This window comes from Streptomyces sp. NPDC006372, from assembly GCF_040612515.1.
Lineage (GTDB): Bacteria > Actinomycetota > Actinomycetes > Streptomycetales > Streptomycetaceae > Streptomyces.
The window spans coordinates 1-53,855 of record NZ_JBEXQJ010000045.1 but is presented as its reverse complement, the minus strand read 5'-3'; the positions used below and the strand labels follow the sequence as shown (position 1 = coordinate 53,855).

44 protein-coding genes and 3 pseudogenes are annotated in these 53,855 nt (G+C 72.2%); 27 read left to right on the top strand and 20 right to left on the bottom strand.

Annotated features, from left to right (window positions below):
- Together ABZ016_RS38490 and ABZ016_RS38485 are read left to right on the top strand one after the other, a co-directional pair.
- Nucleotides 1-984, top strand: a 984-nt coding sequence (locus tag ABZ016_RS38490) for a cbb3-type cytochrome c oxidase subunit I (protein ID WP_356921406.1), incomplete at its 5' end; no start/stop codon positions are given.
- 5 nt (nt 985-989) lie between these two features.
- Nucleotides 990-1,331 (top strand): hypothetical protein, encoded by a 342-nt coding sequence (locus ABZ016_RS38485; RefSeq protein ID WP_356921408.1) that lies wholly within the window; start codon nt 990-992, stop codon nt 1,329-1,331.
- An 8-nt stretch (nt 1,332-1,339) separates the two neighbouring features.
- Here the strand turns inward: ABZ016_RS38485 and ABZ016_RS38480 are convergent, their stop codons facing one another.
- Nucleotides 1,340-2,221 carry an NAD(P)-binding domain-containing protein gene (locus tag ABZ016_RS38480; protein WP_356921405.1) on the bottom strand — a complete coding sequence of 294 codons (882 nt, stop codon included), beginning with the start codon at nt 2,219-2,221 and terminating at the stop codon, nt 1,340-1,342.
- Nucleotides 2,222-2,350: 129 nt separating this feature from the next.
- Here ABZ016_RS38480 and ABZ016_RS38475 point away from each other — a divergent pair, with 129 nt between their 5' ends.
- Nucleotides 2,351-3,361: a helix-turn-helix domain-containing protein gene (locus tag ABZ016_RS38475; RefSeq protein WP_356921404.1), complete on the top strand. Its 1,011-nt coding sequence runs from the start codon at nt 2,351-2,353 to the stop codon at nt 3,359-3,361.
- Between the two features lies 1 nt (nt 3,362).
- On the opposite strand, the gene ABZ016_RS38470 is transcribed toward ABZ016_RS38475, so the two are convergent.
- Nucleotides 3,363-4,022 (bottom strand): TetR/AcrR family transcriptional regulator, encoded by a 660-nt coding sequence (locus tag ABZ016_RS38470; protein WP_356921403.1) that lies wholly within the window; start codon nt 4,020-4,022, stop codon nt 3,363-3,365.
- Nucleotides 4,023-4,167: 145 nt separating this feature from the next.
- On the opposite strand from ABZ016_RS38470, the gene ABZ016_RS38465 reads away from it, so the two are divergent.
- Nucleotides 4,168-5,424, top strand: coding sequence for a PQQ-binding-like beta-propeller repeat protein (locus tag ABZ016_RS38465; RefSeq protein WP_356921402.1), 1,257 nt, complete (start codon nt 4,168-4,170; stop codon nt 5,422-5,424).
- Here ABZ016_RS38465 and ABZ016_RS38460 read toward each other — a convergent pair.
- On the bottom strand, nt 5,417-7,276 hold the full coding sequence (locus ABZ016_RS38460) for a cellulase family glycosylhydrolase (protein ID WP_356921401.1): 1,860 nt from the start codon (nt 7,274-7,276) through the stop codon (nt 5,417-5,419). The two genes, ABZ016_RS38465 and ABZ016_RS38460, sit on opposite strands and share 8 nt — an antisense overlap.
- Nucleotides 7,277-7,358: 82 nt before the next feature.
- Entirely contained in the window at nt 7,359-9,332 is a 1,974-nt protein-coding gene (locus ABZ016_RS38455; RefSeq protein ID WP_356921400.1) for a translation factor GTPase family protein, read from the bottom strand.
- Between the two features lie 186 nt (nt 9,333-9,518).
- Between ABZ016_RS38455 and ABZ016_RS38450 the strand changes: the two genes are divergently transcribed.
- The 3 genes from ABZ016_RS38450 (at nt 9,519) to ABZ016_RS38440 (ending at nt 11,746) form a co-directional block, all read left to right on the top strand.
- Nucleotides 9,519-10,625 carry an XdhC/CoxI family protein gene (locus ABZ016_RS38450; RefSeq protein WP_356921399.1) on the top strand — a complete coding sequence of 369 codons (1,107 nt, stop codon included), beginning with the start codon at nt 9,519-9,521 and terminating at the stop codon, nt 10,623-10,625.
- A gap of 513 nt (nt 10,626-11,138) precedes the next feature.
- Nucleotides 11,139-11,468, top strand: coding sequence for a putative quinol monooxygenase (locus ABZ016_RS38445; RefSeq protein WP_356921398.1), 330 nt, complete (start codon nt 11,139-11,141; stop codon nt 11,466-11,468).
- A 125-nt stretch (nt 11,469-11,593) separates the two neighbouring features.
- Nucleotides 11,594-11,746 carry a hypothetical protein gene (locus tag ABZ016_RS38440; protein ID WP_356921397.1) on the top strand — a complete coding sequence of 51 codons (153 nt, stop codon included), beginning with the start codon at nt 11,594-11,596 and terminating at the stop codon, nt 11,744-11,746.
- A 144-nt stretch (nt 11,747-11,890) separates the two neighbouring features.
- Here ABZ016_RS38440 and ABZ016_RS38435 read toward each other — a convergent pair.
- Nucleotides 11,891-12,016: pseudogene (locus tag ABZ016_RS38435) on the bottom strand (helix-turn-helix domain-containing protein); the annotation flags it as partial.
- Between the two features lie 341 nt (nt 12,017-12,357).
- Here ABZ016_RS38435 and ABZ016_RS38430 point away from each other — a divergent pair.
- The 3 genes from ABZ016_RS38430 to ABZ016_RS38420 are packed head-to-tail and all read left to right on the top strand — an operon-like array spanning nt 12,358 to nt 16,660.
- Nucleotides 12,358-13,596 (top strand): choice-of-anchor Q domain-containing protein, encoded by a 1,239-nt coding sequence (locus ABZ016_RS38430; RefSeq protein ID WP_356921396.1) that lies wholly within the window; start codon nt 12,358-12,360, stop codon nt 13,594-13,596.
- Nucleotides 13,593-15,296, top strand: coding sequence for a carboxylesterase family protein (locus ABZ016_RS38425; RefSeq protein WP_356921395.1), 1,704 nt, complete (start codon nt 13,593-13,595; stop codon nt 15,294-15,296). The genes ABZ016_RS38430 and ABZ016_RS38425 overlap by 4 nt, the downstream gene beginning before the upstream one ends.
- Nucleotides 15,293-16,660: a phenylacetate--CoA ligase family protein gene (locus ABZ016_RS38420; RefSeq protein WP_356921394.1), complete on the top strand. Its 1,368-nt coding sequence runs from the start codon at nt 15,293-15,295 to the stop codon at nt 16,658-16,660. Before ABZ016_RS38425 ends, ABZ016_RS38420 begins: the two co-directional genes overlap by 4 nt.
- Here ABZ016_RS38420 and ABZ016_RS38415 read toward each other — a convergent pair.
- From ABZ016_RS38415 to ABZ016_RS38405, 3 genes are all read right to left on the bottom strand, one after another.
- Nucleotides 16,644-17,303: a TetR/AcrR family transcriptional regulator gene (locus ABZ016_RS38415; RefSeq protein ID WP_356921393.1), complete on the bottom strand. Its 660-nt coding sequence runs from the start codon at nt 17,301-17,303 to the stop codon at nt 16,644-16,646. The genes ABZ016_RS38420 and ABZ016_RS38415 overlap by 17 nt on opposite strands.
- A 331-nt stretch (nt 17,304-17,634) precedes the next feature.
- Nucleotides 17,635-18,453 (bottom strand): methyltransferase domain-containing protein, encoded by an 819-nt coding sequence (locus ABZ016_RS38410; RefSeq protein ID WP_356921392.1) that lies wholly within the window; start codon nt 18,451-18,453, stop codon nt 17,635-17,637.
- A 54-nt stretch (nt 18,454-18,507) separates the two neighbouring features.
- Nucleotides 18,508-19,017 (bottom strand): metallophosphoesterase, encoded by a 510-nt coding sequence (locus ABZ016_RS38405; protein WP_356921391.1) that lies wholly within the window; start codon nt 19,015-19,017, stop codon nt 18,508-18,510.
- A gap of 207 nt (nt 19,018-19,224) precedes the next feature.
- Between ABZ016_RS38405 and ABZ016_RS38400 the strand changes: the two genes are divergently transcribed.
- Nucleotides 19,225-21,168: a glycosyltransferase family A protein gene (locus ABZ016_RS38400; RefSeq protein WP_356921390.1), complete on the top strand. Its 1,944-nt coding sequence runs from the start codon at nt 19,225-19,227 to the stop codon at nt 21,166-21,168.
- 63 nt (nt 21,169-21,231) lie between these two features.
- On the opposite strand, the gene ABZ016_RS38395 is transcribed toward ABZ016_RS38400, so the two are convergent.
- The 7 genes from ABZ016_RS38395 to ABZ016_RS38365 all read right to left on the bottom strand — a co-directional run bounded on the left by ABZ016_RS38395 (nt 21,232) and on the right by ABZ016_RS38365 (nt 28,381).
- A complete protein-coding gene (locus ABZ016_RS38395; protein WP_356921389.1) occupies nt 21,232-22,035 on the bottom strand; it encodes a class I SAM-dependent methyltransferase in 804 nt (267 codons plus the stop codon).
- Nucleotides 22,032-22,907: a dTDP-4-dehydrorhamnose reductase gene (gene rfbD, locus ABZ016_RS38390; protein WP_356921388.1), complete on the bottom strand. Its 876-nt coding sequence runs from the start codon at nt 22,905-22,907 to the stop codon at nt 22,032-22,034. Before rfbD ends, ABZ016_RS38395 begins: the two co-directional genes overlap by 4 nt.
- On the bottom strand, nt 22,904-23,884 hold the full coding sequence (gene rfbB, locus ABZ016_RS38385) for a dTDP-glucose 4,6-dehydratase (protein ID WP_003994908.1): 981 nt from the start codon (nt 23,882-23,884) through the stop codon (nt 22,904-22,906). Before rfbB ends, rfbD begins: the two co-directional genes overlap by 4 nt.
- Entirely contained in the window at nt 23,881-24,948 is a 1,068-nt protein-coding gene (locus ABZ016_RS38380; protein WP_356921387.1) for a glucose-1-phosphate thymidylyltransferase, read from the bottom strand. The genes rfbB and ABZ016_RS38380 overlap by 4 nt, the downstream gene beginning before the upstream one ends.
- Before the next feature lie 104 nt (nt 24,949-25,052).
- Nucleotides 25,053-25,226: a hypothetical protein gene (locus ABZ016_RS38375; RefSeq protein WP_356921386.1), complete on the bottom strand. Its 174-nt coding sequence runs from the start codon at nt 25,224-25,226 to the stop codon at nt 25,053-25,055.
- A gap of 187 nt (nt 25,227-25,413) precedes the next feature.
- Complete coding sequence (locus ABZ016_RS38370) at nt 25,414-25,833, bottom strand: CBS domain-containing protein (RefSeq protein ID WP_356921385.1); 420 nt, start codon at nt 25,831-25,833, stop codon at nt 25,414-25,416.
- Nucleotides 25,834-25,930: 97 nt separating this feature from the next.
- Complete coding sequence (locus ABZ016_RS38365; RefSeq protein WP_356921384.1) at nt 25,931-28,381, bottom strand: SpoIIE family protein phosphatase; 2,451 nt, start codon at nt 28,379-28,381, stop codon at nt 25,931-25,933.
- A 187-nt stretch (nt 28,382-28,568) separates the two neighbouring features.
- Between ABZ016_RS38365 and lanKC the strand changes: the two genes are divergently transcribed.
- The 4 genes and pseudogenes from lanKC to ABZ016_RS38345 form a co-directional block, all read left to right on the top strand.
- On the top strand, nt 28,569-31,163 hold the full coding sequence (lanKC, locus tag ABZ016_RS38360) for a class III lanthionine synthetase LanKC (protein ID WP_356921383.1): 2,595 nt from the start codon (nt 28,569-28,571) through the stop codon (nt 31,161-31,163).
- An 84-nt stretch (nt 31,164-31,247) separates the two neighbouring features.
- Nucleotides 31,248-31,367 (top strand): SapB/AmfS family lanthipeptide, encoded by a 120-nt coding sequence (locus tag ABZ016_RS38355; protein ID WP_345663966.1) that lies wholly within the window; start codon nt 31,248-31,250, stop codon nt 31,365-31,367.
- Between the two features lie 87 nt (nt 31,368-31,454).
- Nucleotides 31,455-33,206, top strand: a complete 1,752-nt coding sequence (locus tag ABZ016_RS38350; protein ID WP_356921382.1) for an ABC transporter ATP-binding protein — start codon at nt 31,455-31,457, stop codon at nt 33,204-33,206.
- Nucleotides 33,203-34,756: pseudogene (locus ABZ016_RS38345) on the top strand (ABC transporter ATP-binding protein); the annotation flags it as partial. The gene ABZ016_RS38350 and the pseudogene ABZ016_RS38345, both read left to right, overlap by 4 nt.
- Before the next feature lie 291 nt (nt 34,757-35,047).
- On the opposite strand, the gene ABZ016_RS38340 reads toward ABZ016_RS38345, so the two are convergent.
- Nucleotides 35,048-35,656, bottom strand: a complete 609-nt coding sequence (locus ABZ016_RS38340; RefSeq protein WP_356921381.1) for a response regulator transcription factor — start codon at nt 35,654-35,656, stop codon at nt 35,048-35,050.
- Between the two features lie 317 nt (nt 35,657-35,973).
- Between ABZ016_RS38340 and ABZ016_RS38335 the strand changes: the two genes are divergently transcribed.
- Nucleotides 35,974-38,127, top strand: a complete 2,154-nt coding sequence (locus ABZ016_RS38335; RefSeq protein ID WP_356921407.1) for a SpoIIE family protein phosphatase — start codon at nt 35,974-35,976, stop codon at nt 38,125-38,127.
- A gap of 113 nt (nt 38,128-38,240) precedes the next feature.
- Here the strand turns inward: ABZ016_RS38335 and ABZ016_RS38330 are convergent, their stop codons facing one another.
- Entirely contained in the window at nt 38,241-39,671 is a 1,431-nt protein-coding gene (locus ABZ016_RS38330) for a S1 family peptidase (protein ID WP_356921380.1), read from the bottom strand.
- 744 nt (nt 39,672-40,415) lie between these two features.
- Here ABZ016_RS38330 and ABZ016_RS38325 point away from each other — a divergent pair.
- From ABZ016_RS38325 to ABZ016_RS38300, 6 genes are all read left to right on the top strand, one after another.
- The gene (locus ABZ016_RS38325) at nt 40,416-40,631 is read left to right on the top strand and encodes a hypothetical protein (RefSeq protein ID WP_003994898.1); all 216 of its coding nucleotides are present in this window, start codon (nt 40,416-40,418) and stop codon (nt 40,629-40,631) included.
- Between the two features lie 137 nt (nt 40,632-40,768).
- The gene (locus tag ABZ016_RS38320; RefSeq protein ID WP_356921379.1) at nt 40,769-41,575 is read left to right on the top strand and encodes an HlyD family efflux transporter periplasmic adaptor subunit; all 807 of its coding nucleotides are present in this window, start codon (nt 40,769-40,771) and stop codon (nt 41,573-41,575) included.
- Nucleotides 41,572-43,797 (top strand): NHLP family bacteriocin export ABC transporter peptidase/permease/ATPase subunit, encoded by a 2,226-nt coding sequence (locus ABZ016_RS38315; protein WP_356921378.1) that lies wholly within the window; start codon nt 41,572-41,574, stop codon nt 43,795-43,797. Before ABZ016_RS38320 ends, ABZ016_RS38315 begins: the two co-directional genes overlap by 4 nt.
- Before the next feature lies 1 nt (nt 43,798).
- Nucleotides 43,799-46,624: an NHLP bacteriocin export ABC transporter permease/ATPase subunit gene (locus tag ABZ016_RS38310; protein ID WP_356921377.1), complete on the top strand. Its 2,826-nt coding sequence runs from the start codon at nt 43,799-43,801 to the stop codon at nt 46,622-46,624.
- 82 nt (nt 46,625-46,706) lie between these two features.
- Complete coding sequence (locus tag ABZ016_RS38305; RefSeq protein ID WP_356921375.1) at nt 46,707-47,714, top strand: Ppx/GppA family phosphatase; 1,008 nt, start codon at nt 46,707-46,709, stop codon at nt 47,712-47,714.
- A gap of 48 nt (nt 47,715-47,762) precedes the next feature.
- Nucleotides 47,763-47,960 carry a hypothetical protein gene (locus ABZ016_RS38300; protein WP_356921374.1) on the top strand — a complete coding sequence of 66 codons (198 nt, stop codon included), beginning with the start codon at nt 47,763-47,765 and terminating at the stop codon, nt 47,958-47,960.
- A gap of 14 nt (nt 47,961-47,974) precedes the next feature.
- On the opposite strand, the gene ABZ016_RS38295 is transcribed toward ABZ016_RS38300, so the two are convergent.
- Nucleotides 47,975-48,583, bottom strand: coding sequence for a flavodoxin family protein (locus ABZ016_RS38295; protein WP_356921373.1), 609 nt, complete (start codon nt 48,581-48,583; stop codon nt 47,975-47,977).
- A 76-nt stretch (nt 48,584-48,659) separates the two neighbouring features.
- Here ABZ016_RS38295 and ABZ016_RS38290 point away from each other — a divergent pair, with 76 nt between their 5' ends.
- From ABZ016_RS38290 to ABZ016_RS38280, 3 genes are read left to right on the top strand one after another with little or no spacing between them, the layout of a single operon-like run.
- Nucleotides 48,660-49,688, top strand: a complete 1,029-nt coding sequence (locus ABZ016_RS38290) for an iron-containing redox enzyme family protein (protein ID WP_356921372.1) — start codon at nt 48,660-48,662, stop codon at nt 49,686-49,688.
- A gap of 21 nt (nt 49,689-49,709) precedes the next feature.
- The gene (locus tag ABZ016_RS38285; protein WP_356921371.1) at nt 49,710-50,363 is read left to right on the top strand and encodes a HemK2/MTQ2 family protein methyltransferase; all 654 of its coding nucleotides are present in this window, start codon (nt 49,710-49,712) and stop codon (nt 50,361-50,363) included.
- The gene (locus ABZ016_RS38280; RefSeq protein WP_356921370.1) at nt 50,344-50,550 is read left to right on the top strand and encodes a CDGSH iron-sulfur domain-containing protein; all 207 of its coding nucleotides are present in this window, start codon (nt 50,344-50,346) and stop codon (nt 50,548-50,550) included. Before ABZ016_RS38285 ends, ABZ016_RS38280 begins: the two co-directional genes overlap by 20 nt.
- 149 nt (nt 50,551-50,699) lie before the next feature.
- On the opposite strand, the gene ABZ016_RS38275 is transcribed toward ABZ016_RS38280, so the two are convergent.
- A complete protein-coding gene (locus ABZ016_RS38275; protein ID WP_356921369.1) occupies nt 50,700-51,134 on the bottom strand; it encodes a protease inhibitor in 435 nt (144 codons plus the stop codon).
- 325 nt (nt 51,135-51,459) lie between these two features.
- Between ABZ016_RS38275 and ABZ016_RS38270 the strand changes: the two genes are divergently transcribed.
- Both ABZ016_RS38270 and ABZ016_RS38265 read left to right on the top strand, forming a co-directional pair.
- Nucleotides 51,460-52,023, top strand: a complete 564-nt coding sequence (locus tag ABZ016_RS38270) for a hypothetical protein (RefSeq protein ID WP_356921368.1) — start codon at nt 51,460-51,462, stop codon at nt 52,021-52,023.
- Nucleotides 52,024-52,342: 319 nt separating this feature from the next.
- A complete protein-coding gene (locus ABZ016_RS38265; RefSeq protein ID WP_356921367.1) occupies nt 52,343-53,512 on the top strand; it encodes a lactate 2-monooxygenase in 1,170 nt (389 codons plus the stop codon).
- Between the two features lie 58 nt (nt 53,513-53,570).
- Here ABZ016_RS38265 and ABZ016_RS38260 read toward each other — a convergent pair.
- Nucleotides 53,571-53,855, bottom strand: a pseudogene (locus tag ABZ016_RS38260) (hydrolase); the annotation flags it as partial.

Genomic DNA, 53,855 nt, shown 5'->3' with positions numbered 1-53,855 from the left:
CTGGAGGCGGACCGCAAGTTCGGCGCCCACGTCTTCGACTCCGCCAACGGCGGCGCCCTCCTGTGGCAACACCTCTTCTGGTTCTTCGGCCATCCGGAGGTGTACATCATCGCGTTGCCGTTCTTCGGCATCATCTCCGAGGTCATTCCGGTCTTCTCCCGCAAGCCGATGTTCGGTTACACGGGTCTGATCGGCGCGACCATCGCGATCGCGGGTCTGTCCGTGACGGTGTGGGCGCACCACATGTACGTCACCGGCGGTGTGCTGCTGCCGTTCTTCTCCTTCATGACCTTCCTGATCGCGGTCCCGACCGGTGTGAAGTTCTTCAACTGGATCGGCACCATGTGGCGCGGCAGCCTGTCCTTCGAGACGCCGATGTTGTGGGCCATGGGCTTCCTGATCACGTTCGTGTTCGGCGGACTCACGGGTGTGCTGCTGGCCTCGCCGCCGATCGACTTCGCCGTCTCCGACTCGTACTTCGTGGTCGCGCACTTCCACTACGTCATCTTCGGGACGGTCGTGTTCGCCATGTTCGCCGGCTTCCACTTCTGGTGGCCCAAGTTCACCGGCAGGATGCTGGACGAGCGCCTCGGCAAGATCACCTTCTGGACGCTGTTCATCGGCTTCCACGGCACGTTCCTGGTCCAGCACTGGCTGGGCGCCGAGGGCATGCAGCGGCGGATCCCCGACTATCTCGCGGTGGAGGGCCTGACCACGCTCAACACGGTGTCGAGCGTCTTCTCGTTCCTGCTCGGCATGTCGATGCTGCCGTTCTTCTACAACGTCTGGAAGACGGCCAAGTACGGGGAGCGGGTCACGGCCGACGACCCGTGGGGCTACGGCCGCTCCCTGGAGTGGGCGACCTCCTGCCCGCCGCCCCGTCACAACTTCGTCGCGCTCCCCCGTATCCGCAGCGAGTCCCCGGCGTTCGACCTGCACCATGCGAAGGTCGCCGCGGCGGAGCGGGAGCTGACGCTCCGGTGACCGCCATGGAGGGTCTCCCCGTGGACATGCGGGCGTTCCACAACGAGGTCGAGGGGCACCTGCTCGCCGCGGCCGCGCACGAGGAGGCGCGCGCGTCCGCCGAGCGCTTCGCCGCGCGCCTCGACTGGCTGACCGAGGCCCAGCGGCACGAGGTGGAGCGGCGGTTCGCGGCGGAGCACCTCGAACTCGCCCGGGCCTCCTGGCAGCGGACCGCGCGGCGCGGGGAGGAACTCCGGGACGAGTACGAGGCGGTGTACCGAGGCCTGCGTACACGGCTGCTGGCCGGCCTGCTGCTGGGGTTCGCGCTGGTGACGGCCGTGAGCTTCGTGGTGCTGGTGTCGGGCTAGCCGTTCGCTCAGTCCCTGGGGGCGGTCCGCAGGACCTCGATCAGGCTGGCGTAGCTGTCCTTTCCGTGGCCCGCGGCACTGGCTTTCTCCATGGCTGACTTGAGCAGTTCGGGCAGCGCGTTGTCGACACCCCGGGCCGCAGCCGCGTGGATGAGGTGGTCGATGGCCGCGATCTGCACGTCGACCGTGGCGTCGTCGCCCGGGTAGCGGCCGGCGTCGACCTGGGGCGCGTAGGTGGTGAGGAAGCGGGTCACCGTGCCCAGCCAGCGGATCGCGACGGGGGTGAAGTCGGTGGCGGGTGTCCCTTCGGCGCCGACCAGGGCGGTGCCGTGCAGCCAGCCGGTCATGGTGGACCACATCAGGCCGAGGAGGGCAGCGTCGTAGAGGGAGGCGAGGCCCGGGTCGGTGCCCAGGTGGAGCGGGTCGCCGAGGGTCGCCAGGGTGGGACGGTGGGCTTCGAAGACCTGACGGGAGCCGCTGTACAGGAACATCACGGCGGGGTCGCCGACCCCGGGCGGCGTGGTCATGATGGCGCCGTCGAGGTAGTCGGCCCCATGGGAGTGCGCCCACCGGACGGCCTCCCGGGCCTGCTCGGGAGAGCCGGAGGTGAGGTTGACCAGGGCTCTTCCCGCCAGACCTCCGGCGACCGGGTCGAGGACGGTGTACAGCGCCTCGTAGTCCAGGACACAGGCGATGGTGAGCGGGGAGGCCGCGACCGCCTCCTGGGGCGTGGCGGCCAGGCGTGCCCCGCGCTCGGCCAGGGCACGGGCCTTGTCCGGGGACCGGTTCCAGACGGTGGTCGGGTGGCCCCGGTCCACAAGCGCGGCGGCCAGTGCCGAGCCCATCGAGCCGAGTCCGAGGACGGTGACGGCCGGGTGTTCTGCGTTCATGCCCAACTCCTCGTAAAGCGTTCCCAAGTGACGTGTGGTCACGTACGACTCACGTTCGCAGCGCGCGGAGATCGGAACCAGTGACAGGAGTGACGCCATCCACCAAATTCCTGCCATAGGCTGCGGAGCATGAGTGCCGGTACCGTCGCGGTGGTCGTGACCGAGGAGATCGGGGTCCCTTCCTGGGACCTGTACGAACTGAGCATCCCCTGCACGGTGTTCGGGAAGCCGCAGCCCGACCTCGCCGACCCCTGGTACGACCTGTGGCTGTGCGGGACCGGGTCCGGAGCGGAGGACGGCCCGCAGGGGCTGAGCCTGCGCACCCGGTACGGGCTGGACGACCTGGCCGGCGCCGACACGGTCATCGTGCCCTCGGTGCCCGACCGTTGCGTCGAGGAGGGCATGCCGCTGCCGCCGGAGCTGGTCACCGCGCTGCGCCGGGCCTACGAGGCGGGTGCCCGCATGGTGTCCCTGTGCACCGGGGCCTTCGCACTGGCCGAGGCCGGGCTGCTCGACGGACGGCGCGCGACCGCCCACTGGATGCACACGGCGCAACTGGCCGAGCGCTACCCGAAGGTGGACGTCGACGCGTCCGTGCTGTACGTGGACGACGGTGATGTGCTGACCAGTGCGGGCCTGACCGCCGGGCTCGATCTGTGTCTGCACCTGGTGCGGCGCGATCTCGGCGCGCACGTCGCCAACCAGCTGGCGCGCCGCATGGTGGTGCCCGCCCACCGGCCGGGCGGGCAGGCGCAGTTCATCGAGCAGCCCGTGCCGCTGGGCGACGACGAGGGGCTGGCCCCCGTGCTCGCGTGGGCGGGGGAGCACCTCGACCGGCCCCTGACCGTCGCGGACCTGGCACGGCGGGCCGCGATGAGTCCGCGCACGTTCTACCGCCGGCTGCACGCGGCCACCGGGGCGACGCCCCTGCAGTGGCTCCTCGACCAGCGGCTCGGGCGTGCCCGGTCACTGCTGGAGTCGACGGACCTGCCGATCGAGAAAGTGGGAGAGCTGAGCGGCCTCGGCACGGCCAACAATCTCCGCCACCACTTCCTCAAGCACCTCGGGGTGTCGCCCGGCGGCTACCGGCGGGCGTTTCCCGGCGCCCAGGCGGCCGGGCGTGAGCGCCCGGGCCCCTGACTCAACCGCGCGGCGCCCATCCAGGCGGCCGCAGGATCCCCAGCAACTGCCGGACCAGTTCGTCGACGACCTCGTCCAGCGTCGCCTCGACCCAGCCGGCACTCCAGTCGTGGAGCAGGCCGTTGACGCTGCCGATGAACCCCGTCGCCGCGAGACGGTAGTCGCGGGGTGCGGCCTCCCCGCGCGCGGCTGCCGCCCGGGCCTCGGCGCAGATGAGGTCGACCCAGCCGGCCCGGCGGGCGAGCCGCTGTTCCTCCAGGCGGGGACTGACTCCGATGATCTCGACGAAGGTGATGCGGATCCGGCGCGGATCGGCCGCGAGGTTCCCGGCGTAGGCGCGGAAGATCGCGGTGGCGCGCTCGACGAGCGGCAGGTCCGCGGCTCCGGCTGCCGCCTCCAGCACCGCCGACTCGGCCCAGTCATTCACTTGGAGGTGCAACGCGGCGAGCACGTCCTCGAGGGTGCGGAACTCCTCGTAGAACTGACGGGTGGACAGGCCGGCGGCCTCGCTGAGCGCCGCGACCGTGGTGGAGCGGAAGCCGGGGCTGTCGCCGAACAACTGGAGCGCGGCGTCGAGGAACCGCCGGCGCCGCTCGGCCTGCCGCTCCTCGGCCGTCTTGCCGCCGTAGCGGCCGGTCGGCGCTCTGAGTCTGCCCGGCACCGGATCTCCCTTCGTGGTTCGAACACCGATTTTGTCGTGCACGCGGTCTTGTGGAGAAGGCCACCCCTTCCTTACTTTGCAGTAAGTTCACTTTGAAAGCACCCGTGTTCAGATTCCTCACCCCACCCCAGAGGAGGGATCAGCCATGCCTGTCTTCCGACGACGGCACCTGTGCTCCGTAACCGCCGCACTCGCCCTGACCTTCACCGTTCCCGCGACCGCCGCCCACGCGGACGCCCCGGACGCCTCCGCCGCGCTGCGCGAGGTGCTGTTCGTGGGCAACAACTGGGACGGCACCGCCGATGTCATCAAGTCGACCGGCGACTTCGGGAAGATCGGCCGGATCAACGTCATCCCCGACAAGGACGAGCGGATGGCGGAGATCAACGCCGACCCGATCAGATGGATCGCCTTCATGACGATCCGCAACAGCGTCGGCGAGGGCCACGACCAGTTCGTCGACGACATGTACTCCACGCCGGACGGCACGTCGGTGGTCGTCTCCCGGCCGAGCTTCGCCGACGTCGTCTCCCTGGACCTGGCCACCGGGCGGGTCAACTGGCGCTTCCCGGTGTCCGGTTACCGCGCCGACCACATGGCCGTCTCCCCCGACGGCAAGCGGGTCGCGGTGTCGGCGTCGACCTCGAACACCGTGCACGTGCTGGACATCGTCACCGGCAAGCAACTGGGGAAGTTCGCCACCGGCGACAAGCCGCACGAGAACATCTTCACGCAGGACGGCAAGTACATCTACAACATGGCGATCGGCGACGTGAACACGCAGACCGACGCCCCGTGGCTGGACTGGACGAAGGGCGACCGCCGCATCACCGTCGTCGACGCGACGACGTACAAGCAGGTCAAGGTCATCGACATGCGCCCGCAACTGGACGCCCTCGGCCTCAAGGACCACTCCGACGCGGTCCGGCCGGCCGTGTTCTCGCCCGACGAGTCGAAGCTGTACTTCCAGGTGTCGTTCTTCAACGGCTTCTTCGAGTACGACGTGGCCACCGACAAGATCACTCGTACGAAGACCCTGCCGAAGAACCCGGCCACCAGCGACGACCGCACCACCTTCGTCAACGACTCCCGTCACCACGGCATCTCGATGAGCCCGGACGGCAGGAAACTGTGCGTCGCGGGCACCATGGACGACTACGCCACGGTCGTCGACCGCGCCACCCTCCAGGAGGGCCCGCTCGTCACCGCCTCCAAGCCCTACTGGGCCACGGTCAGCGGTGACGGCAGGTCCTGCGTCGTCTCCGAGAGCGGCACCGATCAGGTCACGGCCATCGACTTCGCCACCGGCAAGAAGGTCGTGTCCGTACCGGTCGGCGACCACCCGCAGCGCGTCCGGCTCGGCCATGTGGCGACCGGCTGGACGAGCCCGCCGACTAGGTGACCTCCTTCGCGGCCCACGCGGCCAGCTCGGAACGGGCCGCGTCCAGCAGGTCCGCCGAGGGAGCCGCCGCCCCGTTGGTCACCAGTGCCCAGTGCAGGACGCCCGAGTCCGGCGCGGTGAGCAGCAGGCGGCGGCTCCCGGTGCCGCCGGGCTCCTGGGCGACACCGATCGGGGTCGTCGAGGTGTAGGCGGGCGGGGTGTGGGCCGTACCCAGGTCGGACACGACCGTGGTGGACGAGGCCGGGAAGCTCGCCGGCAGGTGGAGCTCGGTGGGTGCCGAGCCGCCGTTCGAGCGCCACAGCTGCAGCCCGTACTGCCCGGACCCGACCAGCCGCCGCACGTTCGGCAGCGACTCCGGCACCGGGTTCCAGGTGAGGGTCGTCCCGCCGTCCCGGGAGCGGTCCTCGTAGGTGAAGCCGACGGTCGTGCCGGCCGTGGCGCTCGGGTAGAGGCGGTCCAGGAGCCGGGCGTCCTGGCGCAGCACCGGCCTGTCCGAGTCGTCGAGGCGTACGGCGGACAGGTCCTCGTCGTTCCAGGCGTCGCCGGCGGTGAGCACCTTGTCGGGGTTGCCGTTCATCAGCTCGCGGTGGCGGCCGTTGTAGATGTCCCACTGCCACTGCGACCCGGAGAGAACCGGCCCGGAAGCCGCCGGGTCGGACCACCAGTCCGCCCCCTTGAGCCTTGAGTCGAGGGCCTGGTACATCGCTTTGAGGACCGTCGGCGCCTTGTCGGAGACGTTGCCGGCCAGTGGGTGGCCGAACTCGCTGACGACGGCGGCCGTCTGCGCGGCGGACGCCCGGTCGCGAACCGTGCGGAAGTCGTTCGCGTACTGGCCGTCGGCCGCCTTGCCCCACATGAAGACACCGGAGATGGCCTTCTGGTCGTAGAAGTGGGTGTTGAAGACGTAGCGGGGTCCGAGCTTCCCGGCGTCCAGCAGGCCGCCCTCCTGCTTCTGGAAGTCCAGGTTGGCGTTCCAGAAGAGGTTCGGCTCCACGAAGGCGGGCTTGTCCCGCCATCCGGCCGTGTCCATACGGGCCCGGAACCTCTCGTAGAACGGCCACAGCACGTCCTTCTCCCAGGCGCGGCTGGTCTGCCCGGAGTCGTACACGCCCGCGTGCGGCTCGTTGTAGGGGTCGAAGCCGACGACGCCCTTGAACTGGTCGGCGCTCAGGTGCTGCGCGACATAGGTCATGGTCTTCCCGGCGGTGGTGAGGAAGGCGTCCTGCACGCCGTGGGCGTTGTGCCAGAAGTCGTACGTGGCCCGCTTCACGGCCTCGTTCTGGGTGATGTTCTGTCCCCAGAAGAGACAGATCCCGCAGGACTCGTCGGGGTAGTTCCCGGCTTCCACGGCCCACTTGGGCGCGCCGTCGCCCGTGTACCAGCTGTCGGGGTCGAACAGGTACCGGGAGTAGAGGTCCTGGTGGAAGTCGGGGTAGACGCGGACGCCGGCGTCGAGGAAGGCCTTCATCTGGTCGGTGGCGGCGGCCAGATAGGCGGTGTCCACCTGGCCGCGCTCGGGCTCGGCGTACGCCCAGGAGAGCAGGAAGCGGACGGTGTTGCCGCCGCCCAGCGCGCGCAGCGCGGTCGCCGACTTGCGGGCGTCGGCGACCGACGCGAAGGGCAGGCCGTTGTTCTCGGCGAGCTTGGTCCCGCCCGAGACGTTGTAGCCGCGCAGCACGGTCTCGCGGCCGAACTCGTCGGTGAAGCGGCCGCCCCGCACGGTGACGGTCGGGTCGTCGAACCAGAGGGAGCCGGGAGGGGGCGCGGCGGTGGCGGGCGGTACGCCCGCCACCGACACGGAGCCGAAGAGGACAGCCAGGACAACCAGCAGACGCAGTCGGATAGTTGGCATGTCCACTACAGTCCGGCGATATCAGGACACCGTCAACACCCCTGACTCTGGAGTAAGTTCCCTCTCGGCCCGGGCGCACACCTCAACCGCCCACCCTTCGTGCCACATTCAACAAGTACTCCTTCCTGTTCAGCGGGTTGTGGTCGGTGCGTGGGCGCTCGGGGACCGTGCCGTGCGCGACGGGCGCATAGTGGGCGAAGGCGCTCTCCAGCTCGCCCTCGCCGCGGGTGAGCCCCGGCAGCCGCTGACCGAGGGCGTGCACCTCGGCCGCCGGCACGGTGCCCTCCAGGACGCAGGTGTCGTCCCGGTTCCGTGTCGTCTCGGGTACGGCCCCGAGCCCTGCCAGGACCGGCAGCAGGGCACCGAGGGTGTCGGCCGGTGCCTCGACACGGAAGCGGTGCACCGGCTCGTGGACCCGGGTGCCGGCCTGCCGCAGCGCCGCCACCAGGACCAGCGGGGTCAGACCGCGGAAGTCGGCGCCGGTGCTCGACATGCTCTTGTCGAAGCCCTGGTGGGCATGGCTCTGCCGGGGCGAGTAGCCGCTGTGCGTCATGGTGACCACGCAGTCGGGGATCCGCCAGCCGTGCAGGCCCTGGCCGAGGGTCTCGCGCAGGGTGTCCTCGACGGCCTTGAAGAAGGCGTACGGCATGGAACCGAGCTCCACCTCCAGCCGGAAACGGACGCCCGAGCCGGCGGGCGCGGGTTCGACTCGCAGTCCGACCGTCGCGAGGAACGGGTTGGCGCCCTTCTTGTTGAACTCCACGGCCTGCCCCGTGCCGAGGAGCCGTTCGACGCACAGGGGCGTGGTCTCGCGGAAGGTGACGTCGAGCCCGTACTCCTCGGCGAGGGTGGCCTGGACGACCTCCTTCTGCACCTCGCCGTAGAGGGAGACGGAGGTCTCCTGCCGCGGTTCGTCGTGGCGCAGGCCGATCAGCGGGTCCTGTTCGGCGAGTTGCGCGAGCGCGAGGTGGAGTGCGCCCCGGTGCACGCCCGGACCGGGGACGACGACCGTCTCCAGGGTGGGCGGGGCGAAGAAGTGCTCGTAGGCCTTGCGGGGTTCGCCGAGCGCGTCGCCGATCCTGATGTCTCCCAGGCCCCACAGCCGGGCGATCTGCCCGGCGCGGACCACGTCGCCGCGGGTGTCCGTGCCGTGGCCGAAGGCGCTGATCGCGGTGACGCGGCCTTCGGTGCCGTCCGCTCCGAAGGGGACGCGGTCGCGGGTGCGCAGGGTGCCGGAGAACATCCGGGCGTAGGCGACCTTCTCCCCCGCCGGGCCCCGCTCGACCTTGAAGACGGTGCCCGACACCGGCCCGTCCGCGTCCCCGCCGGCCGCCGGCAGCAGTTCCTCGACGCCCCTCAGCAGCGCGTCCACACCGGCGCCGGTGACGGCGGAGCCGAAGTAGACCGGATGGACCAGGGCCTCACGGGTCCGGTCGGCGAGGGACGTGCGCAGGAGCGCATCCGTGACGGTGTCCTCGACGTACGCCGACAGCAGGGTGTCGTCGTGCTCGGCGAGGACGTCGAGGGCCGCGGCCGCTGCGGCGCCCGGGGTGAAGCGGGCCGCACGCGTGCCGAGGCCGGTGGCCGTTCCCATGGGCACGATCGCGGGGGTCAGCCGGGCCGAGATCGACCGCAGCACCTTCTCGTACCCCGCCCCTCGTCGGTCGATCTTGTTGACGAACAGCAGGGTCGGGATGCGCAGCCGCTGGAGGGTCCGCATCAGCACACGGGTCTGCGCCTGCACCCCCTCGACGGCGGAGACGACGAGGACGGCACCGTCCAGCACACCGAGTACCCGCTCGACCTCGGCGATGAAGTCCGGGTGACCGGGGGTGTCGATGAGGTTGACCGTCACACCGTCGAGAGGGAACGAGACCACGGCGGACTTGATGGTGATGCCGCGCCGCCGCTCCAGCGCGAGGGTGTCGGTGCGGGTGTTCCCGTCGTCCACGCTGCCGATCTCGTCGATCACCCCGGCCGAATGGAGCAGCCGCTCGGTCAGGCTGGTCTTACCGGCGTCGACATGGGCGAGAATTCCGAGGTTGAGCGAGTGCACGAAGCGTCATGTCCTTCGAGGAGGGGTCCGTTCCTGGCTGGGGGGACATGAACGGAGTGCGCATCTGTGCTCCTCGGGACTCTGGGACGTCTTCGTCCCGTGCAGTGCAGCAGACCGGCCCGGCGGGCCACAACGGAATTAACCGCCGTCGGGGTACCCGGGGGGCTGCGTGGAAGGAGGCGGATCGTGCGGGACATCCTCCCGGTGCTCGGCCGCTGGTACGCGGCCCGCCACCCGTTCGGCCTCGCCACGGTCGTCCAGGTCAGCCGCAGCGCGCCGCGCGACCCGGGTGCGGCGATGGCCGTGGGGCCGGACGCGGAGGTCGTGGGCAGTGTGTCCGGCGGCTGTGTCGAGGGTGCGGTGTTCGAGCTGACGCGGGACGTCGTGGCGAGCGGCGCGGCCCGGCTGGAGAGCTTCGGCTACGGCGACGAGGACGCCTTCGCCGTCGGGCTGACCTGCGGCGGCGAGATCACCGTGCTGGTGCGGCCCGTGACGGCCGAGCTGGATCCCGCCTTCGGTGACGTCGCCGAGTCGGTCGCGGCCGGAGAGCCGGTGGCGGTGGCCACGGTGACCGGCGGTCCGGCTCCGCTCGGAGCGAGCCTCGCCGTCTGGCCGGACCGGGTCGCGGGCACGCTCGGCACGAGCGGCCTCGACGCCGCCGTGGCCGCCGACGCGCGCGGCGAGCTCGCCCTCGGCGCGACCGGCCTGCGGCACTACGGGCCGGAGGGGCAGCGCCGCGCGGACTCCGTCGGGGTGTTCCTCCAGTCCTTCGCGCCGCCGCCGCGGATGCTGGTCTTCGGCGCGATCGATCACGCCGCGGCCGTGGCCCGCATCGGGGACTTCCTCGGCTACCGCGTCACCGTCTGCGACGCCCGCCCCGTCTTCGCCACGCCCCGGCGCTTCCCGGAGGGCGTCGAGGTGGTCGCGGAGTGGCCGCACCGCTATCTGCGCCGCACGGACACCGACGAGCGGACGGTGGTCTGCGTCCTCACGCACGACCCCAAGTTCGACGTCCCGCTGCTCCAGGAGGCACTGCGCCGGCCGGCCGCCTACATCGGGGCGATGGGCAGCCGCCGGACCCAGGCCGACCGTGCGGAGCGGCTGGCCGAGGCCGGGCTCACGGAGGACGAGCTGTCCCGGCTGCGCGCCCCGGTGGGCCTCGACCTCGGGGCCCGTACGCCCGAGGAGGTGGCGGTGTCCGTCGCGGCCGAGATCGTCGCGCTGCGCTGGGGCGGCAGCGGCGTACCGCTGACCGCCACGGAGGGAGCGGTGCATCCACGCCGCTCCTCCTGATCACCCGCACCGCCCCCTCGATCGGCTCACAGCCCGGGCAGCGGCTGTTCGGTCCACACGGTCTTCGGTGGCGAACGCCAGGTGTTCCAGCCCCCACTGAGTAAGTTGGGTCGTGGCGAGCCCTCTGGCCTGTGCCGCGGCGGTCGGCCCTCCCGGCAGTTGCCGCGACATCCTCCGGTGGCAGCACCCGGTGCGTGCGATGAGAAGGGCGATGTCGTCAGCGGGCTGTCCGGACACGAGGGACTCGACGACGGCCCGGCACGTCTTCTCCAAGGGATCCGCCGGCTGAGCACTGTCATCCGCCCCTGTTCTCCGCGGGCGGCCGGCAACCGTCGTGACTCGGACCCGGGTGTCGTGGCTCCTTGCTCCACGATGGATCCGCCCTGCCGTCCACGCCACAGGGCGGCGAGCAGGTCACGGGGTTCGTACGATCGTGTCGCCGGAGCCCTGTGTTTCCGTCGGCTCGGCGGAACTCAAGCACGGCCCGGCTGCCACATGAGCGAAGGGAATCCCATGATCTTCATCACTGCGAAGTTCCGAGTCCGTCCCGAGCACGCCGACCGCTGGCCCGAGATCACCGCTGACTTCACCCGGGCGACGCGCGCCGAGCCCGGCTGCCTGTGGTTCGACTGGTCGCGCAGCGTGGACGAGCCGACGGAGTACGTCCTGGTCGAGGCCTTCCGCGACGACGAGGCCGGGGCCGCACACGTGCAGTCCGCGCACTTCAAGGCGGCGCAGCAGACTCTGCCGCCCCATCTGGTCGAGACGCCGCGCATCGTGAACGCGACGATTCCGCAGGACGACTGGGCGCTCCTCGGGGAGATGGGGGTCGGGCAGCAGTAGACCCCCGCCGTCGGCACGGCACGTCTCCTCGGGGGGTTCCGGACGACGGCGGATCTGCGGAGCCCGGCGTCCGCCCAGGTGGGCAGGGCCCGGGACGCCGCACCGCGGCCCGGCGGTCCGCGGCCGTGCACACGGATGCTTCCGTCCGCGACCCCCCGCCGGATGTCCTCCTCGACGCCGGTCCGCACGAGGCTGAGATGCTCGGCCATCACGCCCTTGACCCCGTCGGCGCTGCCGACCGCCTCGACGAGGAGCACCAGCAGCGCGCGCGCCCGTAGCCCCGGTCCGGGTTCGGCCAGACGGGCGAAGAACTGGTCGAGTTTGGCCAGTACGGCTTCGAGCCCACTCAGCCGTGCGTATCCGGGCCGGGCCCGGAGCACGTCGATGAACGTCTCGCGGATATCGGCGACCACAGCCTCCACGAGCCCCGCCTTGGAAGTGAAGTGGTAGTTGACCATGCCTCGGCTGACGCCGGCACGGTCACCGACCTTCTTCACCGTCAGACCGCGGTAGCCCTCCTCCGCGAGGATCTCCACCGCCGCCTCCAGGAGTCTGCGGCGGGAGGCCTCTCGCTGCTCGTCACGCCTGGTCGCGGGGCGCGGGGTTGCCTCGGTCGGTTCGCTCGTCGGACCAGAAGTATGCCATTGCCGGTCCGGACCCTCGGCCTCCCGACGGCGACATCATGATTCGGCCATTTCAGGGTCCGTCCGTGGACACAGGAAGGTCTGAATGGAACGCTCCCTCCAGACCGTGGGCGGCACCAGGAGACGCGCCCCCCGGCGCGCCGACGCTCTTCCCCGTACGAGCCGCGCATCGCTCACCAGCACGAAGTCCTCGCAGCAACCGAGTCCTGGCACGCCCGGATTTCTCGCCGAGAGGGGTTCGACCCATGAACCGCACAGCCGTGACGGCCGCGATCGCCGCCGTCCTGCTCGCCACCGCCGCACATCCCGTCGCCCATGCCGGCGCTCCAGCGGCCGCCGACCCCACGGAATTCACCGTGAACACCACGTCCGACGCGGTCGACGCCGACGGAGCGGACGGCCGGTGTCTCACCGCCTCGGGCAGGTGCAGCCTGCGTGCCGCGGTGATGGCCGCCAACGCCAAGCCGGGCAGTACGATCACGCTGCCTCCCGGCCACTACCGGCTGACGATCCCGCCCGACCCGCGGCTGATCATCGGCGACCACCCCGACCCCACCACGGGTGACCTGAACGTCGCCGCCCCCATCACGATCAAGGGCACCGGCGCACGAACCACCGTCATCGACGCCAACCACCTGGACCGCGCCTTCCGCATGCAGGCGGACAGCCGACTGTCCGATCTGACGATCACCGGAGGAGTGACCGCGCAACGCGAACTGCCCATCACCGACACCGGTGGTGGCGCGATCGCCAACGGACATCACATGACGCTGCGGCGGGTCACGGTGGCCGGGAACTCCGCCGGTTACGGCGGCGGCATCTTCAACGTCCCGGACTCCCACCTCGATCTGATCGACAGCACCGTAAGCGGGAACGTCGCGGGAGAGGCCGGCGGCATCCGGTTCGACGACACCGGCACCGTCACCAACTCCACGATCGCGGACAACCGGGTGACGAATCCCGGCGACCGCCCCGGCAGCCTCGCCGGTTACGGCGGAGGCATCGACATCCGGGGGACGGGACCCGTGGAAATCCTCAACTCGACCATCACCGGGAACCGTTCCAGCGACGGCGGGGGCGGGATCAACATCGCCCCCGCGTACCTCGACAGCCTGCCCTCACCTGTCCCCGACATCATCGATCTGCCCCTCGGGCGCATGACGCTGCGCAATTCCATCGTCGCGAACAACACGGTCGACGGTGCGCCCGCAGACTGCAAGAAGGCCTTCGCGACCATCACGTCGCAGGGCCACAACCTCGACGGCGACGGCAGCTGCCGGCTGACCGCCGCGGGCGATCTGCCCAGCCGCTCCCCCCTGATCGGACGTCTGGCGGACAACGGCGGCCCCACCGACACCGTCGCGCCGCTGCCCGGCAGCCCCACCCTGGACGCGGCTGTCGGGTGCCCGGCCACCGATCAGCGCGGCGTCGCGCGTCCCCAGGGCGCCGGCTGTGACATCGGCGCGTACGAGGCCGCGTCATGACCCCGCGCCATGGCCTCGGCCCGCGTCGGCACTCGGAGCGACGCACGACATTCCCGCGTTCCGCGTCGGCCCGCGCCGCAGCCGCCTTCGCGGCACTGCTCCTGTCACTGACCGTTCCCCCGTCCACCGCCCGCGGCGCTCTTGGCCCTGACTCCCTGGTCGTGCGGACCGACCGGGGCTGGGTGCGGGGCGCGGCCGTCCACGGCGGCGGGCGGGTGTTCCACGGGATCCCGTTCGCCGCCCCGCCGACCGGTGAACTGCGCTGGCGTCCGCCGCGTCCCGCGGCGCGGTGGTCCGGCACGCAGAACGCCACGGCGCCGGCTCACCCGTGCCCCCAGTTACCGCTGACGCTGCTCCCCGACGGTGGCCCCGTTCTGCCCGGGGAATCCAACCGCACCGGCAGCACCGTGGAGGACTGCCTGTACCTCAATGTGTGGGCGCCCGCCCGCAGCGACGGCCGGCTTCTGCCGGTGCTGGTGTGGCTGCACGGCGGCGCCAACGCGTATGGAGCGGGCAGCGACTACGACGGTGCCGCGCTGGCGGCGCGGGGTGTGGTCGTGGTGACGGTCAACTACCGGCTCGGCGCCCTGGGATTCCTGGCCCACCCCGCCCTGTCCGCCGAGAACCGGGACCACGCCTCCGGCGACTACGGCCTGATGGACCAGCAGGCCGCCCTGCACTGGGTGCGGCGCAACATCGGCGCCTTCGGCGGCGACCGGAACCGGGTGACGCTGGGCGGTCAGTCCGCCGGATCTGCGGACACCTGCCTCCACATCGCCTCGCCGACCGCGAAAGGCCTGTTCCACCGGGCGATCCAGCAGAGCGGAGCCTGCGCCGGGGGCGGTGGTCTGACACCCCTCACGCTCGACGCGGCCGAGCGGAGGGGCAGCGACGTCGCGGCCTCGGTCGGCTGCACCGACCCGACGACCGCCGCGGACTGCCTGCGCGCCGTGCCCACCACCGAGCTCATCCGCGCCACCGGGACAGGAACCGCCTCGCTGTGGGCCCCGAACACCGGCCCCCGTGTCCTCCCCCGCTCACCGCACACGGCGTGGGCCGAGGGCCGAGTGAACGCGGTCCCGACGCTGAGCGGCAGCACCCATGACGAATACCGCTACTTCACCGCGCTGTACGTCGATCTGCTCAGCGGCGGCCCACTGACCCCTGACTCCTACGCCGCCCTCATCCGGCTCCAGTACGGCAACCGGGCTGCCGCAGTCCTGGACACGTACCCCGCCTCGGCGTATCCGTCCCCCAACCTGGCCTACTCCGCCGTCAACACGGACCAGCGGTTCGCCTGCCCGGCATGGGCCGACAGCCGGCTGTACAGCAGCCGTGCGCCGGTGTACGCCTACGAGTTCGCTGACGCCCAGGCGCCGCCGTTCATCCCGGCACCGCACACGCCGCAGGGTGCCTTCCACGCCTCCGAACTGGCCTATCTCTTTCCCACGGACGCGCTGGCACCCCTGACACCGGCCCAGCGGCGACTGTCCGTCACGATGACCGCCTACTGGGCCCGTTTCGCGGCCACGGGCGACCCCAACGCGCCCGGGACTCCCCCCTGGCCGCGCTACACGGCCGGCGGGGACCGCGTCCAGGTGCTGGCACCGGACCGGGTGGCCCCGGCCACCGGGTTCGCGGCCGACCACCACTGCCCGCTCTGGCAGCCCGCCCCCGTTCCCCCGGGAGCCGTGCGATGACCTCGGCACTTTCCCTGTTCCGGGACGGGCGCCGGACGCTGCGGCAGGGCCCGGACGCCCTGGCGCACCGGCAGCGGGAACGGCTGGCCGCGATGGTCGACTTCGCCCGCGCCCACTCCCCCTACTACCGCGAGCTGTACCGGGCCCTGCCCGAACGCGTCGAGGACCCCGCCCTGCTGCCGGTCAGCCGCAAACAGAACCTGATGGCGCGCTTCGACGACTGGGTCACCGATCCGGAGGTGACCATCGACCGCGTACGGGCCTTCGCCGCGGATCCGGGTCGGGTCGGCGAACGCTTCCTGGGCCGGTACCTGGTCACCACCACGTCCGGAACCACCGGCCACCGGGGCCTGTTCCTGCTCGAGGACCGCGCGACGGCGGTGGTCAGGGCCCTGTCGCTGCGGGCCGCCCGGCGCTCCCTCACCCCCGTGGTGACGGCCCGGTTGCTCGCTCACCGCGTGCGGTCGGCGCACATCGTGGCCACCGGCGGCCATCTGGCCGCGTACGCCGTCCTGGTGCGCTCCCGCGCGGCCGGCCGGCTGCCCGCCCGGGGCGGCCGGGTGCTGTCGGTGCACCGCCCGCTGTCCGAGCTGGTGGACGAGCTCAACCGGTTCCGCCCGGTGTTCCTGGCCGGCTACGCCACTGTGATCGCGTTGCTGGCCGGCGAGCAGCTGGCCGGCCGGCTGCGCATCGCCCCGGCCGTGGTGTCACTGCTGGCCGAGGGCGTCAGCGACCACGACCAGCGAAGGATCCGCTCCGCCTTCAGAGCACACCTGGTCAACACGTATGCCTGCAACGAGAGCCTCGCCCTGGCCTACGGCTGCCCGTTCGGATGGCTCCACGTGCACAGCGACTGGCTGATCCTGGAGCCCGTCGACGCCGACCACCGCCCCACGCCGCCCGGCCGGGAGTCATGCACCGTGCTCCTGACCAGCCTGTGCCGATGGGCGCAGCCGATCCTGCGCTACGACCTCGGCGACAGCGTCCTGCTGCGTCCGGACAGCTGCCCGTGCGGGGACCCGCTTCCCGCGATCAGGGTGCGCGGTCGCGCGGCGGACCTGCTGTTCTTCCCGCTCCGGGACGGCGGCAGCGTGCGTATCGTGCCCATGGCCTTCGAGACCCTCCTGGAGGCCGTCCCGGGCATCGACCTGTTCCAGATCGTCCAGACAGGGCCGACGTGCGTCCGCGTGCGGATCCGGTCTTCCGCCGGAGCCGATCCGGACCAGCTGTGGACGGTGGTGCGAAAGGAGATGGCCGCCCTGCTCGCCGCACACGGTGCGGCCCACGTGAGCGTGGAACGCGCCCACGAGCCACCCGAGCAGTCCCCGGGCGGGAAGTACCGGGTCGTCATTCCCCTGTCGTGACACCGCGGGAGGGGGCGTCGTCGCCAGGGACGTCCCCCACCGGAACGCCGTGGTGGCTCGCCAGCGCCAGCAGCGCCACACGCAGTGGTCCGGTCTCCAGCGCCGTGTCCGGCTCGAACCAACGGGCCACCACGGTTCCGCTGGCCATCCTCAGGGTGAAGCGCGCCAACTCGTCCGCCACCTCGGGGCGGTCACGCAGGGCGAAGACGGAACTCACCGATTCCCGGGCCCAGGTGACCAGCGCGTCACGGTAGTGACGCACCTCGGCCACGGCCGCCGCGCTGGCGTCCTGCTGCACCATACCCAGACCCAACAGCAGCTTCACGCCTCGCGGTTGACGCCGGAAGGCGCTCCCCACCGCCGTGAGAAAGGTGTCCAGGCGCTGCGCGACGCCGGCGCCCGGCACCTCGGCCGGGGGCAGGGCCGCCAGCAGCCCGGTCCTGGCGCGCTCCAGCACCGCGACGTAGATCCCGTCCTTGCTGCGGAAGTGCCAGTAGATCGAACTGACCGGCAGGCCGCATGCGGCGGAGATCATCGAGATGGACGTGGCGGCGAAGCCGTGGCGTGCCATCAGCTCGCCGGCGGTGTCGAGTATCGCGTCACGGGACCGCGCGCCGCGGTCCAGGGCCGGTGCCTCCGTCATAGGGCCGACTCTAGAGGAGGCACCGGCCGGTGGTGACGGGTTCGGTCCTCCGCAGAACCGAACTCCTTGCGGGTGTCCACCGGCTCACCGAACAGCTTGTGGGACCGGGCGTGGGCACGGCGCAACGCCCGCCTTCTGGATGTGGACCAGCAGCGCGGGTCGGCCGGGTCCGCGTGCCCGTGCTCACCACCGTGATCGGCGGGGCGGCGCGCGAGCTGGGTCGAGAGGGAGGCCCGGGAGATCGTGGACGAGGTGTGCGGCATCCTCGTCCGCCTGTCGGCTCCGCCCGGCCGAACGCCTGGTTCCGGTCCGCCGCGGAAGGGTGATCGTGTCAGGGCCGCGAGCCGTCGTCCACCGGTCGGCGGCCCCAGGCCGAGATCATCGGTGACGTGGCGAGATCCAGGCGCCCCGCCTCGACGTTGCCGAGATGCCGCTCGATCTCCTCGTCCGTGGCGAGGCCCGCCGCGACCAGCTTGTCCCGCACCTGCCGGACCGTGGCCGCCTCCAGGACGGCGCACGCGGGCGAGGTGACCGGGAAGTAGGCGTCGGCCTCCACGTCGGCGAGGCCGGCCTCACGCAGCAGCCGCGGCAGCCTGCGTCCGTAGGCGAGGTCGGCACCCCGCCGCCGCAGCAGTTCGCGGAAGCCTCCACGCAGCCGGTTGGCCAGCTCCTGCTCGGAGCCGTGCTCGTCGGGGCAGATCAGCGGCTGGAGCGCGGGGTCGGCGTCCTCGATCAGCAGCAGGCCGCCGGGGCGCAGGGCCTGGACCAGGGTGCGCAGTGCCGCGTCGCGCTCGGCCACGTGGACCAGGACGAGACGGGCGTGGATCAGGTCGAAGGGTCCGGCCGGGGGATCGTCGCGGCCGACGTCGTGGCGGAGCACCTCGACTCCCTCGGTGGCGGCCGTCCCGGTCCAGGACACGTCGATGTCGGTGGCGAGCACGCGGCCGCGGGGCCCGACGCGCTCGCGCAGCCATGCGACCACGCTCGGCCCGCCGGCGCCGACCTCCCAGCACCGCCATCCCTCGGCGACCCCGAGCGTCTCGAAGTGCCGGAACGTCGAGGCGTCGAAGAGGGCCGCCAGCGCGTCGAAGCGGGTGCCGGCCTCGGCCTGCCGGTTGTCCAGGAGGTATCCCTCCTCGTCCTGAGCCATGGGCCGATCATGTCACGGTCGTCGCGACGGCGGTCACGGGGACGAGGGGCCAGGTCAGCGCGGTGTGCGGGGTGGCAGCCGGTGCAGTTCCACGTCGGTGAGCAGGCCATCGGCGACGGTGGCGGTCATGTAGGTGCAGTGGGGCTGGCGGCGGCGGTCCGTCGGGGAACCCGGGTTGAGCAGGCGCAGGCCGGTGGGGGCCGTGGTGTCCCAGGGGATGTGGCTGTGGCCGAAGACGAGGACGTCGAGGTCGGGGAAGCGGGCGGCGCAGCGCTTCTCCCTGCCCTGGGCGGGGCCCGTCTCGTGGATCACGCCGAAGCGCAGTCCGTCCAGTTCGGCGTGCGCCACCTCGGGCAGCCGGGCACGCAGGTCCGGGCCGTCGTTGTTGCCGTACACGGCGACGAGCCTGCGGCAGCGGTCCGCCAGCAGGTCGAGGGTGGCGGTGTCGACCCAGTCTCCGGCGTGGAACACGACGTCGGCCCGCGGGAGTTCCGCCAGCAGCCCCGCGGGCAGTTCCCTGGCCCGTTTCGGCAGGTGGGTGTCGGACATGAGGAGCAGTCGCACGCCTTCAGCCTAGAGGCTGCCGACCGCTCCACCCGGGACCCACTTGACCGTGAACAGACAGACAGACCAGCTCAGTTGCCCGCCGGCCGAGATGATCACGGCCCGGTATCGAAGTGCGGGGCGGACTTCCCGGCCGGGTTAGCATCGGGCAACACGCAGTAAGACAGGACGTCTACGGCAAGCGACCCGAAGGGGCCCGGAAACCCGATGCCGGTCAAGGTCAGCGTCATCATCCCCGTGTACAACCCGGGGGTCTACATCGAGGACTGCATCTCCTCGCTGCAGCGGCAGTCGCTGCCTCCGGACGAGTACGAGGTGATCTTCGTCGACGACGGGTCGACCGACGAGACACCGGCCCGGCTCGACGCGCTGGCGGCCGAGGACCCCCGGATGAAGGTCATCCACCAGGAGAACTCCGGCTGGTCGGGCAAGCCCCGCAACGTCGGCATCGCCGCCTCCCGGGGCGAGTTCGTCATGTTCGTCGACAACGACGACTACCTGGGCGACGAGGCCCTGGAGCGGATGTACGACTACGGCGTGGCCAACGGTGCCGACGTCGTGGTGGGCAAGATGGCCGGCAAGGGCCGCGGGGTGCCGGTGGAGCTGTTCCGCCGCAACCACCCGCGCGCCACGGTCGAGAACGCGCCGCTCATCGACAGTCTCACCCCGCACAAGATGATCCGCCGGGCCTTCCTGGACCGCATCGGCCTGCGTTTCCCCGAGGGCAGGCGGCGCCTGGAGGACCACGTCTTCATCGCCGAGGCGTATCTGCGGGCGGAGAACGTCTCCGTGCTCAGCGACTACGTCTGCTACTACCACATCCGCCGTGAGGACGGCTCCAACGCGGGCTTCGAACGTTTCGATCCCGTCGGCTACTTCAAGAACCTCCGTGAGGCCCTCGACGTCGTCGAGCGGTACACCGAGCCCGGCCTGGTGCGCGACAAGCTCTACCGCCGCTGGCTGCGCGTGGAGATGGTCGAGCGGCTGCGGGCCGGGCGCTTCCTGAAGCTGCCGGACGACTACCGCAGAGAGCTGTTCGCGGAGATCCACCAGGTGGTCGTCGAGCGGTTCGGGCCCGGGGTGGCGGCCGCGCTGCAGCCGACGCAGCAGGTCGTCGCCGCGCTCACCGCGGCCGACCGGTACGACGACGTCGTGTCCTTCGCCCAGTGGGAGGCGGGGGTGGCGCCCAAGGCCGCTCCCGAGCACGTGGAGTGGCGGGACGGCTCCGTCAGCATCGGTTTCACCGCGGAGTACGTGTCGGGCGACCGGCCGATGACCTTCCCGGCCGACCCCGAGGCGACGCCGCTGACCGACACGCCCAAGGACGTGACGGAGGCGGTGGAGTGGGTGGCCGCGCAGACCGCCGCGCGCTTCGGGCAGGCCACGGCCGATCTGCTGCTGCGGGAGCGGTCCAGTGCCGCGCAGTACTTCCAGCCCGTGCGGCTCTCCCGGGAGACCGTGCCGGTCGGGGACGGTGAGGAGGTCCGGCTGGTGCTGCGGGCGACCGCCACCGTCGATCCCGCCGCCCTGCCGCGTGACGGCGCCTGGGACGCGGTGGTCCGCGTCAAGCTGGGCGGATGGACCAAGGAGGTCCGGCTGGGGCCGGCGCCGCGCGAGAGCCGGCCGGCACCGGAGGCGGGGGTCGTCGGGAGCCGCTCGGCCCTGCCGTACTGGACGGAGCCGCACGGCAACCTCTCCCTAGAGCTGGGCACCCGCGGCAAGCGGCTCGGGCTCGGCCGGGTGAAGCAGTCCGACGTCACCGTCTCCGGGGGCCGTTTCCGGGCGTTGCTCCCCCTGCACGTCCCGGGCGACACGGAGGTGCGCCTGCGGTTCGTCTCCTCCCAGCGGTACTTCGACGCGCCCGGCACCCTCTCCCCCACCGCGGAGGGGTCGGGAGCGCTCCTGGGAGCGCCCCTGCCCGCCGACGACCTCTCCCGCGGCACCTGGCGCGTGGCGCTCTGCCTGACGCCCTCCGCCGACCGGCCACGCTTCACCGGCCTGCCGTTCGCCCTGCGCGCCACGGGCGAGGACGTCCTGGTGGTCCCGGTCCCGGGCCCCGGCGTGGCGCTGCGACTGGCCCGGGGCGCGCGACGCGTGCTCGGTGCGGCGCGCCGGAGGGTGGTGCCCCGGGCCAAGTCCGGGAAGCACTGACGTCCGGTGTCACGGGCAGGCCCACGACCTGCCCGTGACACCCGAGGCACAGCGCTGAAGGGATCAGCGGCTGACGCCCACCTGCTCCAGCGAGCGGCGCAGCGGCTCCCAGCCGATGGAGCGCGGGAGGCCGCGGTTGCGGGCCTGGGCCAGGGGCCGCCAGAAGCCCGCTTCCAGGAGCGCCTCGGGGCGGACCGCCCCGGCGCGCTCCAGGATCTGCTCGGGGACCTTCTGCGGGTCGGGCACCTTGTACTCGGCCATGATCTCGTCGTACTTGTCGTGCAGGACCCGGTTGTCCGGGTCGGCGCCGAAGACCACGAGCTGGCCGGTGGGCGCGGTGTCCACCTGGACCGTGACCAGGTCGGGCCGGTAGCGCGCCAGGACCTCGGTGATCTTGTAGACGTCCCCGGTCCAGGCGTTGGTGTGCCGGTCCCGGGCCGCCTCGTCGACGCTGCGCGGCAGCATGTCGTCGAGGACGATCACGCTGCCCCAGTCCGAGTACTTCTCGACGTTCATGAAGTCGCGCAGCGCGAACTCGAACAGGTGCATGCCGTCGATGAACGACAGGTCCAGGGTCGTGCGGCGCCAGTAGCCGATCGGGCTGCGGCCGCGGCGCAGGTTGCGCAGCGGGTGCCGGCCGCCCTTGAGGTGCTGCAAGGGGTTCTCGCGGGCGAAGAAGTCGTCACTGGTGGCCTTCACCAGGTGGACGTCGCACCTCAGCTCCGAGACCACCTTGAAGGCGGGGTCGATCGCGATGCTGGGGACCCGGGACAACGTCAGGCTGCGGCCGTCGTTGACGCCGATCTCCAGGTAGTTGCGATTGGCGCTGACCTTGTGCAGTTCCCGGAGGAACTCATGGCGTTTCACGAGGAGGACTCCTTGCGGATGCGGGGCAGTGCTTCGTGCAGGGCGGAGCGCCAGTCGCGCGGCGGCGGCAGGCCGATCTCCTGCCACCGGCGGTGTGCGAGGACGCTGTACGCCGGGCGGGGCGCGGGCCGGGGAAAGGCCGCGCTGCTGGTGGGACGCACCCGGTCCGGGTCGGCGCCGACGAGGGAGAACACCTCGCGGGCCAGCTCGTACCAGGTGGCCTCACCGGAGTTGGTGGCGTGGAAGACGCCGTGCGCGCCGGGACCGAGCCGCTCGCCGAGGCCGGTGATCCGCTCGGCGACGTCCGCGCTCCAGGTGGGCTGCCCGCGCTGGTCGTCGACGACGTCGACGGTGTCGCGGCGGGCTTCGAGACCGATCATGGTCCGCACGAAGTTAGCGCCGTGGACCCCGTAGAGCCAAGCCGTACGGACGATCGCGCTGCGCCCGGGGAGCTCCTCCAGCACGGCCTGCTCCCCGGCCAGCTTGGTGCGGCCGTAGGCGGTGCGCGGGGCGGGCCGGTGGTCCTCCGGGTAGGGAGCGGTGCGGGCCTCCCCGGAGAAGACGTAGTCGGTGGAGACGTGGATCATGCGGGCGTCGTGGGTGGCGCAGGCCCGGGCCAGCAGGCGCGGTCCCTCCCCGTTGATCTCCAGGGCGCGGGCCTCGTCGGTCTCGGCGTCGTCGACGGCCGTGTACGCGGCGCAGTTCACGACGAGGTCGGGCCGGTGGTCCGCGACCGCCCTGCCGACGGTCTCGGGCCGGGTGATGTCCAGGGCGGCCCGGTCGAGGGCCACCACCTCCTCGCCGCGCCGGGTGAGCTCCCGGGCGACGTCGTGGCCGAGCATCCCGCCCGCCCCGGTGACCAGCCACCTCATGCGCGCTCCTGGGCGACGCGCCGCTTCAGGGGCTCCCACCAGGCACGGTTGTCCCGGTACCAGGCGACGGTGTCGGCGAGGCCGGCACCGAAGTCGTGGCGGGGGCGGTAGCCGAGTTCGTCGCGGGCCTTGGACCAGTCGACGGAGTAGCGCAGGTCGTGGCCCTTGCGGTCCTCGACGTACTCCACCCGGTCCCAGTCCGCGCCGCAGGCCTCCAGGAGCAGGCCGGTGAGTTCCTTGTTGGTGAGCTCGGTGCCGCCGCCGATGTTGTAGACCTCGCCGGGCCTGCCCTTGGTGCGGACGAGGTCGATGCCCTGGCAGTGGTCGTCCACGTGCAGCCAGTCACGGACGTTGCGGCCCTCGCCGTACAGCGGCACCTTGTGGCCGTCGAGGAGGTTGGTGACGAACAGCGGGATGACCTTCTCGGGGAACTGGTGCGGTCCGTAGTTGTTGGAGCACCGGGTGACGCGCACGTCCAGGCCGTGGGTGCGGTGGTAGGCCAGGGCGAGCAGGTCGGAGGAGGCCTTGGAGGCCGAGTACGGGGAGTTCGGCTGCAGGGGGTGGTCCTCCGGCCACGAGCCGGACTCGATGGAGCCGTAGACCTCGTCGGTGGAGACGTGCACGAAGGGGCCCGTGCCGTGGCGCAGGGCGGCGTCCAGGAGCGTCTGGGTGCCCAGCACGTTGGTGCGCACGAAGTCGGCCGCGCCGGTGATCGAGCGGTCCACATGGGACTCGGCGGCGAGGTGCACGACCTGGTCCGCGTCGGCCACGAGCTTGTCGACGAGCTCGGCGTCGCAGATGTCGCCCTGCACGAACTCCAGCCGGGGGTGGCCGAGTTCGAGGTTGTCGAGGGTGCCGGCGTAGGTGAGCTTGTCCAGCACGGTGATGCGTGGCGCGTCGGGCGCGTCCGAGGCGAGCAGTGCGCGGACGTAGCGGGAGCCGATGAAGCCGGCGGCTCCGGTGACGAGGAGGTTCATGAAGTGATCTGCACCTTGCTGTGGTCTCCGAGGACGAGGCGGTGGGCGCTGGGGACGCTGGGGGCCGGGGTCACCTCGACGTGCCGGCCGATCAGCGAGGACTCGATCCGGCCGACGCCCCGGATCGAGGAGTCCCGCAGCACGATCGAGAACTCCAGTTCACTGTCCGTGATCCGGCAGTTCTCGGCGATGGAGGTGAAGGGGCCGACGTAGGAGTTGCTGATGACGGTTCCCGAGGCGATGACGACGGGGCCGACGACGCGGGAGTTGACGATCCGCGCGCCCTCCTCCACCACCACCCGGCCGATGGTCTGCGACGCGTCGTCGACGTCACCGTCGATGCGGCGTTCCATGGCCTCGAGGACCGTGCGGTTCACCTCGAGCATGTCGCCGACGTTGCCGGTGTCCTTCCAGTAGCCCTTGATGACCGTGGAGCGCACGTCCGCGCGGGAGTCGATCAGGTGCTGGATGGCGTGGGTGATCTCCAGTTCGCCGCGCCAGGACGGCTCGATGGCGCGCACCGCTTCGTGGATCAGGGGGGTGAACAGGTAGACGCCGACCAGGGCGAGGTCGCTCTTCGGCTGGTCGGGTTTTTCCTCCAGGGCGACGACCTGGCCGGACGGGTCGAGTTCGGCGACGCCGAAAGCGCGTGGGTCGGCCACGCGCGTGAGCAGAATCTGGGCGTCGGGCCGGTTGTCCCGGAACTCCTCGACGAGACCGCTGATGCCGCCGACGATGAAGTTGTCGCCGAGATACATCACGAAGTCGTCGTCGCCGAGGTAGTCGCGGGCGATCAGTACCGCGTGCGCCAGCCCCAGGGGCCGTTCCTGCGGGATGTAGGTGACGTTCAGGCCGAACTTCGACCCGTCGCCCACCGCTTCCTCGATCTCCGCGGCCGTGTCCCCGACGATCATGCCGACGTCGGTGATGCCGGCCTCGGCGATCGACTCCAACCCGTAGAACAGCACGGCCTTGTTGGCCACTGGGACCAGTTGCTTGGCCGACGTGTGTGTGATCGGCCTCAGTCTTGTTCCTGCGCCGCCGGACAGCACGAGAGCCTTCATTCGGCTCACCTTAGTCGGGTTCCGGCGGATGTGAACATCACTTCTTTTGGTTGCCGGCGCGCGGAGTTACCCGGATCGTCACCGAGCGGCTCCCCGAGGTGCTGTCAGTCCTCGCCCCGCACGATGTTCCAGTCCGGCTCGGCGTGCCCGGTGCCGGTGGCCGCACGGTCCTCCACGGCGGGGAGGCAGGTCCGCAGCGCGGCCTTGCCGCGCAGGCGGCGCGCCTTCGACCAGCCGGTCTCGGGGCGACGGACGACGGGCTTGACAGTGGTGTCCATGGGCGTCACGACTCATCATCTTCCTTCTGCATCCGCTGTTGTTCGAGTGCCCAGGGACAAACCGAACAAACTCCGGCCATGACGCCGTGTTCACACTCTGAACTCCCGGTGATCGTACGGTTGTTCACCTCGTACGACGGTCCCGCGCACGGTGTGTGCACGGGACCGTACGGAACGGTGCTGCCGGTCAGGTGTTGGGCCGCGCGGCGCTGATGTCGCCCAGCGCCGACTCCGGGTCACGCTCCACGGCCATGTCGCCCAGGGAGACGATCCCCACGGGGTGCCCGTGGTCGACGACCGGGATACGGCGCACGGAGTGCTCGCGCATCAGCTCCACCGCGTGGTCCAGGTTCTCGTCCGGGCTGACGGTGATCAGGTCGTCGCTGCACGCGCCGGCCACGGTGGTCCGCTCCGGGTCGCCGCCCCGGCTGATCGACCGGACCACCAGATCGCGGTCGGTGACCACACCGCGCAGGTTGTCGCCGTCCGTCACCAGGACGACGCCGAGGTCCTCGTCGCGCATGATGCGGGCCACTTCGGCGACGGAGGTCTGCGGCTCGACCGTGGCCGGATCGCTGGTCATGATGTCGCGGACATGCTGAGCCATGACGTTCCTCTTCCTTCGGCTCCTTGCGGGTTTCTCCGTCTTGCCCCGCCCGGGTACCCGGTGATCCGGCCTGGTCACCAGGTGGGGCGGAGGCCGTTCACCGGCCCAGCACCAGCTCCGCCCAGACCTGCTTGCCGCCGCTGACCGGCAGGGTGCCCCAGGTCGCCGAGAGCGCCTCGACCAGGAGGACACCGCGGCCGCCCGTGGCCTCCCAGCCGATGCTGGTCGGCCGGACCGGCGAGCGGGGCGAGGCGTCGGCGACAGCGACGCGCAGGCGGTTGTCGATGAGCGTGAGGTCCATGCGGACCCGGCCGTCGGTGTGGACGAGAGCGTTGGTGACGAGTTCGGAGACCACGAGGAGGACGGCGTCGACGTCCTCGGTGACGCCCCAGGACCGCAGGGTGCGCCGGGCGAAGCGGCGGGCGTGCCCGACCGCCTGCGGGACCCGCCACACCGTCCAGCTCTCCCGCAGCGGGCGCAGCTCCATGCCGTCGTACCGCAGCAGGAGCAGGGCGACGTCGTCGCTGCGCGGGGCGCTGCCGAGGAGAGCGTCGGCGAGCAGGCCCAGGTCGACGGCGGCGGCGTCGGCCAGCCGGCCGGCGAGACGGTCCATGCCCTCGTCGATGTCGGAGTCGGGCGTCTCGACGAGCCCGTCCGTGGCGAGCGCGAGCACGGTGCCGGGCGGGAGCCGCAGCGGGCTCATGGGGAACTCGGTCTGGGTGATCACGCCGAGGGGCGGGCCGCCCTCGGCCTCCGCGATCTCGGTCGTGCCGTCGGGGTACCGCAGCACCGGCGGCAGGTGCCCGGCCCGCACGCACCAGGCGGAGCCCTCCTCCAGGTCGATGTCGACGTAACAGCAGGTGGCGAAGAGGTCGCTGTCCATGTCCATGAGCAGCCGGTTGGCGTGCGCGACCACCACGTCGGGCGGATGTCCCTCGACGGCGTAGGCACGCAGGGCCGTGCGCATCTGGCCCATCAGGGTGGCGGCGCCCGCGCTGTGGCCCTGGACGTCGCCGATGACGAGGGCGACATGGTGGTCGGGCAGCGGGATGACGTCGTACCAGTCGCCGCCGAGTTCGAGCCCCGCGGTGCTGGGCAGGTAGCGGGCGACGGCCACCGCGCCCGGCAGCCGGGGCAGGCGGCGGGGCAGCAGCTGGCGCTGGAGCATGCCGACGAGTTCGTGTTCGGCGTCGAAGGCGCGGGCCCGCATCAGGGCCTGCCCGGCGAGGCCGGCGCAGGCGGTGAGCAGGGCGCGCTCGTCGGCCCCGAAGTCGTGCGGGGCGTCCCAGCCGATCAGGCAGGCCCCGGCCATGCGGTTCCCGGCGGGCAGCGGCAGGACGGCGAGGCCGCCGGGGCCGACCTCGGCCAGGGCGCGTTCCAGGGGGCTGCCGGCGGGCCAGATCCGGGCGCGGCCCTCGCGCAGGGCCGCGGCGAGGGTCGGCATGGCGCGCACCGGCGCGTCGGGCCACTCGGTGCGCCACTCCGACCGCCACAGCTCGGGCCAGGCTTCGGGTTCGGGCGGGTCGAGGACGGTGACGACGAGCCGGTCACTCTCCAGCTCGGCGAGTGCGATCCGGTCGGCCCGCAGCGGCCGGCGCAGTGCGGCGACGACGGCCTTGCCGACGTCGCGGACGGTGACGGCGGTCGTCAGCGCGGTGGCCAGGCGCTGGACGCGGGCCACGTCGGTGACCTCGGAGCGCAGCGTGGAGGCGTCGGCGACGGTGCCGACGAGCCGGGCGGGGTGCCCCTCGCCGCCGGGCAGGAGCCGGCCGCGCAGCCGGAGCCACTTCGGCGGCCCGGTGGGCTGCAGGACACGGAACTCGAGTTCGCGGTCGCCGATCGACATGTGGTCGGCCTCCACCACGGACATCAGCGAGGGGAGGTCCTCCGGCACGGTCAGGCCGAGCAGGGTCTCGACCCGGCCGTCGAACTCCACGGGGTCCAGGCCGAACAGGTCGAGCAGGTCGCCGCCGACCCGGACCCGGCCGGTGTCCATGGCGAGGCTGAACCCGCCCGGCCGCAGCTCACCGCCGTCGGCCGGCGCCGCCGGGTCGCGGAAGGCGACCGCCTCGGAGACAAGTGACAGGCACTCGAGGTCGTCGGTGTCGAACCCTCCGGGGCGCTCGCTCACGGCGAGGAGACAGCCCCCGCCGTTCCCGTGCACGGGCAGGACCGTCAGGTGGAAGTCCTGGGACGGCGCGCGCCGCGCCTGGGCGCGCCCGGCGAGTTCCGCCGGGTTCAGCGACACCGGCCGTCCGCCCCGGTGGGCCTCGGCGACCGGGGACCGCCCGGCGCGGGGGTAGGCGTCGCGCAGCCCGTACAGCGTTCTCGGCACCCCGGCCGACTCCACCAGGCACAGCAGTTCGCCGTCCTGGCTGGGCGCGTACACGGCGGCGAACGCCGCATTGGCGAAGACCAGTGCCTGTTCGAGGACGCGGCGCAGCCGATCGGATGACTCCTCGTCGACGGCGATCGCTCTGAGGGCACCTTCGGCACGCAGCGTTCGCGTTCCGCGTGCTTGGGCGCCCTCAGTGACCACGTTGGCCATTACAGCGCTTATGAGACACCCGCGCAGCCCCTGTGAGCGTTCCGTGAACCTGCCTTGACGCGGGGCGCTCGAAAGACATCGAACAAGTCTTTACGCATGCGTTCCGCACGGTGATCTCGTGACAGCCGTGACTGTCGGGGCCCCTCGCGTGGCTGGAAGGCTCGGTGCCCGTCGAGGAGGGGGACGCATGGACAAGCGGTACGAGGTGTACGCGCTGGCCGACCGGCATTTCTACGAGACGCCGGACCGGCTGGCACGGGGCGGGCAGGGGACAGCCGCGCACCTCTACGAGACGGCCCGCCGGCCGGTTCCCGAGGGCTGGGAGGCGGCCCGGATCGGCGACTGGCTGACGATGACGCCGCGCGGCACGGACGGCGAGCGGCTGCCGGGCCCGGCACAGGGCTGGAAGATCCATGCGTCGGCGACCCGGGCGAACGCGGAGGAGGTCGCCCGGATCGTCTGGGACTACTGCGTCGAGCGGCGCGTCCCCTTCAAGTTCGTGCCGGGTCCGCACCTGCTGCACCTGCGCAACACCAAGTACGCTCCGCGCGACGGCAGCGGCAAGTTCGTCACGGTCTACCCGGCCGACGAGGAGCAGCTGCACGAGGTGCTGCGTGAGCTGGGCGGGCTGCTGGAGGGGTTCGAGGGGCCGTACATCCTCACGGACCTGCGCTGGGGCGAGGGCCCGCTGTACGTCCGCTACGGCGCCTTCGCGCGTTCGTTCGTCGTGGACGAGCGGGGTTCGCTGGTCCCGGCGGTGCGGGACGGTGAGGGACGGCTGGTGCCGGACCGGCGGTCGCCATCCTTCCAGGTGCCGGAGTGGGTGACGCTGCCGCCGTTCCTCCAGCCGCACCTCGACGCGCGCAACACCACGACGGTCGGCGAGCTGCCGTACCGCATCGAGAAGGCGCTGCACTTCTCCAACGGCGGCGGTGTGTACGCGGGCACCGACAGCCGCGACGGGCGCAAGGTCGTGCTGAAGGAGGGCCGGCCGCACGCGGGGCTGGCCTCGGACGGCGCCGACGCGGTCGCCCGGCTGGAGCGGGAGAAGCGGGCGCTGGAGCGGGTCGCGGGCACGGGTGTGGTCCCGGAGGTACGCGACTGGTTCGAGCTCGGCGGGCACCGCTTCCTGGTGATGGACTTCCTGGAGGGCCGTCCGCTCAACTCGTTCTTCGCGGAGCGGCACCCGCTGCTCACCCAGGATCCCGACCCGGAGGCCGTCGCCTCCTACACGACGTGGGCGCTGCGCATCCACCGCAAGGTGGAGGAGGCCGTGGCGGCGGTGCACGAGCGCGGCATCGTCTTCAACGACCTGCACGTCTTCAACATCATGGTCGGCCCCGACGAGGAGGCGGTGTTCCTGCTCGACTTCGAAGCCGCGGCCCCCGCCGAGGAGAACGGCCGCCAGGTCGTCGCCCACCCCGGCTTCTTCGCGCCCCCGGACCGCCGGGGGGCCGACGTCGACCGCTATGCGCTGGCCTGTCTGCGCCTGGCCCTGTTCCTGCCCGTGACCACGCTGTTCGTGGTCGACCGCGGCAAGGCGGCGCACCTGGCCGAGGTGATCGCGCAACAGTTCCCGGACGTGCCGCGACAGTTCCTCGACGAGGCGGTCACGGAGATCACACGGGAGGTGTCCGGCCGCACGGTGGCCGCTCCCTCCTCGCCGGTGGACCCCGGTGACTGGCCCTACAGCCGGGACTCGATGGTCAAGGCGATCCTCGCCTCGGCCACCCCGGACCGTGACGACCGGCTCTTCCCCGGCGACGTCGCCCAGTTCTCGGACGGCGGCGGACTCGGGCTCGCTCACGGCGCCGCGGGGGTGCTGTACGCCCTGGACGCGTCGGGCGCCGAGCGGTACGAGGAGGGCGAGCGCTGGCTGCTGGCCCGGACCGCGCCGGCCCCGGTGGGTACGCCGCTCGGCCTGTACGACGGGCTCGCGGGTGTCGCCCTGGTCCTGGACCGGCTGGGGCACCGGCAGCGGGCGCTCGACCTGGTCGAGGGCATCCTCGCGGAGCGGTGGCAGAACCTCTCCTCCGACCTGCACGGCGGACTGGCCGGACTGGGCCTCGTCCTCGGGCACCTGGCCCGTACGACCGGGGAGGCGGAGCTGGGCGAGCGGGCCCACGAGGCCGCGCGGATCCTGGTCCAGCGCCTCACCGAGCCGGTCCCGGCCACGTCCCGGCGGCGCGCCGGACTGCTGCGCGGCGCGAGCGGCCCGGCCCTGCTCATGCTGCGGCAGTACGAGTGGACCGGCGAGGAGGCCTGGCTGGAGGCGGCGGCCGTGGCACTGCGCCGGGACCTGGAGTCCTGCGTGACGCGGGAGGGCGGCGCGCTGGAGGTCGACGAGGGCTGGCGGACCCTGCCCTACCTGGGCGACGGCAGCGCGGGACTCGGCATGGTCCTCGACGACCTCGTGGCCCACGCCCCCGGCCTCGCCGGGGAGTTCGGGCAGGCCCGCTCCGGAGTGCTCACCGCGGCCACCTCCCGCTTCTACGCGCAGCCCGGTCTCTTCCAGGGCCGCGCCGGAATGATCCTGCACCTCAGCCGCACCACCACGCCGGGCGCGACCGGGGAGCGGCTGGCCGGCCAGATCTCCGGGCTCGGCTGGTTCGCGATGGCGTACGAAGGCCAACTGGCCTTCCCCGGCCACCAGATGATGCGGCTCTCCATGGACCTCGCCACCGGAACGGCAGGGTGCCTGCTGGCGCTCGGCGCGGCCCTCGACCCGGCGGCCGACGCCCACCTGCCGTTCCTCCCGCCGCCGAACCGGCGGCCCCACTGACGCGGTTCCGCCACCCGGCGGAGTCGTGACACCACCCCGTCCCCACGGATGACCACGGACGGACAACCAACGGAAGGACACACCATGGCACTTCTCGACCTGCAGACCATTGAGACCGAGGAGCGGACGACCGGCGGCGGCGGCGCCAGCACGGTCAGCCTGCTCTCCTGCATCAGCGCCGCGAGCGTTCTGCTCTGTCTCTGACATCAGGTCTGCACGGCTCCGGGCGGTTCTCTCCCTTCGGGGAGGGGCCGCCCGGGGTCCGTCCGTCCCGTCCCACGAAAGGCCCGTATGACCACGCGTGCCGACGACGACCCGGCGGCCGGACACGCGCGCACGCTGCTGCGTACGGCCACCCGGTACAGCGGGGCCCGCTGCGCGGCACTGTGTCTGGTGAGCATCGCCGCGACCGGTGCCGGACTGCTGCTGCCGGCCGCACTGGGCCGGGCCCTCGACCTGCTGCTGGCGCAGGCCCCGGCCACCCGCTGGGTGCTGTACTGCTCCGGACTCGTCCTGCTGCTGGCCCTGCTGGACGCGGCCGAGACCGTGCTCACCGGCACCGTCGACGCCCGCAGCACCGGCTGGCTGCGCCGCCGGCTGACCGGGCACGTCCTGGGCATCGGCCCACGGGCCACGGATCGCTTCGGCTCCGGTGATCTCATCGCCCGGCTGGTGGGCAACGCCGCCGAGGCGGGAACCACGCCGGCCGCCCGTGCGGCACTGCCCGCCGCCCTCGCCGGCCCGATCGGCGGTGTGGTCGCGCTCGGCGTGATCCACTGGTGGCTCGCGGCCGTCTTCCTGGCCGGGGCCCCCGTCCTGACCTTCCTCCTGCGGGCCGTCGCCCGGGACACCTCGGAGAGCGCGGCGCGCTACCAGCAGGCCCAGGGCCGGATCGCGGCCGCGCTGGCGGAGGCCGTCGAGGGGGTCCGTACCGTCCGGGCGGCGGGTACCGAGGACAAGGAGACCGCCCGCGTCCTGCGGCCGCTGGCCGATCTGTCCCGGGCCGGGCACCGCATGTGGCGGGTGCAGGGGCGGGCCGCCGCACAGGCGAGCGCCGTGGCCCCCCTGCTGCATCTCGGGGTCGTCGCCGTGGCCGGAGTGCTGCTCACCCGGGACCGGCTGTCGGTGGGGGACGTCCTCGCGGCCTCGCGGTACGCGGTGCTCGCGACGGGAGTGGGGGTCCTGGTCGGCCGGCTCGCGGGTCTGGCCCGGGCACGGGCAGCGGCCCGCCGCCTCGGCGAGGTCGAGACCGAGCCCGCCACCGCGTTCGGTGCGCGCCGTCTGCCCGACGGCCCCGGGCGGCTGGAACTGCGCGGCGTGACGGCCCTACGTGGCGGGCGCACCGTGCTCGACGGGGTGGACCTCGTCGTGCCGGGCGGCACGACCCTGGCCGTGGTCGGCCGGTCCGGCGCCGGCAAGTCGCTGCTTGCCGCCCTCGCCGGCCGGCTGTCCGACCCGGACTCGGGGGAGGTGCTCCTCGACGGCGTACCCCTGCGCGAGCTGTCCCACGACGACCTGCGCGGGGCTGTCGGCTACGCCTTCGCCCGCCCGGCCCTGCTGGGCGGCACGGTCGAGCAGGCGATCGGCCTCGGCCTGCCGTCCCCCTCCCCCGGCCTCATCCGCGAGGCGGCCCGCACGGCCCTGGCCGACGACTTCGTCCGCAGGCTCCCCGAGGGCTACGACACGGCCGTCACGGACGCCCCGCGCTCCGGCGGCGAGTCCCAGCGGCTCGGTCTCGCCCGGGCGTTCGCGCACGGCGGCCGCGTGCTGATCCTCGACGACGCCCTCTCCAGCCTGGACACGGTGACGGAACGCCACATCACCGACGCCCTCCTCGGCGACGGCCCGGACCGCACCCGGCTCCTGGTCGCCCACCGCAGCGCCACGGCCGCGTGCGCCGACGCCGTGGCCTGGCTCGACGGGGGGCGGGTGCGGGCGGTGGGGCGGCACGAGGAACTGTGGCGGGTCGCCGAGTACCGGGCGGTGTTCGGGGAGGGGCCGCCCTCCGCCGCGACCGATGCCGAGAGGAGTGTGCGGGCATGACCGGCGCCGGCCTCCCCACCCGGGGACTGCGCTTCCTGCTGGCCCGCCGACGGGTCCTGCTGCGACTCACCGCCTGGTCCGCGCTGGAGACCGGCCAGACCTTCCTCATCGGCTACGGGCCCGCCCGGGCCCTGGACTCGGGGTTCCTGCGCGGGCGGCCGGACGTCGGGCTGGTCTGGCTGGCGGTGACCGGGCTCGGTGTCCTGCTCGGCGCGTACGGGACCGCACGGGTCTACGCGGCCGTCGCGGCCCTGGTGGAACCGCTCCGGGACCGGCTCGTGGAGCGGGTGGTCTCCCGCGGGGTGCGCAGCGGCGACACGGGCTCCCTGTCGGGGCTCACCCAGCAGGTGGAGATCGCGCGGGACACCTTCGCCGGACTGGTGATGGTCTCCCGCTCCTTCCTGTTCACCGCCGCCGGCGCCCTGGCCGGGCTGTTCACACTCGCCCCGCCGCTGCTGCTGGTGGTGGGGCCTCCCCTGGCCGCGGGAGTGGCGCTGTTCGCGGTGACGCTGCGGCCGCTGGCCCGGCGGCAGGAGGCCTTCCTCGTCGCCGACGAGGAACTCGCGGGACAGCTGGGCGCCGTCTGCCCCGGCCTGCGGGACATCACGGCGACCGGCGCCGAGGCGCCCATCGCGGCGAGCACCGGCGAACGGGTCGAGGCGGAGCTGCGGGCGGCGCGCGCGCTGGCCCACTGGGGTGTGGTGCGGGTGGCGGCCCTGGCGCTAGGCGGCCAGGTGCCGATCGTGCTGCTGCTCGCGGGCGCCCCCTGGCTCCTGGCCCACGGTGTCACCGCGGGAGCCCTGGTCGGTGCCCTCTCCTACGTCACCCAGTCGCTCCTGCCCGCCCTGCGCAACCTGGTCCACGGCCTGGGCACGAGCGGCTCCCGCCTGACGGTGGTCCTGCGCCGACTGGCCCCGGCGGGCTCCGGCGAGGCCGGGCAGGGCACGCCGTCCCCGGCGGACCGGCGCCCCGCGGACACGACGGGCAGGTGCGTGGGGCCACGTCCCGATCCCGGCCCCCACGCCAACGGGCCCCGCGACTCGCTCCCGGGAGCGGCAGGGGATGCCGACGCCTCCGGTGGCACGATCGCCGGCGCCGGCCGTCCGCGGGGCGCCACTCCCCCGGCCCTGTCCCTCGCCTCGGTCACCTTCGCCTACGGCCCCGCGAGCGCCCCCGTCCTCCAGGACCTCGACCTCGATCTCGTGCCGGGCTCGCATCTGGCCGTCGTCGGGCCCAGCGGCACCGGCAAATCCACGCTCACCGCCCTCGTCGCCGGGCTCCTCACACCGGACCGGGGCACGATCAGCGTGGGCGGGCATGCCGTCCCCGGGCCGGAGGCGGCCGCCGCGCGGGTGCTCATCCCGCAGGAGGCATATGTATTCGACGGCACTCTGGCCGATAATCTCGCCTATCTGCGCCCGGACCCGGTGCCGGAGGAGGAACTTCTGGCCGCTGCCGAGGCGATCGGTCTCGCCCCGCTGGCCGGCCGGATCGGCGGTCTCGGCGCCCGGGTCGATCCGGCGGCCCTATCGGCCGGCGAGCGGCAGTTGGTCGCGCTGACCCGGGCCTATCTGTCGTGCGCCCCGCTCGCCCTGCTCGACGAGGCGACCTGCCACCTGGACCCCGAGACGGAGGAGCGCGCGGAGCGGGCTTTCGCCGCGCGACCGGGCGGAACCCTGGTGGTCGTCGCCCACCGCATCAGCTCGGCCCGCCGCGCCGGCCGGGTGCTGGTCATGGACGGCCGGAGCACCGCGTACGGCAGCCACGAGGAGCTCATGGGCTGCTCGGCGCTGTACCGGGACCTCGTCGGGAGCTGGGCGCCCGCACCGTCCCGGCGCCGGTCAGAGCCAGCCCTGTCCCTGCGATATGCGGATCGCGTCGATGCGGTTGCGGGCCCCGGTCTTACGGGTGATGGCCGCCATGTAGTTGCGCACCGTCCCGTGGGAGAGGTGCAGGCTCCTGGCTATCTCGGCGATGGAGGCGCCCTCGGCCGCGAGGGATAACACGCTCAGCTCTCTGCGGGTCAGCGGCATCTCGGCCGCCTTGAGGAAACCGAAGCCCAGCGAGTCGTTGACGAAACGTTCCCCCTCGGCGACGCGCCGGATCCCGCGCAGCAGGTTCTGCGGCGATCCCTCCTTGTCGACGTAGCCGAGCGCCCCCGCCTCGACCGCACGTTTCAGCAGGCCCGGCCGGTTCGCGTTGGCGAGCACGAGCAACCGCGGGCGCACCCGGCCCGGACCGGGCCGGGATAACTCGCCCAGCGGAGGGATGCCGTAGGAGTCCGAGCACTCCAGGTCCGCCGCGCACACATCCGGCCGCACCGACCGCATCATGCCCGGCGCACCGCGCCACGACGTGTCGTGCACGGCCAGATCGGATTCCCCCCGCAGCCACTCCGCCAGCACCGACCGCACGAGACACTCGTCGTGCACCAGAAGCACCCGGATCACTGCCACCCCCTCGGCTCGATTGCGCCCCCTCGTCCTGTGGAGCGCGTGCCCTATTTTTCGCGACCGTGACCCTGCGTGGGCGCGAAGAACCGGCCATCAGGGTGCGCGGGGGCGCACGCATGGCGCCCGTACGCCCGTCCGCGCTTCGACTTTGGCGGCATGGGTGGCGGCGTTGGGGGTACGAGAGGGCCTTCGCCGGCGGCGTATGCCTGTGACCGACGGTAACCGTGACACCCCCTCCGCGGCCCTCGTCGTGCGCGACCGGCCGCCAGGGGGGAGATTTGTTCCTGGACCCGGTCGCGCGGCCGTGCGAGGAGGTGGTCGGCGTGTCCGACGGGCAGTCGTCCGCACAGGCGCCGGCAGCCGCCAGGACGTCGGTCGGCCGACCGCTGCTGTCCCTGGCGCTGGCCTCGATGATGGACGAGGTGCACGCCCACTCGGGTGCGGTGTACCTGCTGGCGGCCGACCAGCCGGTGCTGGAGATGGCGGTGATGGCGGGGCTGCCCCGGGCTTTCGCCGCGCCCTGGGAGCGGGTGGGGATGAGCGCGCCGATCCCGGTCGCCGACGCGGCGCGCGAGCGGGAGCTGGTGTGGGTCGGCGGCGAGGAGGAGATGGCCCGCCGCTATCCGCGGATCGCCGTGGTGCTGCCCTACCCGTTCGCGCTGGCCGCGGTGCCGATCGCCACCGAGACCGCGGTGTACGGCGCCGTCTTCGTGACCTGGCCGGGCGGGCATCCCCCGGAGCTGTCCGACCGGGAGCGCGAGCATCTCGTCGCGGCCTGCGGCCGGCTGGCGGTGCGGCTGGAGCGAGCCGCCGAGATCGGCATCCCGCCGCACTCCGAGAGCGATCTGCTGGCCTCGCCCCTGGTGGGCGGGATGGCCGGCACGCTCGGCACCGTCGAGGCGGCCCGGATGGTGAGCCGGCTGCCGTACGGACTGGTCTCGCTGGATCTGCACGGGCGGATCGGCTTCGTCAACGCGGCGGCGGCCGAGCTGCTGAACGTCCCCGTCAGCCGGCTGCTCGGCACGCAGTTGTGGGCGTCGGTGCCGTGGCTCAACGACCCGGTGTACGAGGACCGCTACCGGGCCGCGCTGATGAGCCAGCACACCTCCTCGTTCGTGGCGCTGCGTCCGCCGGGCGAGTGGCTGTCGTTCCGGCTGTACCCGAGTACGACGGGTCTCAGCGTCCGGATCACCAGGTCCCGGGCCGTGTCGGAGATGAACCGGGCCGCGCCGCCCTCCGACGGGAAACCGTCCCGGCTGGTCACCATGTCGCAGGTGCTGGACCTGGCCAGCGCGCTCACCGAGGCGGTCGGCGTGCAGGACGTGGTGCAGCTGGTCGCGGACGAGCTCGCCCCGGCCGTGGGCAGCCAGGCGCTGGTGGTCCTGGGCTCACGGGCGAACCGGCTGCGCGTGCTCGGGCACCGCGGGTACCGGGACCCGCACGTGGTGGAGCGGTTCGACGGCATCCCGCTGTCCGAGCCGATGCCCGGCACCCAGGTGCTGCGCACGGGCGTGCCCGCGTTCTTCGAGTCGCAGGAACAGCTGGAGCGTCTCTACCCCGCACGGCTCGCGACGCCCGACGGGTTCGCCGCCTGGGCCTACCTCCCGCTGATCGCGCAGGGCCGGCCGGTGGGGACATGCGTGCTCTCCTACGCCGAGCCGCACGTCTTCCCCACGGAGGAGCGGGCGGTGATGACCAGTCTGGCCGGACTGATCGCGCAGGCGCTGGAGCGGGCCCTGCTCTACGACGTCAAGCACCGGCTCGCGCACGGACTGCAGGAGGCGCTGCTGCCGCACTCCCTGCCGGCGCTGCCCGGCATCGAGTCCGCCGCCCGCTACGTGCCGGCCACGCAGGGCATGGACATCGGCGGCGACTTCTACGATCTGCTGGGCGCCCAGGGCAAGGCGGCGGCGGTGATCGGGGACGTCCAGGGCCACAACGTCACGGCGGCCGGTCTGATGGGGCAGGTCCGCACCGCGGTGCGCGCGTACACGGCGGTGGGCCAGGCACCGGAGGAGGTCATGCGCAGCACCAACCGGCTGCTGCTCGACCTGGGCGCCGAACTGTTCGCCAGCTGCCTGTACCTGCGGCTCGACCCGGCGCACGGCCGGGCCGTGATGTCCCGGGCGGGTCATCCGCCGCCGCTGCTGAGACGGCCGGACGGACGGGTGCGCGTCCTGGACCTGGCGGGTGGCCCGCTGCTGGGCGTCGACGCCTCGGCGGTGTACCCGACGACGGAGGTCGCCCTCGCCCCCGGCTCCCTGCTCGTCCTCTACACCGACGGGTTGGTCGAGTCCCCCGGCACGGACTTCGAGGAGGCCCTGGCGGACCTGGGCCGGCACCTGGCCGACGCCGGGGACCGGCCGCTGAACGAGCTGGCCGACAGCCTGGTCCGCCACCGGCACCGCACGGACGGGGAGGAACGGCTCGACGACATCGCCCTGTTGCTGCTCCGGGCGATCGGGTGACACAGCCCCTCACAGGGACGGGCCGGTCCTCCCGCCGGAGGGCCGGCCCGGTCCCGCCAGGAAGGGGGCGGAACCGGGCCGGCGGCGTCGGGCCGAAGGCCGACGGGTTCAGGTCAGCGGGACTCGGTCAGACCGGAGTTGTCCTCGACGCCCTGGCCCGCGTCCTGACCGGCACCGGCGTCCTGACCGGCACCCGCGTCCTGGCCGGCTCCGGCGCCCGCTTCCTCGCCTCCGGCCTGCTCTCCGGCACCGGCTTCCTCACCAGCACCGGCACCGGCCTCCTCACCGGCGCCCGCACCGGCCTCGCCACCGGCACCGGCCTCGCCACCGGCACCGGCCTCTTCACCGGCACCCGCTTCCTCGCCGGCACCGGCGCCGGCACCGCCTTCCTCGCCCGCACCGGCGCCACCCGCACCGCCTGCGCCGCCCGCGCCGAGCGTCGCGCCGACCGCCTCCAGAGCGGTGGTCACCGGCTGGAAGAACGTCTCACCACCGGCCGTGCAGTCGCCGCTGCCGCCCGAGGTCAGGCCGATCGCGAGACCGTCCTGGGTGAACAGGGAGCCACCGCTGTCGCCGGGCTCGGCGCAGACGTCGGTCTGGATGAGGCCGGTGACGGTGCCCTCCGGGTAGTTCACCGTGGCGTCGAGCCCGAGCACCTGGCCGTCGTTGAGACCGGTGGTGCTGCCCATCCGGAAGACCTGCTGACCGACGGTCGCCTCCGCGGCCTCGGTGATCTGGACGGTCTGGTCACCGGTGTTGACCTCGCTGGGCGCCTCGGTCGCCGGGTCGTCGTACTTCACCAGTGCGAAGTCGCCGTTGCCCGGGAAGGTGGACTGGTCCACGGTGGCGATCGGCTGACCGCCCTGGGTGTCCGACCACTCGTTGCCGCCGAGCGTGCAGTGACCGGCCGTCAGGAAGGCGGGAGAACCGTCGCCCGCGGTGACGTTGAAGCCGAGGGAGCAGCGCGAGCCGCCCGCGAAGATGGCGTCACCGCCCGAGACGAACGGCTTGAAGGTGCCCGACGACTTCTTGACCGTGGCCATGCCGGAGCCGAGGCTCTGCACGGTGCTCTCCAGTCTGTCCCACTTGGCACCGGTCACGGTGCTGTCGGCGGTCACCAGGAGCTTGTTGGTACGCGGGTCGATCGACCACGAGGTGCCCGCGATGGTCGCCTCGGACTTCAGCGTCGAGGCCCCGTCCTGGAGCTCCGACCAGCTGTTCTCGACCTCGCGCACCTTCGCGCCGGCCGCCTTCGCCTGCACGATCACGTTGTTGTTGTCGCCCGGGACGACGTTGACGACGAGCTGCTGGCTGTCGCCGTCGTAGTAGGAGCCGCCGAACGCCTCACCGAGGAGCCCGGAGAGCTGCGAGGCGAGATCCGAGGCGTCGCCCGCCTTCAGGGTCTTCGGCGCGGCGGCCGCGTCGTCGGACGAACCGTCCTGCGACGCGTTGGCGTTGGGGAGCAGGATCGCGGCCGCGCCCAGCGCCACCACGCTGCCCGCCGCTATCGCGGCCTTGCGCTTCGGAATTCGCTTGTGACTCAAACTTCTCTCCTCCTGGGGGACGGAGTATGTGCCGCCGTCCGGCAGCAGTTGGGGGGCGCCTGGATGGCTGTTGGTACGCACGGGCCGCGTGGGGCGTTCAATTCCGTTTGCAAGTGATCCCTTCGCATCGCGGAATCAGCCAACTCCCGCCGCCCGCACACCGACCGCGCGGTCTGCGACTGCCCTGGTCACACAGGCGGGCCCGGAACTCCGGCCGCTGCAGACCGGTAGTCACCCATGGCCGGATGACGGCCTTTCAGCCGCAGGCCCCTCCCCAGCCCTCCCGAATCGACACGGTCCGTATCCGCCCGGAAGCGATCTGTTGCGATCGCCGAGTTGAATCCCACCTTCAGCGAATCTGCACATCGAATGCTCAACCCGGTCACCGAGTCGAGGGTTATCCACACGCCCGCCGCGCGGCTCACGCCTTTGGGGCGGGAGTGCCGGATTCGCCACCCCGAGAGACAGGGGACCGAATGAGCCGATGCCGTGGCGCATGTGAAGGACTCGCCACGGTCGCGTGCGCACATCTGCACGCTTCGGTGCCGCTGGGGCGCAAGTTGCCTGGTGAGACGGGTGGTTGATTGGAAGCGCGCACCGGCAGCGTGCTTTGATCCTTCGCATCGCGGGGCCACACAGGGCACTCGGAAACGGGAGTCCGGCACTCGCGGTCGCGGCCGTCATCTGTCCCCAGAGGGGGCCGCTCCCCCCTTGTGAGATATCCATACGAAGGGAAGTTCCATCATGAACTCCACCCCCCAGGTTGAGACCGTCGAGATCGCTGACGCCCAGCTCGACGCCATCTCCGGCGGCCTGTCCGTGAACGCCGTGAACACCGTCACCGACACCGTTGACGGCATTGCCCCGGTCTCCGGCCTGGTCGACACCGCCGTCGGCACCGTCGAGGGCGTCACCGGCCTGAACACGGCCCCGGTCACCGGCCTGGTCTCCGGCCTCTGATCGAGCCCTTGTGCCGTTGATTCCCGGAACCGCAGCCGGCGGTTCCGGGTTCTTCGGGTTCCGTAAGAACCTCCGCTACGGCCGCCAGAACCCCTGAAACGGCTGTACGTACCTCTTCTACGGGTGAGGGAAGTTCCTTGCAGTTCCGCCAACAGGCCCTCGCCAAGCTTCAGTCACCGGAGGAACTCGACCTGCCGGTGCGTTTCGCCCGACCGCAGGGCTGGCTCGTCCTCTCGGTGACGGTGGTCGCGATGGCGGCCGCCTCGGTGTGGGCGGTGACCGGCTCGGTGGCCTCCACCGTCAGCGCGCCCGCCATCCTCACGCACGGGCAGGGCAGCTACCTCCTCCAGAGCCCCGTCGCGGGCCAGGTGACCGCGGTCCTCGCCAAGCAGGGCGAGCAGGTGCCCGCGAACACCCCTGTACTGAAGGTCCGTACGGCCGAGGGCGAGACCGTCGTCCGCACGCTCGATGCGGGCCGGGTCTCCGCGCTCGCCGCGACCGTCGGGCAGATCATCCAGACCGGCGCGAACGTCGCCGCCGTCGAGAAGGTCGCGCACGCCAAGGACACCTTGTACGCGACGGTCTACGTCCCCGCCGAGAACGCCGCCTCGATCCCCGACGACGCCGCCGTGGACCTGACCGTGCAGTCGGTGCCCACCCAGGAGTACGGAGTGCTGCGCGGCCATGTGAAGTCGGTGGACCGCTCCGCCCAGTCCCCGCAGCAGATCGCCGCGTTCCTCGGGGACAGCCAGCTGGGCGAGCAGTTCACCAAGAAGGGCAGGCCGGTGGCCGTGACGGTCCGGCTGGACAGGTCGTCCGCCACGAAGAGCGGCTACAAGTGGTCGTCCGCGGACGGACCGCCGTACAAGCTGACCTCCATGACGCTGGCCTCGGGTTCGATCAAGCTGGCCGACCAGCGTCCCGTCGACTGGCTGCTGCCATGAGCGCGACCGCACAGGAGCCACGGAGCCGGCGCCGCGCCGCTCCGCCGAAGCGCAAGGTGCCCAAGGCCGCGGCGAAGACGGTCCGCACACCGACCGTGCTCCAGATGGAGGCCGTCGAGTGCGGCGCCGCCTCCCTCGCGATGGTGCTCGGCCACTACGGCAAGCACGTCCCGCTGGAGGAGCTGCGCATCGCCTGCGGCGTCTCCCGTGACGGCTCGCGCGCCAGCAACCTCCTCAAGGCGGCCCGCAGTTACGGCCTGACGGCCAAGGGCATGCAGATGGACCTGGCCGCGCTCGCCGAGGTGAAGTCGCCGGCCGTCCTGTTCTGGGAGTTCAACCACTACGTCGTCTACGACGGCATGGGCCGCCGCTTCGGCCGTCGCGGCGTCTACATCAACGACCCCGGCAAGGGCCGCCGCTTCGTCCCCATGGAGGACTTCGACGGCAGTTTCACCGGTGTCGTACTGGTGATGGAGCCCGGCGAGGACTTCACCCGGGGCGGCCGCAAGCCGGGCGTCCTGGGCGCGATGCCCGCCCGGCTGCGCGGCACCGCGGGCACCATGCCCGCCGCGGTCCTGGCCAGCCTGCTGCTGGTGGCGGTCGGTGCGGCGGTGCCCGCGCTCAGCCGCACCTACATCGACGAGTTCCTGATCGGGAACCAGACCTCGCTGCTCGGCGTGCTGTTCGCGTCGATGGCGGCCTGCGTGCTGCTCACGGTCCTGCTGACCTGGCTCCAGCAGGCCAACCTGCTGCACGGCCGCATCATCTCCTCCACGCTGTCCAGCGCCCGCTTCCTGCGGCATCTGCTGCGGCTGCCGGTGACGTTCTTCTCGCAGCGCAGCCCGGCCGACCTCGTACAGCGGCTCCAGTCCAACGACGCGGTCTCCGAGACCCTGTCCCGTGACCTCGCGGCCGCGGGCGTGGACGCGGTCGTGGTCGTCCTGTACGCGGTGCTGCTGTACACCTACGACCCGCAGCTGACGTTCGTCGGCATCGGTGTGGCGCTGCTGAACATCGTGGCCATGCGGGTCGTCGTTCGCCTGCGCGCCACTCGCACGGCGAAGCTGCGCGCCGACACGGCCCGGCTCACCAACACCGCCTACACCGGTCTGCAGCTGATCGAGACGATGAAGGCGACCGGCGGCGAGGACGGCTACTTCCGCAAGTGGGCGGGGCAGCACGCCACCACGCTGGAGGAGCAGCAGCGCCTCGGCGTGCCGAGCGCCTACCTGGGTGTGGTCGCGCCGACGCTCGCCACCCTCAACAGCGCCCTGATCCTCTGGATCGGCGGCATGCGGGCGGTCGAGGGACACATCTCGGTCGGTCTGCTGGTCGCCTTCCAGGCCCTCGTCACCCGGTTCACCGCCCCGCTGACCCGGCTCAACGGCGTCGCGGGACGCATCCAGGACTTCGCGGCGGACGTGGCACGGCTGAAGGACGTGGAGAACTTCAAGGCCGACCCGCTCTACGGCCGGCCCGGATCCGGTGAGTCGACCCGTCGTCTGCAGGGCCATGTGGAGCTGGAGAACATCACCTTCGGCTACAGCCCGCTCGACAAGCCGCTGCTCACCGGCTTCGACCTGACGGTCGGTCCGGGGCAGCAGGTCGCGCTGGTCGGCGGCTCGGGCAGCGGCAAGTCCACCGTGTCCCGGATGATCTCCGGCCTGTACGCGCCCTGGGAGGGCGTGATCCGTATCGACGGACAGCGCATCGAGGACATTCCGCGCGGGGCGCTGGCCGCCTCCGTCTCCTTCGTCGACCAGGACGTGTTCCTCTTCGAGGGGACGATCCGCGACAACGTGGCGCTGTGGGACCCGTCGATCCCGGACGACGCGGTGGAGGACGCGCTGCGGGACGCCGCCCTGTACGACGTGGTCATGCGGCGTCCCGGCGGCATCCACAGCAAGGTCGAGCAGGACGGGCGCAACTTCTCCGGCGGGCAGCGCCAGCGCCTGGAGATCGCGCGGGCGCTGGTGCGCCGGCCGAGCATCCTGGTGCTCGACGAGGTGACGAGCGCGCTGGACGCGGAGACCGAGCTGGTCGTGATGGACAACCTGCGCAGGCGGGGCTGTGCCTGTGTGGTGATCGCGCACCGGCTCAGCACCGTCCGCGACAGCGACGAGATCGTCGTCCTGCAGCACGGCACGGTCGTGGAGCGGGGACGGCACGAGGAACTGGTGGCCCGCGGCGGCGCGTACGCCGCGCTGGTCAGGGAGCGGTGAGATGACGACCGTTCACGAGGGACACGAGGGCGACCTCGTCCTGGGCGCGTTCGGGCAGATGGGCTCGCGCATGGACTGCGCCGGGTTCAACCGCCTGGACCTGGAGGGCCCGCAGGTGCTGTGGCTGGTCGCGGCGGGCGCCGTCGACCTGTTCGCGGTCGACGCCGGCCAGCAGGGCCACTGGCACCACCTCGGCCGGCTGGAGGCGGGGTCGCTGGTGCTCGGCCCGGTGGCCGGGCCGGAGCACACGCTGGTGGCCCGCCCACTGCGGGACTGCGTGGTGCACCGCATCGGTCTGCGCGAGCTGTACCAGCCCGCCGACACCGCGACGTGGTCGTACGACGAGTACGGCAACCCGCAGTACGTGCCGCCGACGACGAGTCCGCTGGAGTACGCGCTCGCGCTGGGTGTGGGCCGCAGCCTGTCCATCCTCTTCCAGGCGCCGATGGCGACCGAGCGGGCCGCCGCGCCCACGGACGACGACGTGTTCTGGATGCAGGTGCCGCCCGGCAGCGTGCAGTACGGCTCGCTCTACGGCGCGGAGGCGGCGGCCGATCTGCTGATCGATCCGGCGCTGTGGCAGAGCATGGTCGACCAGCAGTACCGGCTGCTGACCACGCTGGACCGGTGGATCGAGCAGCTGGAACGCACCCACGAGACGCGCACCGCCGAGGGCATCAAGGCCGGCGAGGCGGTGCGTGCCCAGGCCGACCAGACACTGCTGGCCTCCATCGGCAAGCGCTCGTCGAAACGGACCACCGCGGCCGACGCCGACGCCTCGTACGCGGCGTGCAAGCTGGTCGCCCAGGCCGCCGGGATCACACTCGCCGAGCCCGCCCAGAAGGGCACCGGCGGCGACCGCCTCGACCCGGTGGAACAGGTCGCCCTGGCCTCCCGTGTCCGCACCCGGGCGGTACGCCTCGACGGGCGCTGGTGGCGGGACAACGTCGGGCCGCTGGTCGGTCACCGTGCCCTGTCGGGCGCGCCGGTGGCGTTGCTGTGGCGCCGCGGCGGATACGTGGCGGTCCATCCGTCCACGGGCCGTGAGACACCGGTCGAGAAGGCCAACGCCGACGAGTTCGAGCCGCGCGCGGTCATGTTCTACCGGCCGCTGCCCGAGCGGAGTCTCAGCCCGCTCAGGCTGCTGCGGTTCTGCATGCAGGGCATGCGCGGCGACCTCGCGGGCCTGCTGCTCAGCGGTCTGGTCACGGTGGCGATCGGCGCGCTGGTGCCCATCGCGACCGGCAAGGTGCTCGGCGAGTTCGTGCCGAAGGCGCAGACGGACCTGATCGTGCAGGTGTGCCTGGCGGTGATGCTCAGCAGCGTGGTGTCGGCGGCCTTCATGCTGTTGCAGAACATGACCATTCTGCGGCTGGAGGGCCGGGTCGAGGCCACGCTCCAGCCGGCCGTGTGGGACCGGCTGCTGAGGCTGCCGACGAAGTTCTTCACCGAACGTTCCACCGGTGAACTGGCCAGCGCGGCCATGGGCATCAGCTCCATCCGCAGGCTGCTGGCGGGAGTCGGCCCGACGGTCGCCCAGTCGGTGACGGTCGGGGCGATGAACCTGGGGCTGCTGCTGTGGTTCAGCGTGCCGATGGCGATGGCCGCGATCGGCATGCTCGTCGTCATCGCGGCGGTGTTCCTGGCGCTGGGGCTGTGGCAGGTGCGCTGGCAGCGGCGGCTGGTCGTGCTCTCCAACAAGCTGAACAACCAGGCGTTCCAGACGCTGCGCGGCCTGCCCAAGCTGCGGGTGGCCGCCGCCGAGAACTACGCGTACGCCGCCTGGGCCTCGGAGTTCGCGCGCAGCCGGGAGCTCCAGCAGAAGGTCGGCCGCATCAAGAACCTCACGACGGTGCTGGGCGCGGTGTACCTGCCGCTGTGCACGCTGCTGATGTTCATGCTGCTGGCGGGCCCGGCCCGGGGCTCGATGTCGGCGGCCGCGTTCCTCACCTTCAACACCTCGGTGACGATGGTGCTGACCTCCGTCACCCAGCTGACCGGCTCGTTCGTCTCGGCGGTGGCCGCGCTGCCGCTGTTCGAGGAGATCAGGCCGGTTCTGGACGCGACGCCCGAGGTGCGCACGGCGAGCACCCGGCCGGGTCCGCTGTCCGGCGGGATCGAGGCGCGGCGGCTGTCGTTCCGCTACGCGGACGACGGCCCCCTGGTCCTGGACGACGTGTCGTTCGAGGTGCGGCCGGGCGAGTTCGTCGCGGTCGTCGGCCCGAGCGGCTGCGGTAAGTCGACGCTGTTGCGCCTGCTGATCGGCTTCGACCGTCCGCTGTCGGGCAGCGTCCTCTACGACGGTCAGGACCTGGCCGCCCTCGACCAGTCGGCGGTGCGCCGCCAGTGCGGTGTGGTGCTCCAGCACGCGCAGCCGTTCACCGGCTCGATCCTGGACGTCATCTGCGGCACCGAGCCGTACACGCCGGAGGAGGCGATGGCGGCGGCGGAGATGGCCGGGCTCGCCGAGGACATCAAGCGGATGCCGATGGGGCTGCACACCATCGTCTCGGGCAGTGGTGCCGTCTCCGGCGGTCAGCGCCAGCGGCTGATGATCGCGCAGGCGCTCATCCGCCGGCCGCGCATCCTCTTCTTCGACGAGGCGACCAGTGCCCTCGACAACGAGACGCAGCGCACGGTCATCGAGAGCACCAAGGCCCTCAACGCCAGCAGGGTCGTCATCGCGCACCGGCTGTCGACGGTGATGGACGCCGACCGGGTCGTGGTGATGGAGGACGGCAAGGTCGTCCAGCAGGGTCCGCCCGCGCAGCTCCTCGCCGACACGAACGGCCGGCTGCACGAGCTGGTGCGACGCCAGATGACCTGACGCGAGCCGTCACCTGGCCGATCTTCGGCGTACTCGGCGGGCCGTTCCGTTGGTCCGCCCTGGAAATGGGTACCCACCGGCCATGCGAATCAGCGTGGTGGACGTGGGATCGAAGACGGTCAGACTGGTGGTCGCGGACGCGGACGGTGGGGTACCGCTCCCGGTGCACACCGCCAAGTGGCGGCTCAGGCTGTCCGAGCAGGTCACACCGGGGGGACCCGTCCCGGAGCAGGCCGTCGAACAACTGGTGCACGCGGTCGCGGAGGCGAGCCGGACCGCGTCCCGGTGGGGCGCGGCCGGGCCGCTGGCGTTCGCGACCGCCGTGGTGCGCAACGCGCCCAACCGGCATGAGGTGCTGCACACCGTCCGGGCCCGTACGGGCGTGGCCCTGTGCACCCTGCCCGGCGAGGTCGAGGCGGAACTGACGTTCCTCGGCGCCCGGCGCTGGATGGGCTGGCGTTCGGGGCCGCTCGCCCTGCTCGACATCGGCGGCGGTTCGTTCGAAGTGGCTTTCGGCCGCGGCCGGTTGCCCGACTTCGTGGCGTCCCTGCCGCTGGGTGCGGGACGGCTCACCCACGAGTTCTTCGGGGACGAGGACCCGCCCGCGCCGGAGCGGGTGCGGGCGATGCGCCGCAAGGTCCGCCACCAACTGCGGGACGTCGCGGCGCGGATTCGCTGGGAGGGCCCGCGCACCGCGGTCGCCACCTCCCGCACGTTCCAGCAGCTGGGGCGGCTGTGCGGCGCGGCGCCCGGACGCCACGGCCCCTTCGTGGACCGGCAGTTGCACCGCGCGGAACTGCGGGAGGCGATCGCCAGGCTGGCCGCGCTGCCCGTCGCCGAACGCGCTCACCTGCCCGGCATCTCCGCGCCGCGGGCCGCGCAGAGCCTGGCCGGTGCGGTGGTCGGGCACACCGCGATGAAGCTGACCGGCATCAAGTCCGTCACGGTCTGCCCGTGGGCGATCCGCGAGGGCGTGTTGCTGCGCCACATAGAGGACGGTCCGTCCTGGTGGGCGGAGATCACCCGCCAGAACGAAGAGGCGGCCCTTCCCGACCCGGTGCCGTTGCGCATCGCCACCGCCTCCAGCTGAAGTCCCGCACACAGGAACGAACGCACCGAACGCAGGAAGGAGACACCTGTGTCCCAGAACAAGGACCACAACCACCGCGACCACTCCGAGCAGCCCGAGACGGCACTCGAGGAGGTACTGCGCGAGGTCGAGGACGCCGAGAACCACACCCAGGACACCGCTGAGCAGCGCCGCCACCGGGGCGAGGCCGGAGACGCCACCACGCCGAACACCCGTGCGCAGGAGGAGTCCGAGGGAGAACAGTAGGTGACGGGCCCGGGCTACTGCGGCGGCGGACCGAGCGGCCGCTGTTCCAGGGCCCGTGCCACGCCGAGCAGGTTGGCCGCCATGGCCCGCCCGGTCGACCGCGCCCAGTCGTGGCCGCGCTCGGCGTCGAGGTAGCTGGGCCCCGGTCCGGGCCCCTGGTTCCAGTAGGTCCACGCCTGGCCGGGGATCGTGTAGCCGATGTCCTCGAGGCCGCCCGTGATCTCGTTGATCACGTGGTGCGCCCCGTCCTCGTTGCCGGTGACGACCACGCCCGCCACCCGGTTGCAGGCGACCGGGCGGCCCTGGTCGTCGGTCTCGGACATCATGGCGTCCATCCGCTCCAGCACCCGCTGGGCCACGGAGGACGGGCCGCCGAGCCAGGTCGGCGAGGCGATGACGAGGATCTCGGAGTCGAGCAGCCGCTCGTGCACGCCCGGCCAGGCGTCGCCCTCGTGCACCGGCTCGCTGGTCACGCCCGGGGCGATGTCCAGGTCGACCGCCCGCACGACCTCGACGTTGACACCGTCCTTCTCCAGCTGCTCGACGACCACCCCCGCCAGCGCCTCGGTGTTCGAGGTCTCCGGCGACTTCTTGAGAGTGCAGTTGACCACCAATGCCTTCATGGCATGCCGGGGTACCCCTCGATACCGGTGCCAAGCGGGCGGGTGACCCCGGGCTCCGGCCGGGTACCCGGCGCGCATGGCGCACGACCGTGAAGAACCAGAACCCCGTGAGCCGGGGCTCCCCACCCCGCGCGGGCCGCTGAGCAGCGGCGTCGAGTCGTATCTGCGGGGCGCGGGCAGGCTGCCCCGCCTGGAGGAGGTAGCCCGGGCCGCCGTGTACGGGGAGGACCTCCAGCTGGCCCTGTACCTGTGCTACGAGCTGCACTACCGCGGTTTCGAGGGCGTGTCCCCCGATCGCGAGTGGGACCCCGACCTGCTGCGCATCCGGGCGGCCCTGGAGCACCGCTTCCTGTCCGCCCTGCGCGCCGACGCCCGGGTCCACGACAGTGTGGACGAGGCACTGGCCGGTCTTCTGGTCGAGCCCGTCGACGGCACCGGCGTCACCCACTTCCTGCGCGACGAGGGCGACCTGTGGCATGTGCGGGAGTACGCGGCCCAGCGCTCGCTCTACCATCTCAAGGAGGCCGACCCGCACGCCTGGGTGCTGCCGCGGCTCTGGGGGCGGGCGAAGGCGGCGATGGCGGCGGTGGAGTTCGACGAGTGGGGCGGTGGCCGCGCCGACCGTGTGCACGCCCGGCTGTTCGCCGACCTCATGGCCGACCTCGGCCTGGACACCACGTACGGCCGTTACCTCGACGCCGCGTCCGCCGAAGCCCTGGTCACGGTGAACCTCATGTCCCTGTTCGGCCTGCACCGGGCCCTCAGAGGCGCTCTGGTCGGCCATTTCGCCACGGTCGAGATCACCTCGTCACCGGGATCGCGACGCCTCGCCGAGGCGATGCGCCGTACCGGCGCGGGGGCGGCCGCCGAGCACTTCTACGACGAACACGTCGAGGCCGACGCGGTCCACGAGCAGGTGGTACGCCATGACGTCATCGGCGGTCTGCTGGAGCGGGAGCCGCATCTCGCCCCGGACGTCGCCTTCGGCATCGACGCCACCGAGTTCGTCGAGGAGCGCTTCGGCGCCCGGCTGCTCGCCGACTGGCGTGCGTCATGCTCGTCACTGCGCACCCCGCTTGCCCGGGAAACCGCCCATATCTCCTGATGGCCGGGGTACTCGCGTGGCGTGAACCCACTCGTACCCCCGGGCGTGTACGCCCCGCAGGAGGACACCGAGCTGCTGGCTGGTGCCCTGTTCGACGAGCCGTTGCCCCCGGGCGCGGAGGTGCTCGACGTGGGCACCGGGACCGGCGCCCTCGCCTTGGAGGCCGCACGCCGGGGCTTGTGCGTGACCGCCGTGGACGTGTCCCGGCGGGCGGTGTGGGCCGCCCGGCTCAACGCCGCGCGGGCCGGTCTCTCGGTCCGCATCCGGCACGGGAACCTCTTCGATCCCGTACTGGGCGAGTCCTTCGACCTGATCCTGGCCAATCCGCCCTACGTGCCGGCCCCGGGCGGAGCGCGAGAGCCACACGGCGCGGCCCGGGCCTGGGACGCGGGCGATGACGGACGGCTCGTTGTGGACCGCATCTGCCGGGAGGCGCCCGGGCTGCTGCGTCCGGGCGGGGTGCTGCTGCTGGTGCAGTCCGCGCTCAGCGGCCCGGACCTGACCGTGCAGGAGCTGCGCGCGTCGGGGCTGAAGGCCGCGGTGACCCGCCGCCGGCGGATCGCGTTCGGGCCGGTGCTGCGCGGCCGGGAACGCTGGCTGCGGGAGCGGGGGCTGCTCTCCTCCGCCGAGAACCGGGAAGAGCTGGTGGTGATCCGTGCCGAACTCCCCGTCTGACCCGTCCGCGGCTCCGCGCCGCGTCACCGTCCAGCGCAAGGGCCCCCTGCTGATGGAGGGCCCGGTGGAGGTGGAGCTGGAGGACGGCTCCGTCGTCACCTCCGACCGCTTCCGCGTGGCCCTGTGCACCTGCCGGCGCAGCCGGCGCTACCCGTGGTGCGACACGAGCCACCGCGACCGGGCGTGACCGTACCGGCCTGAGGAACGCCCAGGGGCCGGCGGGCGGCCCCACTCCGCCCGCCGGCCCCCTTGTACGAGATCGCAGGTTCCCGCGACGGCGGCCCGGCTCCCCAGCCTCGAACCGCCGTACCTCACGGGAACGGCGCGATCCCGGTCCTAGAACGCGAAGACGCCGGAACCGTGGGCGTTCTTCACGCACTCGTTGGAGAAGGTGCGCTCGTAGGACACTCGCTGTCCCTGCCAGACACCGTCGACGGTGACGACCACCGGGTCGTACTGCTTGGTGCACACGGCACCCTCGCCGGCGGTCAGGGCGCGGATGTCGCCACCGACGCCGCGCAGTTCCGCACAGGCCGAGCCGGCCACCGGGTGGGTCCCGGAGGGCTTCGGGAAACAGGTCAGAGTGACCGCGCGTTCCGGAGTCGCTGCGACCGCGCTCTCGCCGTGGCCCACCGTGAGGACGAGGGCCGACGGGGCGTAGAGCGCGGTGGGGGCCTGACCCGGGTCGGCGAGTGCGGCCCCGGAGAGGGGTCCGCAGACGGCGGTGGCCGTCAGTCCGAGAGTCATGGCCCAGCGCGCGGTGTTCCGCATTGTGTGCATCCTTCCGCTCGATTACGGGGTGTGCCGGCCCGTGCTCGATCGGTGCCCGGGACGGCGAGCGCGAGTCTGCCGAGTCCGCCGCCGAAACACACATCGACCCCACGGGTTTCAGTAACCTTGCGTATTGAATCAGTGGCGCGAAGTTACGGAATCCGCATGGCCGAAGCCCGTAACTGCGCGGTCCCCGGGGACATGAAGCGGCCAGATGGCCGATTCCCGCATGTTCGTTAATAGGCCTGAAACATTCCGGTTCCGCTCTCGGCCGACCGCTTCGCAACCCCTTGTGTTCATGCTCCGGTCGAGTAATCGTCATTACATGATTACGAATGAGCAGAGAGAGAAGCTGCGCGGCTGGTTCGCCGGCCGCCTCCCCGACGACCTCTTCGAGGAGCTGACCGAGGTCACGGTCGACCGCGAGGAGATCATGGTGGTCGGCCGCATCCCCGGACCGCGGCTGGCCGAGGACGCCTCGGCCGCCGAACGCGAGGCGGCCCTGGAAGGCCGGGTGCAGGAGTTCCGTGAACGCACGCGCGAGGACCGGATGGCGGTGGCCCGGGAGGCCGAGCACCGGTTCGGCCGCAAGGTGTCCTGGGGCGTGGACTGCGGCGGGCGGCGCGCGCTCTTCACGCATGTGGCCGCGCCCGTGATGACGCGGCTGCGCCAGCCGGAGCGCCAGGTCCTCGACACCCTGATCGCCGGCGGCGTCGCCCGCAGCCGCAGCGACGCGCTGGCCTGGTGCGTGCGCCTGGTCCAGCGTCACACCGACGACTGGCTCGCGGAGTTGCGCGACTCCCTCGAGCACGTGCATCGGGTACGGGCCCAGGGACCGGACGCGGAGCCGGACCCCGACCATGCTCCGCACCCTTCCGGCGAGTCATGAGCGATGAGTGGAGGATTCGTCCACCGGCAACGCCGAGAATGGATGAACCGTCCTCTGGCGTAGATCGTCTTCGCCGTCCTACGGTCGGCACTACCCCAGAGGACGGCTTCCGCGCGCCGCCGCACATCCCGGCGCCGGCGAGCGGCCGTCCGCCCCACCACCGCGTCACCCCACGCTCCACCGTCCCGTCACCGGGCCCGCGCGGAGGGGGCGCCGCCGGAGCGGGTAGTGGCCTGATCCGCGCCCGCACATACCGCTCGGTATCGTCGGCCCGACGGCACGGTCTCGACGAGGAGACGACGAGAGGCGGTTGCGTACGGTGGGCAAGCACTGGGCGGACTTCCAGTACGAGATCTATCTGAACGGGATGACGGGTGCCGTACCGCGGCTGCCCACCGAACTGACCCGGCTGGAGGAGCTGACCGAGCAGCGGCTCGGGCCCGGCCCGGTCGGCTATGTGGCGGGCAGCGCCGGGAACGGCAGCACCGCCCGAGCCAACCGGGCGGCCCTGGAGCGCCGCCGGATCGTGCCGCGCGTGCTGCGGGACGTGCACGAGCGGGACCTGTCGGTCGAGGTGCTGGGCCGGACCCTGCCGGCTCCGCTGGCGCTGGCCCCCGTCGGGGTGCTGTCGATCATGCACCCCGAGGCCGAGACCGCCGCGGCCCGGGCGGCCGCCGCCCAGGGCGTGCCCTTCGTCCTGTCGTCCGCGTCGAGCACACCCATGGAGCAGGTCGCCGAGGCGATGGGCGACGCCGAGCGGTGGTTCCAGCTGTACTGGCCCAGGGACCCGGAGGTGGCCCGCAGTTTCCTGAACCGGGCGAGGGCGGCCGGGTTCGGCGTGCTCGTCGTCACCCTGGACACGCCGCTGCTGGCGTGGCGGCCACGCGATCTGGACCAGGCCTATCTGCCGTTCCTGCACGGCGTCGGCACGGCCAACTACTTCTCGGACCCGGCCTTCCAGGCGGGATTGGCCAAGCCGGTGCACGAGGATCCGAACGCGGCCGTGATGCATTTCGTCGGGATGTTCGCCGACCCGGCCAAGACCTGGCCGGACCTGGCGTTCCTGCGGGAGAACTGGGACGGCCCGATCGTCCTCAAGGGTGTCCTGCACCCGGACGACGCCCGGGAGGCGGCGGAGGCGGGCATGGACGGTGTGGTCGTCTCCAACCACGGCGGGCGGCAGGTGGCCGGTTCCGTGGCCGCGGCCGACGCGCTGCCCCGCGTGGCGGAGGCCGTCGGGGACCGGCTCACCGTGCTTTTCGACAGCGGTGTCCGCACCGGCGACGACATCTTCAAGGCACTCGCCCTCGGCGCCAGGGCCGTCCTCGTCGGCCGGCCGTACGTCTACGGTCTCGGCCTCGACGGCCGGCCCGGCGTCGAGCACGTCATCCGCTGCCTGCTGGCCGAACTCGACCTCACCCTGGCCCTGTCGGGCCACGCCACACCGAGCACGATCGGTCCGGCCGACCTCGCCGACGGCCCGGCCTGACAGATGAGCTGCGCGGCGTGTCCACCGCGCAGCCCCGCTCAGGCTCCGAGCTCCGTGCTCACTGCGTCCGGCCGTCCGGCAGGGTCACCTGTCGTGCCGTCGGGTCGTCCTGCTCCTCGATCGAAAGGGAACCCGCCGTCGTGGGTACCGGCTCCGGCTGCCAGCGCTGGCCGTCGGAGCGGTCCCGGACCTTGACGACGATGTCGGCGTCCGGGTCGCCGTCGGTGGAGGCCAGGGCGAGCTGCTCGTCCCAGCGCGGCAGCAACTCCCCCCGCACGGTGAGGTCGTAGCGCACGTCGTCGGCCCGCTCGTCGTCGTCCTCGGCGCAGGTGCCGAGGACGAC

Bases quoted from the DNA above. Each gene is read 5' to 3' on its own strand.
- ABZ016_RS38485 (WP_356921408.1), top strand. From the start codon at position 990: ATGGAGGGTCTCCCCGTGGACATGCGGGCGTTCCACAACGAGGTCGAG.
- ABZ016_RS38480 (WP_356921405.1), bottom strand. From the start codon at position 2,221: ATGAACGCAGAACACCCGGCCGTCACCGTCCTCGGACTCGGCTCGATG.
- ABZ016_RS38475 (WP_356921404.1), top strand. From the start codon at position 2,351: ATGAGTGCCGGTACCGTCGCGGTGGTCGTGACCGAGGAGATCGGGGTC.
- ABZ016_RS38465 (WP_356921402.1), top strand. From the start codon at position 4,168: ATGCCTGTCTTCCGACGACGGCACCTGTGCTCCGTAACCGCCGCACTC.
- ABZ016_RS38460 (WP_356921401.1), bottom strand. From the start codon at position 7,276: ATGCCAACTATCCGACTGCGTCTGCTGGTTGTCCTGGCTGTCCTCTTC.
- ABZ016_RS38445 (WP_356921398.1), top strand. From the start codon at position 11,139: ATGATCTTCATCACTGCGAAGTTCCGAGTCCGTCCCGAGCACGCCGAC.
- ABZ016_RS38430 (WP_356921396.1), top strand. From the start codon at position 12,358: ATGAACCGCACAGCCGTGACGGCCGCGATCGCCGCCGTCCTGCTCGCC.
- ABZ016_RS38425 (WP_356921395.1), top strand. From the start codon at position 13,593: ATGACCCCGCGCCATGGCCTCGGCCCGCGTCGGCACTCGGAGCGACGC.
- ABZ016_RS38420 (WP_356921394.1), top strand. From the start codon at position 15,293: ATGACCTCGGCACTTTCCCTGTTCCGGGACGGGCGCCGGACGCTGCGG.
- ABZ016_RS38415 (WP_356921393.1), bottom strand. From the start codon at position 17,303: ATGACGGAGGCACCGGCCCTGGACCGCGGCGCGCGGTCCCGTGACGCG.
- ABZ016_RS38410 (WP_356921392.1), bottom strand. From the start codon at position 18,453: ATGGCTCAGGACGAGGAGGGATACCTCCTGGACAACCGGCAGGCCGAG.
- ABZ016_RS38400 (WP_356921390.1), top strand. From the start codon at position 19,225: ATGCCGGTCAAGGTCAGCGTCATCATCCCCGTGTACAACCCGGGGGTC.
- rfbD (WP_356921388.1), bottom strand. From the start codon at position 22,907: ATGAGGTGGCTGGTCACCGGGGCGGGCGGGATGCTCGGCCACGACGTC.
- rfbB (WP_003994908.1), bottom strand. From the start codon at position 23,884: ATGAACCTCCTCGTCACCGGAGCCGCCGGCTTCATCGGCTCCCGCTAC.
- ABZ016_RS38380 (WP_356921387.1), bottom strand. From the start codon at position 24,948: ATGAAGGCTCTCGTGCTGTCCGGCGGCGCAGGAACAAGACTGAGGCCG.
- ABZ016_RS38375 (WP_356921386.1), bottom strand. From the start codon at position 25,226: ATGGACACCACTGTCAAGCCCGTCGTCCGTCGCCCCGAGACCGGCTGG.
- ABZ016_RS38370 (WP_356921385.1), bottom strand. From the start codon at position 25,833: ATGGCTCAGCATGTCCGCGACATCATGACCAGCGATCCGGCCACGGTC.
- ABZ016_RS38365 (WP_356921384.1), bottom strand. From the start codon at position 28,381: ATGGCCAACGTGGTCACTGAGGGCGCCCAAGCACGCGGAACGCGAACG.
- lanKC (WP_356921383.1), top strand. From the start codon at position 28,569: ATGGACAAGCGGTACGAGGTGTACGCGCTGGCCGACCGGCATTTCTAC.
- ABZ016_RS38355 (WP_345663966.1), top strand. From the start codon at position 31,248: ATGGCACTTCTCGACCTGCAGACCATTGAGACCGAGGAGCGGACGACC.
- ABZ016_RS38350 (WP_356921382.1), top strand. From the start codon at position 31,455: ATGACCACGCGTGCCGACGACGACCCGGCGGCCGGACACGCGCGCACG.
- ABZ016_RS38325 (WP_003994898.1), top strand. From the start codon at position 40,416: ATGAACTCCACCCCCCAGGTTGAGACCGTCGAGATCGCTGACGCCCAG.
- ABZ016_RS38315 (WP_356921378.1), top strand. From the start codon at position 41,572: ATGAGCGCGACCGCACAGGAGCCACGGAGCCGGCGCCGCGCCGCTCCG.
- ABZ016_RS38310 (WP_356921377.1), top strand. From the start codon at position 43,799: ATGACGACCGTTCACGAGGGACACGAGGGCGACCTCGTCCTGGGCGCG.
- ABZ016_RS38305 (WP_356921375.1), top strand. From the start codon at position 46,707: ATGCGAATCAGCGTGGTGGACGTGGGATCGAAGACGGTCAGACTGGTG.
- ABZ016_RS38295 (WP_356921373.1), bottom strand. From the start codon at position 48,583: ATGAAGGCATTGGTGGTCAACTGCACTCTCAAGAAGTCGCCGGAGACC.
- ABZ016_RS38290 (WP_356921372.1), top strand. From the start codon at position 48,660: ATGGCGCACGACCGTGAAGAACCAGAACCCCGTGAGCCGGGGCTCCCC.
- ABZ016_RS38275 (WP_356921369.1), bottom strand. From the start codon at position 51,134: ATGCGGAACACCGCGCGCTGGGCCATGACTCTCGGACTGACGGCCACC.
- ABZ016_RS38270 (WP_356921368.1), top strand. From the start codon at position 51,460: ATGATTACGAATGAGCAGAGAGAGAAGCTGCGCGGCTGGTTCGCCGGC.